Consider the following 56499-nt stretch of genomic DNA (forward strand, 5'->3'; position numbering starts at 1 on the left):
CCTGCGACCTCTGGGTTATGAGCCCAGCGAGCTACCGAGCTGCTCCACCCCGCGTCGGTAAACCAACAGTATCACGACGCGGGGTGAAGCCATGACGACGGTCAGCCGCCGGGGCTCGGTGACGGGCTCCCGGACGGCGCCGACGGCTTCGCCGACGGCGCCGCGGAGGGCGCCGTGGAGGGCGCCGGGGACGGGCTCTTGAGCTTCGCGCCCTCGTCGGCCGCCCGCTGGAGCGCTTCCTGCAGGGCCTGCTGCGACTTGCCGTAGGCGTCCCAGTCGCCCTTCTTGAGCGCCTCCTGGCCGTCGTCGTACGCCTTCTGCGCGTCCGCGATGGCCTGCTTCAGCGCGGCGTCGGTGGTCGTCGGCTTCGGCGGGGTGGTGGTGCCCGGCGGCGTGACCGGCGGCGGGGTGGTGCCCTCGACGCCGAACACCGCGTTCAGCGCCTCGGTCAGGGTGTCCTTGAAGACCGTGACGTCCTTGGTGGTGTCGCCCTTCGGCTGGTCCGCGTCCACGTACGACGCCGCGACCTTCTTCAGCAGCGGGTAGTGCGCGTTGCGGCCCTGCGCGTACACCGGCTCCACGTACAGGAAGCCGCCGTCCAGCGGGACGGTGAGCAGGTTGCCGTACTCGATGTCGGAGTCGGCGCCCTTCATGTCGCGGACGAAGGTCGCCACCTCCGGCAGACCGTTCAGCTTGTTCTGCACCTGCTCGGGCCCCGGCACGTCCTCGCCGACCCGGAGCAGCCTGATCCGGCCGTACTCCTTGCTGGTGGCGTCGGCGTCGATCGCCATGAAGCCGCCCAGGTTGGGCCGGCCGTTCGGCGTGAACGTCGTGGTCAGCGAGAAGCGCTCCGCCGGGTCGCCGGGCATCTTCATGCTCAGGTAGTACGGCGGGACCGCGTTGCCGTCCTTGTTGGTCGGGTCGTCCGGCACCTGCCAGGCGTCCGAGCCGCTGTAGAACTGCGCCGGGTCGGTCACGTGGTAGCGGGTCAGCAGCTCGCGCTGGACCTTGAACATGTCCTGCGGGTAGCGCAGGTGCGCGAGGAGGTCGGGCTTGATCTCCGAGCGCTCCTTGACCGTGCCGGGGAACGCCTTCATCCAGGTCTTGAGGACCGGGTCCTCGGTGTCCCACTGGTAGAGGTTCACCGTGCCGTCGTAGGCGTCGACGGTGGCCTTCACCGAGTTGCGGATGTAGTTGACCTGGTTCTGCTGGGCGACCACCGCGCGCTGCTGGTTGCCGACCGTCAGCGCGTCGGCCGTGGTCTCGCCGAGCGTCGTACGGGAGGCGTACGGGTAGCCGTTGGTGGTGGTGTAGGCGTCGACGATCCACTGGATGCGGCCGTCGACGACCGCCGGGTAGGCGTCGCCGTCGATGGTCAGCCAGGGCGCGACGGCCTCGACCCGCTCCTTGGGGGTGCGGTTGTAGAGGATCCGCGAACCGTCGCCGATGGCCCCCGAGTAGAGGATCTGCGGCTCGCTGAACGCGACCGCGTACGCGGCGCGGTTGAAGGCGCTGGAGAGGCTGACCCCGCTCTTGCCCTGGTAGCTGGTGGTCTTCTCGCCGTTCTCCTCGTAGTCGAGCTCCTTCTGGGGCCCGCCGACGATCGAGTACTGGTCGGTCTTCTCGCCGTAGTAGATGCGCTGCTGGTACGGGGGGAGCTGGCCGGTCGTCGGCAGCCCCGCCTCGGTGAAGACCGGCGAGCCGTTGGCGTCCGTCTGCGTGCCGGCCGCCAGGATGGCGCCGTAGCCGTGCGTGTAGGTGAAGTGGTCGTTGATCCAGTTCCGCTTCGGGATGCCCTTGATGTTGAGCTCACGCAGACCGATGACCGTGTCCTTGCCCTGATACCGGTCGACGTCGAGGGTGAGCGGGAACTGGTAGTACTTCCGCTTCTGCTCCAGCTGCTGGAACGTCGGCGAGACGATGTTCGGGTCGATCAGGCGGTAGGCGGCGGCCGTGTCGGCGTCGGCGCGCAGCTGGTTCTTGTCCTTGACCGTCGACTTGCCCGAGTACTCCTCCGGCTTGGTGGAGTCGATGGCGTACGCCTTGCGGGTCGCGTCGATGTTCTTCTGGATGTACGGCGCTTCCTTGGCCTGCTCGTTCGGCTGGACCTGGAACTTCTGCACGATGGCCGGGTAGAGGCCGCCGATCAGGATCGCCGAGAGCACCATCAGGCCGAAGCCGATCACCGGCAGCTGCCAGGTGCGCCGCCACAGCGTCGCGAAGAACAGCAGCGCGCAGATCACGGCGATGCAGAACAGGATCGTCTTCGCCGGCAGGAACGCGTTGGCGTCCACGTACCGCAGACCCGTCCAGTTGCCGGTCGCCTTGAAGTCGCTGGACTTCACCGCGAGCCCGTACCGGTCGAGCCAGTACGCCACGGCCTTGAGCGACACGAAGACGCCGAGCAGCACGGACAGGTGGCCGGTCGCGGCGGCGGTCGCGCGGGCGCCCGGGCTGGTGATGCGCAGCCCGCCGTACAGGTAGTGCGTGAGGGCGGCGGCGATCAGCGACAGGATCGTGGCGGCGAAGCCGAAGGCCAGCAGGAAGCGGTACCAGGGCAGGTCGAAGGCGTAGAACGACACGTCCAGATGGAACTGCGGGTCCTTCTCGCCGAACGAGACCCCGTTCACCCACATCAGCCAGGTGCGCCACTGGCCGGAGGCGGAGGCCCCGGCGATCAGGCCGACCAGGACGGTGATGCCGAGCAGCAGCCACTTCTTGAAGGGCGCGATGCCCATCCGGTACCGGTCGAGGCTCTGCTGCTCCGTGGACATCGCGCTGAGCGGCGGCCGCAGCCGGTACGCCAGCCAGATGTTCAGCCCCACGGCCAGCGCCATCAGCAGACCGAAGACCAGGAAGAGGCCGATCTTGGTCCACAGCGTCGTGGTGAACACCGACGAGTAGTGGACCGAGCGGAACCAGAGCCAGTCGGTCCAGAAGCCGGCGAACATCACGAACGCCATGCCGAGTACGGCCAGGACGCCCAGCGTCATCAGCAGCGTACGGGCGCGGCGGGACGGCCGGCCGACTCTCGTCCTCGGTCCGGAAGGACCTGTGCCGCCTCCGCGGTCCGGCATCTGGAAAGCCAACGTGCGCCCCTCGTGGTTGAAGCTGAGATGCGCCGGCAGGTCGGCCGGCACGTCCAATGGCGGGCTTCGCGATCGTGTGTCCGCGATCGTAGAGCCCACTGATGCAACTTACTGAGGGTTTACCTAGTTCCCGACTTCCGGTGAAGACGAGGCAGGATATTGCCCATGTCCAACTTTTCCCCCTCCGGTCCCCCGATGGCCGCGAACCCCCTCACCCGTGCCGTGCTCGAGATCGACGAGTACGCCTCGGGTCTCGGCTGGGACCGGCCGGCCCGGCTCTTCGCCCTCGTCAAGACCGCCGAGCTGCGCAAGACCGCGCCGTCCCTGGCCGGCCAGCTCGGCGGCACGGGCGACGCCGCCGGCGGCGGCTACACCCCGATCGAGCAGGACCAGCTGCCGGCCGGCAAGCCGCTGGACGAGTTCCTCGGCACCATCGCGTGGCCCAAGGCGGTGGCGGGCTGCGCGCTCACCGTGGAGCGGCTGATGCTGCCGCCGTCGGCGGAGGCGTCCGTGCCGAAGGGCCTGAACGACGCGGCGCTCGCCAAGTGGGTGGCCGGGCACCCGGACCGCCAGGAGGTCCGGATGACGGTCGCGGTGCTGCGGAACGGGAAGCGCGAGGCGGCGATCCGGCTGCGCGAGAAGGACTCGCCGAACGAGGTCCTCACGGGCCCGGACCTGGTGCCGGGGCTCGCGGACGCGCTGGCGGCGACGTTCGCGTCGTGAGCCGAGACGGGGCGCCGTAGGGCGCCCCGTCTCGCGTCAGCTCCTGGAGCAGCTGGGCAGGGACGCGGTGTCGCCCTTGCGCAGCTTCTCCAGGGACTTCGTCGCGTCGTCGATGGTGTTCACCTTGATCAGGGTGAGGCCGTCGGGGGTGTCGGCAGCGGCGGCCGCGCAGTTGTCGGCGGGGGTGAGGAAGTACCGGGCGCCGGCGTTGCGGGCGCCGACCAGCTTCATCTCGATGCCGCCGATCGGGCCGACCTTGCCGTCGTCGTCGATGGTGCCGGTGCCGGCGATGAACCTGCCGCCGGTGAGCGAGCCCGGGGTGAGCTTGTCGAGGATGCCGAGCGAGAACATCAGGCCGGCGCTGGGGCCGCCGACGTCGGCGAGCTTGATGTCGACGGTGAACGGGAAGACGTGGTCGGTGCCGGCCTGGATCCCGACGATGGCCCGGTCGCCCTCCTCCGACCTGGTCGTCGTGAGGACGACCTTCTCGGACACGGTGGCGTCCTTGTGGGCCTTCTCCGCGGCGGCGGCCGCCTTGGCCGGGACGATCGTGAAGGCCACCTGCTCGCCGGCCTTGTGCTTGGTGACGAGCTTGGCCACGTCGCCCGGCTGCTTGACGGCGATGCCGTCCACGGCCCTGATCACGTCGCCCGCGTGCAGCCGGCCCTCGGCGGGGGTGCCCTTGACGACGGTGGCCACGACGACCCGGGTGGTCACCGGGATGCCGAGCTCACGCAACGCGGAGACCTTGGCGCTCTCCTGTGACTGGCTGAACTCCTCGGCGTTCTCCTGGCTGGACTGCTCCTCGGTCTTGCCGTCCGGGTACAGCGTCTCGTGCGGGACGATCACGCTGTCGTGCGCCAGCCAGCCGTAGACGGCCTCGACCGCGTTCATCTTGTAGTCCGCGCTGGTGACCCGGACCGTCGTCATGTTGAGGTTGCCGCTGGTCGGGTACGTCTGGTGCCCCGAGATGCTCAGGACCGGCTCTCCGCGCGCCTCACCGAGGGTGTTCACCGTCGGGCCGGGGCTCATCTCCGAGTAGGGCACCGGAATGAGGACGCCGACACAGAGCAGCGTGATCAGGACCAGGGTGGAGGCGAGCATCGTCGCGGTGCGGCGTGGCATGGAACGACAGTACGGGACCGGCCTGTGAGTGCACCCGCGGGGCGGTCCGTACGAGGATCAGCCGACGGTCGTCGCGGGCGAGGTCTCGCGCTCCGCCCGCACGGAAGCGGAAGGCTCGGCGGATGCGGTGGGGTGGGCCCGCTCCATGGCGTCCCGGAACCGCGCGTAGCCCGCGAGCTCGGCGACGTCCCCGATGGTCTTGTTCCTCGATGCCCAGCTCGCCCATATCGCCGCGCCGACGACTGCGAAAACCGGAATCAGCAACCAGGCCAGCGCTGCCATCCCGACCTCCCATCCCCAAGGGTCCCCAGTGAGTTGATCAGCAGATTATTCATCCGCGTCATCAACGCTCACGCCTGGGGGCCGGTTACGCAAATCGGGGCGTTCGACTACGAGTCGTCGGCGTGGCGCCTTGCCACGCGGCGCGCGACGACCGCGACCTTCAGTAAGCCCCCACCCTCCCCCAGACTCGGGGTGGACGTCTCAGCAGGCTCCCACCCACTCCTCGGTGCCGTCCGAGAACTTCTGGTGCTTCCAGATCGGGACCTCGTGCTTGAGGTCGTCGATCAGCTTTCGGCAGGCCTCGAAGGCTTCGCCGCGGTGCGGGCAGGAGACCGCGACGACGACCGCGAGGTCACCCACATGGAGGTCACCCACCCGGTGCACGGCGGCCAGGGCCCGGACCGGGTAGTTCGCGACGACCTTCTCGGCGACGCGGCGCAGCTCCGCCTCGGCGGTGGGGTGGCAGGAGTAGCCGAGCGCGTCGACGTCCGCGCCGCCGTCGTGGTTGCGGACCGTGCCCACGAAGAGGGTGGTGCCGCCGGCCGCGTCGTCGCCGACCGCACGGAAGACCTCGTCGACCGAGAGCGGCGTGTCCCGGATCGCGAGGAGCTTGATCGGGTCCTCGGCGGCCTGCTCGCCGGGGTGGTCGATGGGCGCGTGGTTCTCTGCCATGGACCCATCGTGCCGCACGGCACCGACAGGCCGGAATAGAGATTTCGCCCGGCGAGACGGACCCTCCGTAGGAGGGTCCTACAGGCCGCGCCGCTTCCGCATCTGCCGGACCAGCGCCGCCGTGCCCAGCAGCGCCACCGTCGCACCGGCCGCGCCCGCCGCCGTGGCGTCCTTGCGGCCCAGGCGGCGGCCGGCGACCGTGTGCCGGCCCGCGGCCTCCTCCAGGAGCGCGGCGAGCACCTCCTCGTTGGTCCACTTCGGCCGCCAGCCCGCGTCGTGCAGGCGTCCGACGCTGACCACCCAGGGGTGCATCGTGTACGCGAGGTCGCCGGCCGGCGACGGGGTGAGCCCGATCCGGTGCAGCCGGGCCGCCGCGCCCAGGGCGACCGCCGAGGGCAGCTCCATGCGCCGGATGCCCGACAGCTCCTCGACCTCCTCCTGCTCCAGCCAGCCCTCGCAGCCGACCGCGAACTCCCCGTCGACCTTCTCCAGGGCCGCGTACTCCAGGGCGCTGACCAGGTCCTCGACGTGGCAGAACTGCCAGGTCGGGCGGGATCCGGCGACGACGAGCAGCCGCGGCGACTCGAAGTAGCGGGTCAGCGCCGTGTCCGTACCGCCGACCAGGACCGCGGGCCGGACCACGGTGACGTTGAGCCCGGGGTGGGCGCGCGGCGCCCGGCGGGCCAGGCGCTCGATCTCCAGGAGGTCGCCGACACCGGTGGCCTCGGCCGTGGCGCGGAGCTCGGCGTCCTCGGAGAGCGGGATGTCGTTGTCGGGCAGCGCCCCGTAGACCATCGCGGAGGTGCACAGCACCACCCGGTGCACGCCGGCCGCCGCGGCGGCCGTGAGCACGGTCTGGGTGCCGCGCACGTTGTACGCGGTGCGCGCGGCCGGGTCGGTCTCCAGGTCGAGGTCGACCGCGAGGTGCACGACGACGTCCGCGCCGCGCAGCTTCTCGGCGATCGCCGGGTCGCGCACGTCGAGGATGTGCCACTGCGCCTCCGACACCTCCCCGCGGCGCTCGTCGATCGCGATGACCTGCTTGACCTCCTCGGACTCGGCGAGTCGCCGGGTCAGCAGGTCGCCGATGCCGGACGCGGCACCGGTGACCGCGACGACGGGCCCGCGCGCGGCGGGACGGGTTGACGGGTTTCGCGCTGCGCGAACCTGAGGATCTGGGGAACTCACCGGGCGTCTCCAGCGGTTGTCTTCAGTACGTACCCGAATGACGCGTACGTACCAGGTGGCGTCCATCCTGCCCCAGGCCACGGCCCGGCGGAGCACCGAGCCCGGATCCGGTGCGGATGTCGGGGCGGTGCCCCGCCGGTCGGCCCGGCCTGACCGGCGGGCCACCGCCTACGCTGGTGGTGAGAGTCCGCCGTCGGCAGCAAGCCGGCGGCCCTACGAGCCGAGGAAACCTGTGAGCGACACCCCATTCGGATTCGGCCTTCCGCCGGAGGAGCCGGAGAACGGCGACGAGGGCAAGAAGAAGGACCCCGCCGGAGGTGGCCAGGGGTCCGGTGGCCAGGGCGGCAACCCGTTCGGGGCGAACCCGTTCGGTTTCGGCGGGATGCCGGGCATGGGCGGGCCGGGCGGCGCGGACAATCCGTTCGCCGCGATGTTCGGTTCGATGAACCCCCAGGACCTGGGCGCGGCCTTCCAGCAGCTGGGCCAGATGCTCAGCTACGAGGGCGGGCCGGTCAACTGGGACATGGCCAAGCAGATCGCGCGCCAGGTGGTGGCGCAGGGCACGTCCGACGGCACCAAGGACGCGAGCGTCGGCCCCGCCGAGAAGGCGGCGGTCGAGGAGGCGGTGCGCCTGGCCGACCTGTGGCTCGACCAGGTGACCTCGCTGCCCTCGGGCGCGAGCACGGCGGTGGCGTGGAGCCGCGCCGAGTGGGTCGAGGCGACCCTGCCCGCCTGGAAGCAGCTCGTGGACCCGGTCGCCGAGCGGGTCGGCGCGGCGATGGGCGAGGTGCTGCCCGAGGAGATGCAGGCCATGGCGGGCCCGCTGATCGGCATGATGCGCTCCATGGGCGGCGCCATGTTCGGCCAGCAGATCGGGCAGGCCGTGGGCGTGCTCGCGGGCGAGGTCGTCGGCTCGACGGACGTCGGCCTGCCGCTCGGCCCGGCCGGCAAGGCCGCGCTGCTGCCGCTGAACGTCGCGGCCTTCGGCAAGGACCTGAGTGTCCCCGCAGACGAGGTCCGGCTGTACCTGGCCCTGCGCGAGGCCGCCCACCAGCGTCTCTTCGCACACGTGCCATGGCTGCGCGCGCACCTCTTCGGCGCGGTCGAGGGCTACGCCCGGGGCATCAAGGTCGACACCTCCAAGCTGGAGGAGGCCGTGGGCCAGCTGGACCCGACGCACCCGGAGCAGCTGCAGGAGGCTCTCCAGCAGGGCATGTTCCAGCCGGAGGAGACCCCGGAGCAGAAGGCCGCCCTGGCCCGTCTCGAGACGGCGCTCGCGCTCGTCGAGGGCTGGGTGGACGCGGTGGTGCACGAGGCCGCCAAGGCCCGGCTGACCTCGGCCGACGCGCTGCGCGAGACGCTGCGCCGGCGCCGGGCGACCGGTGGCCCCGCGGAGCAGACCTTCGCCACCCTGATCGGCCTCCAGCTGCGTCCGCGACGGCTGCGGGACGCCTCGCGCCTGTGGGCCTCGCTCACCGACGCGCGTGGCGTGGACGGCCGCGACGGCCTGTGGGAGCACCCGGACATGCTGCCGACGGCGACGGACCTGGACGACCCGGACGGCTTCGTCCACCGCGAGCAGCTGGACTTCTCCGAGCTGGACAAGATGCTCGGCGAGGCGGCGGCCGGCGGCGGTTCCCAGGACGACGGCACGGACGAGGGCAAGGACGACACCCAGAAGTGAGTCTGTTCGACGACGCGGTCCTGGTGCTGAAGGAGTACGAGGACCAGCCGGAGCTTCGTGACGTCTATCTGGAGCACCTCGCGGCCCATCCGGACGGTATGTACAAGCCGTGCGGGGCCGGTCACCTCACCAGCAGCGCGCTGGTGATCGACCCCTCGCGCGGGCAGGTGCTCCTCACCCTGCACAAGAAGCTGAACATGTGGCTGCAGATGGGCGGCCACTGCGAGCCGGGCGACCCGACGGTCGAGGCGGCGGCGCTGCGCGAGGCGACGGAGGAGTCCGGCATCGCGGGCCTGACGCTGCTGCCGGGCGGCCCGGTGCGCCTCGACAGGCATCCGATCCCGGCGCCGTGTCACTGGCACCTGGACGTGCAGTACGCGGCGCTCGCTCCCGCCGGGGCGGCGGCGGCGATCAGCGACGAGTCGCTGGACCTGCGCTGGTTCGGGTACGACGAGGTGGCGGACGTCGCGGACACGTCGGTGGTGCGGCTGGTGGAGCGCACCCTGAAGCGCCTGTGACAGACGCGTAAGAACCGTAAGAGCCGTCAAAGGGGCGGTCGCCGTGGCGACCGCCCCTTACGCGTCCCTCCGCGTCAGCTCCAGACGTTGCCCTGGTTCTGGGCGTGCGCTCCGTGCTGGCCCATGCCGAACTGGGCGGCGATGCCCTGGCCGATCACCGCGTGCTGCGGCGGAAGCAGCTCGCTGGGCTGGACGAGCGCGAAGCCGGTGCCCATGAAGCTGAGCTCCCAGCCCTCGCCCGTGCTGCCGCGCCGCCGCCACACCCCGGAGGAGTGCGTCTGTGCCTGCATCTGCACGCGCAGCCCGGTGGACCAGGCGACGATCGCGTCGGCGTCGCAGTTCACGTACCGGTCCGGGGTGACCCGCATGAGCAGCGGCGCGCCCGAGGTCATGAGGGCGACCTTGCCCTGGCCGGTGATGTTCAGCTGGTACTTCCCCGAGCCGGAGATGCCGTACAGGCTGTCGACGGCGATGACCTCGTGGTGCAGCGAGGAGTCCATGGCCAGCACGTAGCTGCTGTCCACGGTCAGCCCCTCCTGCTCCACGTCCATCACGTGGACGTGCTGGGCGAGGTTGGCGAGGTAGACGGTGCCCTGCCCGTGGCAGCGCATGAGGTCGAGGCCCTCACCGGTGTGCGCGCGGGCACGCGCCTGGCTGTTGCTGCGGTACTCGGCGTCGAACTCGACGAGCCCCTGGTAGGCGACCATCGTGCCCTTGCGGGCGAGCACGTCGTCGTGGCCCTGCAGGGTGACGCGCAGCATCTGCTTGTTCTGCAGACTCCAGCGTTCCTGGGTCTGCTGGTCGTTGAAGGCGAAAAGCGGGCTCTGCATGATCTCTCTGACTCCCCCTTCAGCCCCGGACGCGGAGACGGTCGGTGCTGTCCTCGCTCGGCTGGACGACGACGATGCCCTGGCCGGAGAACGCCATCTGGAATGCCTCACCGCTGCCGCGGCCGATCAGCGACTGCGCCTTGAAGCTGCGCTTGCCCTTCACCTTGAGGTTCGGGGACCAGGCGACGAGCGCGTCCGGGTCGACGTACGTCTCGTCCTCCCCGCCGCCGCAGTCGACGACGATCGGCTTGCCCCGGGAGGTCAGCGCGACCCAGCCCTGTCCGGAGATGGTGGTGTTCCACAGCCCCTGTCCGGCGAACTTCGCCAGCCCCTTCACCCGCTCGACCCCCCAGTTCAGGTGGGCGTCGAAGGCGAGGAGATTGGTGGCGTTGACGGAGATGCCGTCGCCGTTGAGCTGGATGACGACGACGTTGGCCCCGTAGTCCGCGAGGTAGAGGAGGCCGTCGCCCGAGCACTTCATGAGGGGCGCGCCCTCGCCGGTGATCCAGTCACGGGCGATCTGGCGCACGGCCGGCGGGTTGGGCTCGTACTGGACGAAACCCTCGTAGGCGACCATCGACCCGACGCGCGCGAGGAGGTCGTGTCCCGTCTGGAGGGCGACCTTGAGCATGTGGTTGCCGTGGTTCTCCATGCGGGCGGTGACGGGTGCGGGGGCGTATCCCGCGATCGACTGGTTCATGACGGGCTCCCTCAGACCTCGTACGGCTGGACGACGATGAAGTTGCCGGGTGCGCCCCGGAACTGGAGGTTGACGCCTTCGCCGGTGTCGCCTGGGTAGGCGTTGCGGCGCATGCGCACCTGGCTGGAGACGACGACCTGGGAGGCCGCCGACCAGGCGACCACCGCGTTGGAGTCGGCGAACGTGGTCGGCGTGACGGGCAGGACCACGGGCACGCCGTGGGTCTTCACGACGACCGTGCCGACGCCCTGGAACTGCATGGTGAACAGGGCGCCGCCGGGAATGCCGTGTCCCTCGATGCGGCGGACCTCGTACTGCAACGACTCGTCGAAGGCGAGCACATTCTCGGCGGACACGCAGATGGCGTCGCCCTGGAGCTCGACCGGGTGCAGATGGGTGGACTGCTCGGCGAGGAACACCTGGCCGTGGCCGGTGCAGCGCATCAGCTGCATCTCCTGGCCGGTGGCGCCGCCGACGATGCGTCCGGCGAAGCCGGCGCCCTTGTAGCTGAAGTCGACCTTGCCCTGGTAGAGCACCATGCTGCCCTGCTTGGCGAGCACGGGCTGGCCGCCGACGCCGAGGTCGACGCGGACGAGCTTGGCGTTCTGCGGCGTCCACCGCTGCCCGTTCGGCGTCTCCTTGAACGTCTGGAGCGCGGCCGCGACGCCGGGAGCCTGGGGTGAGCCCTGAGGCACGCCGTAGGGCTGCTGGCCCGGGACCTGCCCGTACTGCGCGGGCTGCTGCCCGAACTGCGGCTGGCCGTACGGGGCCTGGGCGGGCTGGCCGTACGGAGCCGGGGCGGGCTGGCCGTACTGCGAGGGCTGCGGCGGCTGCCCGTACTGCGGGGGTGCCGGCGGCTGCTGTCCGTACGGGGCGGGCGGGGCCGGCGGCGCGGGAGCGGGCGGCGGGGTCGGGGCGTGCGGGGCCTGGGGCGTCAGGGGCCCGACCATGGTCGGCGCTGCGTGGACCGGCACCCCGGCGGGCGGGGTGCCGAACGACGGGGCGGGAGCCGGGGCAGGGGCCGGAGCCGGAGCGGGAGCGGGAGCGGGAGCCGGAGCGGGGGCCTGGGGTGCGGCGGGGGCGGCGAACGCGGGCGGCGCGGCGGCCTGGGCCGGCGGGGCGAAACCGGGGGCGGCGGCCGGGGGCTGCTGCTGCGGGGCCTGCTCCTCCTCGGCGACCTCGCCGCCGAAGTTCTTCAGCAGCGCTTCGAGGCCGCCGTCGAAGCCCTGGCCGACGGCGGCGAAACGCCACACGTCCTTCAGGTAGAAGTCGCCGAGCATGACCGCGCGTTCGGTGGAGAACTCCGCGCCCGTGAAGGCGTAGCGGGCGACCTCCTCGCCGCCCGCGACGATCCGGATCCAGCCGGGGCCGACCTGCGACATCTGCCCGGCGCCGTCGATGGTCGCGGTGAACGACAGCTTGTGGATGTGCGCCGGGACGCGGTCCAGGGTGACGCGGAAGGACTCGGTGTCACCGGCCTGCGCGCCGAGCAGCTGGATGGACTCCTCGGGCGACTTCGGCTGGTTGAAGAAGACGAAGTAGCGGTCGTCGGAGAGCCGCTCGTCGGCGTCGAGGCCGAAGCAGCTGATGTCGAAGGTCAGGCCGGGCGCCGCGATCTGCACGCCCACGTACAGATCGGTCCCCGCCGTGAGATCACTGATCTTGGCCTTGTGGCCGCGTTGGAATTCCCTGGCCATGTGTGACGACCGTCCCCCATCCCGAATGTACGAGTGCGTCGCGCCAGGCTAACGGCTGGTCGTGACATCGGGGCAGGCGCGTACCCGATCGGAACGAAACCGGCACCGGACCGACTCGCGAGCCGGCCCCGGGCAGGCGTCACTCCTCGCGCGCGTGCGGCAGCTGCGGGAGGCGGGCCGCGGCGGCCACGCCCTCCAGGTAGCCGCGGGCGCGCTCGGTGCGCGGGTACGCCTCGAGGAGCCGCCAGAACCGAGGCCCGTGACCGGGCACCAGGAGGTGGGCGAGCTCGTGGCACAGGACGTAGTCGACGACGTACTCGGGCATCCCCTGGAGCCGGTGGGAGAGCCGGATGCTGCCCTCGGCCGGAGTGCAGGAGCCCCAGCGGGTGTTCTGGTTGGTCACCCAGCGCACGGACGCGGGGCGGGCCCGGCCGCCGAAGTACTGCTCCGACAGGCGCTCGGCGCGCTCGGTCAGCTCCTGGTCGCCGAGGACGCGCCTGCTCTCCTGGGCGGCCAGCTTGTCCAGCATGACTGTGACCCAGCGGCGCTCCTCCGCCTCGGACATCCGGGCCGGGATGAGCACGACGGTCCGGTCGCCCTCGCGGTACGCGGAGACGGTCCTGCTCCGGCGGGAACTTCTGCGCACCTCGACCGCGCTCGTCCCCGAGCCGCGGGGCGGTCTGCTGGTCACGCTGGGCTTCGGGTCGGCCGGCACGGCCCCGACGTTACCCGCTGTGCGCGGCGGAAGTCCCGCACCCCCGCATTCGAATGATTAACGCCCGTGCCTGTGGACAACTCTCCGCACGGCCGGCGCGGCCGGGGCAACCTGATCGCGGGAACGACGAACGGAGATCGTTCACGTGGTTCAGGGGGTGGGTCGTGCATCCGATGGTGAAGCCGGCGCTGCGGCGCGCCTGGCGGAATCTGCAGTACGTGCAGTTCGGGGTGACGCCCGCGCACGCGGTGGTCCTCGGGCCGGTGGATCCGACGACGGGCAGCCTGATCGGGCTCTTCGACGGGACGCGCGGGCTGGAGCTCCTGGAGGCGGAGGCGAAGCGGCTCGGGTTGCGGGAGGGGCATCTGGAGGCGCTGCTCGGGCGGCTCGCGGCGGCCGGCCTGATCGCCGACGCGTCGGTACGGCCACCGGGCGGCGGGCCACCGGGCGCGCCGCCCGGGCGGGCGGAGCCGGAGCTCGACGCGGTGCGGGCGGACCTGGCCTCGCTCTCGGTGGTGCACCGGGCGCCGGACGGTGCGGCGCGGGCGCTGGCGGCGCGCCGGGCCCTGCGGGTGCAGGTGCGGGGCGCGGGGCGGGTGGGCGCGGCCGTGGCGGCGCTGCTGTCGGCGGCGGGCGTGGGCCGGGTGGAGGTCCTGGACTCCGGCACGGTCGCGCCGTGGGAGGTCTCGCCGGGTGGGCTGCCGGCCGATGCGGTCGGCGAGCGCCGGGTGTCGGCGGCGCGGCGGCTGGTGGGCCGGTGGCGCCCGGGCGGCCGGGCGCCGCGGAGCCCGGACGCCGGGGCGGAGCCGGGGCTCTCGCTCGTGGTGGTGACGCCCCGGGACGGGCTGGGCGCCTATGTGCCGGACCCGCTGCCGGCGGAGAGCTGGCTCGCCGCGGGCACTCCGCACCTCTACGCGGGGGTGCTCGAAGCGACCGGTGTGGTGGGGCCGTTGGTGCTGCCGGGCGGGACGGCCTGTGCGGGCTGCATACAGCGGGAGCAGGCCGACCGGGAGCCCGTGTGGCCGCGGCTTCCGGCCCAGTGGCGCTCGGGCGCGCCGCATCCGCTGCCCGCCTGTGACGTGTCGCTCGCGACGGCGGTCGCGGGGCTCGCGGCGGCGCACGCCCTGGCGTTCCTGGACGGCGATCTGCCGTCGAGCACCGGAGCCCGCTGGGAGGTGTCGCTGCCGCTGCTCGAGTGGCGCTCGGCGCCGGTCCGGCCGCACCCGGCGTGTCCGTGCGGGGCGCGGCTCGCCGCGCGGGGGGAGCATGCCTCGGCGGCCGTGGCGTCACGGAAGGGCAGGCAGGACACAATGGCGGGGTAACAAGCTTGTGCGGCACGGAATCTGGGACTTCACGGCACACGGGACCTGGAGGGCGAATGTCTGATCTTCCCCGGAAGGCGGTCACCCGGACCGCCAAGCTGGCCGCGTTGCCGTTGGGCTTCGCCGGGCGGGCCACCTGGGGCCTGGGCAAGCGGATCGGCGGGAAGTCCGCGGAGATAGTGGCGCGGGAGCTTCAGCAGCGGACGGCCGATCAGTTGTTCCGGACACTGGGCGAGTTGAAGGGCGGCGCCATGAAACTGGGTCAGGCCCTGTCCGTCTTCGAGTCGGCACTGCCCGAGGACGTCGCCGGCCCCTACCGGGCCGCGCTGACCAAGCTGCAGGAGGCGGCGCCGCCGCTGCCGGTGGCCACGGTGCACGGGGTGCTCGCGGAGCGGCTCGGCGAGGGGTGGCGGGAGCTGTTCCTGGAGTTCGAGGACAAGCCGGCGGCCGCGGCCTCGATCGGTCAGGTGCACCGGGCGGTGTGGCACGACGGCCGCGAGGTCGCGGTGAAGGTGCAGTACCCGGGGGCCGGGGCGGCGCTGCTCTCGGACCTGACGCAGCTCAGCCGTTTCGCGCGGCTGCTCGGCCCGCTGATCCCCGGCATGGATCTCAAGCCGCTGATCACGGAGCTGCGGGACCGGGTCGCGGAGGAGCTGGACTACGGCCTGGAGGCCGAGGCGCAGCGGCGACACGCGGAGGAGTTCGCGGGCGACCCGGACGTGGTGGTGCCGGCCGTGGTGCACCAGTCGGAGCAGGTACTGGTGACGGAGTGGCTGGACGGGGTGCCGCTGTCGGAGGTCATCGCGGACGGCACGCCGGAGCAGCGCGACCGGGCCGGGCAGCTGCTGGCCCGGTTCCTCTTCTCGGGTCCCGCGCGCACCGGGCTGCTGCACGCGGATCCGCATCCGGGGAACTTCCGGCTGCTGCCCGGCCGCGAGGACGGCGCGGGGGCCGACTCGTGGCGGCTGGGCGTGCTGGACTTCGGCACGGTGGACCGGCTGCCGGGCGGGCTGCCGGAGACGATCGGCAGCTGTCTGCGGATGACGCTGGCCGGCGAGGCGGAGACCGTGTACGAGCTGCTGTGCGCGGAGGGCTTCGTGAAGAAGTCCATCGCGCTGGACCCGGACGCGGTCCTGGAGTACCTGCTGCCGATCATCGAGCCGGCCGAGGTGGACGCGTTCGGTTTCACCCGCGGCTGGATGCGCGCCCAGGCGGCCCGGATCGCCGATCCCCGCTCCCCCGCCCATCAGTTGGGCAGGCAGTTGAACCTGCCGCCCTCGTATCTGCTGATACACCGTGTGACGTTGAGCACGATCGGGGTGCTGTGCCAGCTGGGCGCGACCGTGCGGCTGCGGGACGAGCTGGCCCGGTGGCTGCCCGGGTTCACGGAACCGGCGGAGGCAACGGAGTCCTGAAGCCGGCGCCCGGTCACCACCAGGAGGAGTCGAGGCGGCCCTCGATGGCCCTGATGTTGGCGCGGGCGCAGTCCTCGCAGAAGTAGCGGCGGCTGCCGTTCTCCACCGAACAGGTCCAGGTGACGGGGAGTTCCCGGGCGGTCTTGCCGCAGCGGGCGCAGACGTAGAGGGGCTCGGGGGCGGGGTCGTCGTTCACCTTGGTGACGATAACCCGGCGGGCAGCCGCGATCGGTGCAACGCACCGCGGGGGCCGGTCCGTTCGGACCGGCCCCCGCGGATCGGGTGCTGCCTGGCTCAGTGCATGACGGCCATGGCGAGCGCGCGGCGGGCGCGCAGCGACACGCGCTCGGCGCGGCGCTGCATCCGTCGGGCGGCGACCAGGCGCATGGCCTGGCGTTCCGCGTCGACTTCCCGCAGGCGCTCATGCATATGGGCACGGGCCAGGGCTTCTGGGATGAGTTGCATTTCACGGGTCCTGTTCTGACGCGAGCGCATCGCGCCGTTCATCGAAAGTTCTGGGGTCGCGGAGCCGACCGGCTCGGGGGCGGACGAGGTCATCGGGGCCTGCTTCTGGGGATCGTGCGTGTGGGGGCGGTCGATGGTTCCGATGGCGTTCATGCCGCGACCGGGTTCTTGCGCGGGCGGCCACGGGGCCGCTTGCGGGCTACGACCACGCCCTGGACGAAGAGCTCGCCACCCCAGACGCCCCAGGGCTCGCGACGCTCGATGGCGCCCGCGAGGCAGGCCTCCATGAGCGGGCAGGTCTTGCAGAGCGACTTGGCGTACTCGACGTCGGCCGGGGACTCGGCGAAGAAGACCTCGGGGTCGTACGAGCGACAGGGGACGGGTACGCCGAGGTTCTCGATGGCGTCGTCGAGCGCGGTGAGCGCGGTGAGGGGGGCGAGGGGGGTCAAGGCGGAGTCCTCCGTGAGGCCGGGCGGGGGGATCGTTTCGGAAGGCGGTACGGACGGGGCGTGCGCTTCGAGTTGCACGGGATCTGTTCCTCGTCTGGTCGTTCCGGCCTGTTGGGCCGGGGTTTCGGTGGTACCGGTCGCTGCTGGTCCCGAGGCCCCTTCGCTCCGTCGTCCCCGTTCGGGGACAAACAGAAGGGCCGCGGATCCCTGGTGGGGTTCCGCGGCCCTGAAGGCGCCGGCCTGATCGTCGATCAGGCTGGATCACTCCAGGGTTCGAGCCCACGGAAGGCCCACATCGTGTGGTGCTGCGTCGTCTGCTGCTGGATACCGGCACCGGTCGCGATGGCCGCAAAGCCATAGGCCGTGGCCTGGGCCTTGCCCACTACTCCTGCTTCCAGTGCCTTGGTCGGTCGCTCATTGCGCTCCGGGCGATCCATCAGCAGACCGGACATGCCAAGAGGCAGTCCGGCGCCGGACAGACCGGTGCCACGGAGGCTGGAGGACGCGAAGGCGGAGAGGCCGAGCGAGCATGCGGAGGCGACGACCGAGAGATCGGTCATTTTGGCGGTGCTGGTCTTGATGTTCTTGATGCTGATCACTGGAATCGCCTCCCTTCGGCGTCTCGGAGGGCTCGGGGTGAGCCGGACCCTCATGTTTATTTGGACAAGTACAGCACGAAGACAGGGCTTCCAAGAAGCCGCTGTTTCCGTGGTTAAGAACCTATGGGGCTTGACGGGGCGGGCGCAAACTATTTTTCCGACGAGTTTTCCTCAGACCTCGTCGTCACTTCCGCCAGGCTCTCCACCTGCGCAGATGGCGAGAACATCGGTCCCGAACCGGTCCAGCTTGCGGGCGCCCACGCCGGGGATCGCCGCGAGCTCGCCGCCGGAGCCCGGCAGCTGCTCGGCGATCGCCATCAGCGTCTTGTCGGTGAACACGCAATAGGCCGGCTGGCCGAGCGCGCGGGCCTGCTCCGCGCGCCACTCCCGCAGCCGCTCGTACAGCGCCTCGTCCATGTCCGAGGGGCAGTCCTCGCAGCGCATCAGCTTCATCTCGCCGGCCTCGGTGAGCGTGGCGCCGCAGACCCGGCAGAGCACCGGTCCGCGCCGCTTGCGCCGCGTGGAACCGCCGATGCCCCGCTCGACGCCTCCGCCGCCGCCCACCGCGCCGGCCGCGGCCGGCGAGCCCGAGCCGGGCCGCAGGCCCTTGAGGAAGCGGGTGGGGCGCCGGGAGGCGCGGCCGCCCGGGGAGCGGGACAGCGCCCACGACAGCGAGAGGTGGACCCGGGCCCGGGTGACGCCCACGTAGAGCAGCCGGCGCTCCTCCTCGATCTGCTCGTCGGTCTTGGCGTACGTGATCGGCATCATGCCCTCGGTGAGGCCGACCAGGAACACGGCGTCCCACTCCAGACCCTTGGCCGCGTGCAGCGAGGCGAGCGTGACGCCCTGGACGGTGGGGGCGTGCTGGGCGGCGGCCCGCTCGTCGAGCTCGGCGACCAGGTCGGAGAGGGTCGCGCCGGGCTTGGCCCGGGCGAAGTCCTCGGCGAGCCGGACCAGGGCGGCCAGCGACTCCCAGCGGTCCCGGACGGCACCGGAGCCGGCCGGCGGCTCGCTCGTCCAGCCCTTGGTGGAGAGCACGGCCCGCACCTGGGCGGGCAGGTCCTCGGCGTCGTCGAGCAGCGCGTCGTTCCCCCCGGCGCGGGCGGCGCCGCGCAGTGCGACGCCCGCCTCGCGCACCTCCTGGCGCTCGAAGAAGCGCTCGGCGCCGCGCAGCTGGTAGGGCACGCCGGCGTCGGCGAGCGCCTGCTCGTAGACCTCCGACTGGGCGTTGACCCGGTAGAGCACGGCGATCTCGCCGGCCGGGACGCCGGCGGCGATGAGGTCGCGGATCCGGCGGGCGGTGCCCTCGGCCTCGGCGGGCTCGTCCGCGTACTCCGTGTAGACCGGCTCGGGGCCAGGGTCGCGCTGGGAGACCAGCTCCAGGCGGTGCTCGGCGGCCCGGCCGCGGGCCTGGCTCAGCAGCCCATTGGCCAGGTGCACGACCTGCGGCGTGGAGCGGTAGTCCCGGATCAGCTTGACCACGGTCGCGTGCGGGTGGCGGGTGCGGAAGTTCAGCAGGTGGTCGGGGGTGGCGCCGGTGAAGGAGTAGATCGTCTGGCTCGCGTCGCCGACCACGCAGAGGTTGTCCCGGTCGCCGAGCCACAGGTCGAGGAGCCGCTGCTGGAGCGGCGAGACGTCCTGGTACTCGTCGACCACGAAGTGCTGGTACTGGCGGCGGATCTGGTCGGCGATGTCGTGCCGGTCCTGGAGGATGCCGACGGTGAGCAGCAGCACGTCCTCGAAGTCGATCACGTCGCGCTCGCGCTTCAGCTGTTCGTACATCGCGTAGATCTGTCCGATCTCCGCCGGGTCGCGCGGGGCGTCGCGCACCGACTTGGCGACGGCGGCCGGATAGTCGGCGGGGACGGTCTGGGTGACCTTGGCCCACTCGATCTCGCTGGTGACGTCCCGCAGCTCGTTGCGGTCGAGCCGGAACCGGCAGCGCGCGGCGGCCTCGGCGACCAGCTGGACCTTCCGCTCCAGGAGCCGGGGCAGCTCGCCACCGACGGCTTTCGGCCAGAAGTACTGGAGCTGGCGGAGCGCGGCCGAGTGGAACGTGCGGGCCTGCACCCCGCCCGCGCCGAGCTGCCGCAGCCGGCCGCGCATCTCGCCGGCGGCGCGGTTGGTGAACGTGACGGCCAGCACACTGGCGGGCGCGAGTATGCCTGCCCGAACGCCGTAGGCGATGCGGTGGGTGATGGCCCGCGTCTTGCCCGTGCCGGCTCCGGCGAGGACGCACACCGGGCCGCTCAGGGCCAGGGCGACCTCGCGCTGCTCCGGGTCGAGCCCGTCGAGCACCGCGTCGGCCGAGTCCGGGACCTGCGGGAAGAGAGTGGAGTGCGTTGCTGCTGTCACCCCGCCATGCTGCCAGGTCGGGCGGGGTCGGTGCGGCGCGTCGTCCACAGGCGTGAGGCGGTAGTCATACGAATCCGGGGTATCCGCGTTCCGGGAATGGCCGGGTGACGGCGTACGTTCTTCCTCTCGGCACCGACCCCGAGCAACCCCTACACGAGGAGCGCCAGGCCATGCAGGGCACTGTGACGATGTACAGCACGACGTGGTGCGGCTACTGCCGCCGGCTGAAGAGCCAGCTGGACCGCGAGGGCATCGCGTACACCGAGATCAACATCGAGCAGGACCCGGAGTCGGCGAAGTTCGTCGAGAGCGTCAACAACGGCAACCAGCTCGTCCCGACCGTGGTCGTGGTCCCGGCGTCCGGCGCCGAGCAGGTCGCCATGCCGAACCCGAGCCTGGCCCAGGTCAAGCAGGCCCTGGCCGTCTGACCGCCGCAGGCACCGGCGGCCGCCTGGCCGAAAACAGCCCCCTCCCGACATCCCGGGAGGGGGCTGTTCCGGTTCCGTTTCCAGGCTTCCGGTTCCGTTGCCCGGGTCTCGGTCGCCCGGGTCTCGGTCGCCCGGGTCTCAGTCGCCCGGCTTCGGCAGCGGCTTGCCGTACCAGAGCTCGATCAGCCGCGAGGCGATCGAGATCCCGTACGGCGGCAGCACCTCGCCCGACTCGAAGCACTCGGCCAGGTCCTCGCGGGAGAACCAGCGCGCCTCGTGGATCTCCTCGCCGTCCACGTTGATCTCCGAGGAGGTCGCCCGGGCCAGGAAGCCCAGCATCAGGCTGGACGGGAACGGCCACGGCTGGCTGGCCACGTACTCGACCTCGCCGACCGTGACGCCCGCCTCCTCGAAGACCTCGCGCGCCACGGACTGCTCGATGGACTCGCCCGGCTCGACGAAGCCCGCGAGCGTCGAGAAGCGGCCCTCCGGCCAGTGCACCTGGCGGCCCAGCAGCGCCCGGTCCTGGTCGTCGGTGACCAGCATGATCACGGCCGGGTCGGTGCGCGGGTAGTGCTCGGCGCCGCACACCGGGCAGCGCCGGATGTGCCCGGCGGCCGCGACCACCGTGCGCTCGCCGCAGCGCGAACAGAAGCGGTGCAGCCGCTGCCAGTTCTCCAGGGCCACCGCGTGCGTCATCAGACCGGCGTCCCGCGCCGACAGCAGCAGCCCCGCCTCGCGCAGCCCGGCCGGCCGCGCGGACTGGTCCATGCGGCCCGGCAGGCTGTCCTTCTGCAGCGCGAAGTACGAGACGCCGTCCTCGTCCGTGCCCAGGAAGTAGCGGTGCGTCTCGGTCAGCGGGGCCTCGAAGGCCGGGGTCATGACCAGCTCGGTCCGGCCGTCGGGCGTGTCGTCGATCAGCACCTGGCCGCCCGAGACCACGAAGACCCGGGTCGTCGGGTGGCTCCAGGCGGCCGCGAGCCACGCCTCGTCGAGGCGGTGGTGCGCGGCCCGGTCGATCCCGCTCGGTGCCGTGAGCGAGATCGGGCGGTCCGCGAACGCGTTGTTCAAGGTGCTCACAGGTGCTTCCAACTCCCCCGGATCGGTGTCAGTGAATGCGAAGCTCAGCGGACGGCGGAGGGCAGGTCGCCCCACAGGTGGGCGGTCGTCTCGACGCCCTTCATGAGGAGATCGAGCTCGATCTTCTCGTTGGGGGCGTGCCAGCCGTCCGAGGGGACCGAGATGCCCAGGAACAGCACCGGCGTGCCGAGTACCTCCTGGAGGTCGGCGGCCGGTCCCGAGCCGCCCTCGCGGGTGTAGCGGACCTTGGCGCCGTCGAAGGCGCGGCTCATCGCGCCGGCCACGGCCTTGAGGGCCGGGTGGTCGAGCGGGGTGAGGCAGGGCCGGGTCGGGGCGCCGAAGACGATCTCGTACCGGATGCCCGCCGGCACCAGACCGGCCAGCCACTCCCGTACGGCCGTCTCGATGCGTGCCGGGTCCTGGCCGGCGACGAGCCGGAACGACAGCTTCAGATGGGCGGAGGCGGGGACGATGGTCTTGCCGCCGGGGCCCTGGTAGCCGCCGCCGATGCCGTTGACCTCGGCCGTCGGGCGGGCCCAGACGCGCTCCAGGGTGGAGTAGCCGGCCTCGCCGAGGGTGCCGTGCGACTTGGCCGTGGACAGCCAGCCGGCCTCGTCGAAGGGCAGCTCCGCGACGAGCGCCCGCTCGGCCTCGGACAGCTCGGTGACGCCCTCGTAGAAGCCCGGGATCGCCACCCGCTCGTCGGCGTCGTGCAGCGCCGCGACGATCCGGCCGGCGACGGTCGCCGGGTTGGGCACCGCGCCGCCGAAGGAACCGGAGTGGATGTCCTGGTCGGGCCCGAACAGGTCGATCTCGCAGTCCGCGACCCCGCGCATGCCGGTGCACACGGTCGGCGTGGTCTCCGACCACATGCCGGTGTCCGAGACGATCACCAGATCGGCGGCGAGCCGGTCCGCGTGCTTCTCCACCAGGGCGCGGAAGTGCGGCGAACCCGACTCCTCCTCGCCCTCCACCAGCAGCTTGAGGTTGACCGCGGGCGCGGTGCGGCCGGTCGCGGCGAGGTGCGCGCGCACGCCGAGCGTGTGGAAGAAGACCTGGCCCTTGTCGTCGGCCGCGCCCCGCGCGTACATCCGGCCGTCGACCAGCGTCGGCTCGAACGGCTCCGTGTGCCAGCCGTCCTCGCGGGCGGCGGGCTGCACGTCGTGGTGCCCGTAGACCAGGACCGTCGGCGCGTCCGGCTCGCCGGACGGCCAGTCGGCGAAGACGGCCGGGGCGCCGTCCGTCTCCCACACCTCGACCGTCGTGAAGCCGGTGTCCGCCAGCTTGGCGGCGAGCCACCCGGCGCTGCGCCGCACGTCCCCGGCCCGCTCGGGCTGCGCCGACACGGACGGGATCCGCAGCCACTCCGCGAGGTCGTCGAGGAAGGCGGCGCGGTGCTGCTCGATGTACGTGCGCACGGCAGCGGTCTGTACGGCGTGGACGGCGTTGTCCGGGGTCTCGCTCATGCCACCGAGCCTATCCGGCGCCGAAAGCCGCTCCGTCCTCGGCCGGGGGGTCCGTGGGCCACGGAGGCTCCGGGGCCCGAGAGGAGTCCTGGGCCCACGAGGAGTCGGGAGCCCACGAGGGGTCCGGGGCCTCACCGTCGTCGGGCTCCCCGCGCAGGATCGCCTCCAGCTCCGCCCGGCCGGGCAGCCGCCGGGGCCGAACGACCTCTCCGGTCCGCACGTACACGAACGCGGCGGCCACCTCCTCCGGGTCCAGGCCGTGCTGCTCGGCCCAGGCGAGGCGGTAGATCGCCAGCTGGAGCGGGGCGGCGTTGCGCAGCCGGCTGGTCTTCCAGTCGACGATCTCGTACGTGCCGGTCTCCGCGTCCCGGTAGACGGCGTCGATCCGGCCCCGGACCACCCGGCCCGCGAGCGAGAGATGGACGGGTATCTCGACCTTGTACGGGACGCGGCGGGCGTACGGGGTGCGGTCGAACGCCTCCTTCAGCGCCTCCAGGTCCCGCTCGTCGAGGATCTCTGGCTCCCCCGCGAACTCCTCGCCGCCGGGCAGCTCGTCCGGGCCCAGCATCGGCAGCGGCAGCTCGTCGAACCGCGACTCCACCCACGCGTGGAACCGCGTGCCGCGCCGGGCCGCCGGCTGCGGCGGCTTGGGCATCGGCCGCGCCAGCTCCTTGGCGAAGCCGTCGGGGTCGGCGGCGAGCCGCAGCACCTGGGAGGCGGACAGGTACGCGGGCAGCAGGACGTCACGGGTGGTGGCGCGGGTGCGGTGGAGCTCGGCGGTGAGGGAGGTGAGATCGCGGTCCCAGGAGGCGATCGTTCTGGCGTCCTCGGGGGTGAGAGCCGGTTGCGCCTCCGCCCGGGGAGCCGGGACGTCCGCGTGGCGGCCCTCTTCGTCCCAGTCGAGCTCCTCGGGGAGCCAGAGGTCCTCGGGGTCGGGGTCCTGGGGAACGGGCACCGCCGTCGCGGGGGTACCCCCATCACCCTGCGGGACATTTGCCCACAAACGGTTCAGCACGGCCGCAGCCGCTTCCCGACGCCTCTCCAAGGACTCCTTGTCCAAGGGCAGCGGCCAGGTCTGGTCTCTCGTCTCCGCTGCCAGGACCGGGTTCGCCTCGCCCTCCTCCGGCTCGTCCGCCCATGCCTCGATCTCGCCGTGGCCGGCGGCGCAGTGGTCGTAGAGGGCCTGGAGGAAGTCCGACGGGCCGCGGGGCTTCTTCTGGGAGGGGCCCCACCAGTGTGCGGAGCCCAGGAGGAGGGAGCGGGGGCGGGTGAAGGTCACGTAGCCGAGGCGGAGCTCCTCGGTGTGCTGGTGGTCGCGGAGGTCCTCCTTGAAGGACTTCATGGCGGCCGGGGTCCATGCGTCGAGCGCGGGCAGGGTCGCCGCGTCGCCGCGCAGGGCGTGCGGGAGGACCTGGGGCTGGGCGGTCCAGGACTCGCGGGCGCGGGTGGACGGGAACTGGCCGGTGACCAGGCCGGGCACGGCGACGACGTCCCACTCCAGGCCCTTGGACTTGTGGGCGGTCATCACCTTGACGGTGTCCTCGCCGCCGGGGAGCGCGTTGTCCAGGCCCTTCTCGTACTGCGCGGCGGTGCGCAGGAAGCCGAGGAAGGCGAGCAGGGTGGCCTCGCCGTCGAGGGAGGCGAAGCCGGCGGCGATGTCGAGGAAGTTGCCGAGGGTCTCGCGGCGGCGGGCGGCGAGGGCGTGCGGGGAGGCCGACAGCTCGACCTCAAGTCCGGTGGCGGCGAGGACCCGGTGCAGCACGTCCATCAGCGGGTCGGCAAGCGAGGTGCGCAGCGAGCGCAGCTCGGCGGCGAGGCGGGCGAAGCGGACCCGGGCCTCGGCGGAGAACGGCAGGCCGTCGTCCTCGCCGCCGTCCGGTCCTCTCCCCGAGTCGAGGAAGGTGTCGAGCGCGTCGGCGAGGGAGACCACCTCGGCCGGGTCGACGCCCTCCACGGCGGCGGCGAGCCGCTGGTCGGCGTCGGCGGCCTCCTCCCCCGGCCGGTGCACCAGGAGCCGGGCGCGGCGGCCGAGGAGGGCGAGGTCGCGCGGGCCGATGCGCCAGCGGGGGCCGGTGAGCAGGCGGACGAGGGAGGCGTTGGCGCCCGGGTCCTGGAGGACCTCGCAGACGGCGACGAGGTCGGCGATCTCCGGCAGGTGCAGCAGGCCGGAGAGGCCGACGACCTCGACGGGGACGTCACGGGCGACGAGGGCGGCCTGGATCGCGGGGAAGTCGGTGGCCGTGCGGCACAGGACGGCGATCTCGCCCGGCGGGGTGCCGGTGCGGACCAGGTGGGCGAGGGAGTCGGCGAGCCAGTCGAGCTCCTCGGCGTGGGTGGGCAGGAGCGCGATCCGCACGCTGCCGTCGCGCTCGGCGCCGGGCGCGGGCCGCAGCGCCTCGACGCCCTCGTGCATGGCGCGCAGCGGGGCGGCGAGGCCGTTGGCGAGGTCGAGGAGGCGGCCGCCGCTGCGGCGGTTCTCGGAGAGCGCGAAGCGGGTGGCCGGGCGGCCGTCCTCGTACGGGAAGTGCTCGGGGAAGTCGTCCAGGTTGGCGACGGAGGCGCCGCGCCAGCCGTAGATGGCCTGGCAGGGGTCGCCGACGGCGGTGACGGCGTGCCCGGTGCCCTGCCCGAAGAGGCCGGACAGCAGCAGCCGCTGGGCGACGGAGGTGTCCTGGTACTCGTCGAGGAGCACGACCCGGAACTCGTCGCGGAGGATCGCGCCGACCTCGGGGCGGGTGGTGGCGAGCTCGGCGGACAGCGCGATCTGGTCGCCGAAGTCGAGCAGGTCACGGGAGCGCTTGGCGGCGCGGTAGCGCACGACGAGGTCGAGCAGCTCGCGGCGGGCGGCGCCGGCCTCAGGGAGTTTGCGCAGGTCGGCGTTGGTGAGCTTGGCGCCGGCGAGGTCGGCCAGCAGCTCGGTGTCGTACGCGAGGAGGCGCTCGGGCCGTACGAGGTGCTCGGCCAGCTCGGCGTCGAGGGCGAGGAGGTCGCCGACGAGGGTCGGGAAGGAGCGGGTGAGCGCGGGGTACGGGCCGGGGGCCTCGCGCAGGACGCGGGCGGCGAGCTGGTAGCGGGTGGCGTCGGCGAGGAGGCGGGAGGTGGGCTCCAGGCCGATGCGCAGACCGTGGTCGGTGAGGAGCTGGCCGGCGAAGGCGTGGTACGTGGAGATGCGCGGCTCGCCCGGCGGGTCGTCCGGGTGCGCCGGGTCGTACGCCGGGCCGGGGGCGGGATCCGGGTCGGTGACGCCGGCGCGGACGAGGGCGGTGCGCACGCGCTCGGCGAGCTCGCCGGCGGCCTTGTTGGTGAAGGTCAGGCCGAGGACCTGCTCGGGGGCGACCTGGCCCGTGCCGACCAGCCAGACCACCCGGGCGGCCATCACCGTCGTCTTGCCGGAACCGGCTCCGGCCACGATGACCTGCGGGGCGGGCGGCGCGGTGATGCAGGCCGTCTGCTCCGGGGTGAACGGGATGCCGAGCAGCTCCTTGAGCTGCTCGGGGTCGGTGATGCGTGCGGTCACTCGAAAAAGGCTAACGGGACCCGCTGACAGTCCCGTCCCGGCGGACGTCGGTCAGGCCGGGGTGCCCTGCTCCAGCTTGGACAGGTCGACGGTCTGGTCGGCGGGCGGGACGACGACCTTCACGGGCTTGTCGTAGTCGGAGAGGACCACGACGCCGGGCTCGGGGCCGCCCCGCTTGACCATCCTGAGGATGTACGGCTTTCCGCGCTCGGACACGGACACGGTGGTGGTGACGGTCTCGCCGGGGGTGGTGCCGGCCTTCCGCTTCACGAGGGTGGCGACCGGGGTGCCCTTGACCTGGGCGTCCGGGCCGCGGGTGAGTCCGGTGCGCTCGGCCTTGTTGCGGCCGAGGTCGGCGAGGAGGGCCTTGAGGTCGCAGACGCCGCTCAGGTTCTCGGTACCGGGCTGGCCCTCCGGGATCTTCAGCCAGCGGCCCTTGAGCAGCTCGATCGTGGCCTCGATCTGCGGTTCGGGCATCCCCTGGGAGGTCATGGAGGCGCGCCAGAACGCCTCGTCGCCCTTCATGTACGTGACGGTGCCGGTCTGCCGCAGCTCGGCGGCGCCGCCCTGGAGTTTGACCACGCCGGCGCACTGGTGGTGGTCGTTCACGGAGAAGTCGACGTCCAGCGGCTGTCCGCCGGAGACGACCCGGCCGGCGAGGCGGACCGAGGTCGCCGACTGGGTGGCGGTGATCGCCTTGTCGGCGATCTGGTCGGCGGTGAGGCCCTTGAAGGGGTCGGGCGGCGGCGGGGCCTGGGCGGCGGCCAGGGCTGCGGGCCCCGCGCCGGCGACCAGGGCGGCGCAGAGGGTGGTGGTGACGGCGGCGGCGCGGAGCCTGGGCAGCCTCGGCAGCTTGGTGTGGGACGCCATGCGAGCCTCCTCGCGGTTCTCCCGCCCCCCGGACGTGTCCCCGATCTTCCAGCGTGCCGGAGCGGGCGCGCACGCGCGACCGCTCGGCCCGCCGGGTCATCGGCGGTCGGTCGGCCTACTCGGTCGCTCGGCCGGCCCGATCAGTCGGCCGGCCCGGTCGGTCGGCGCTCGGCCCGCAAGGTCGCTCGGCCCGCAAGGTCGCTCAGCACGCAAGGTCGCTCAGCTCGCCGGAAGGCGGCCGGCCTCCGGGCTCAGAAGCCGGCGTCCAGGGACTGCAGGTCGACGACGTCGTGCTCGGCCGGCCGGCCTGCGTTGACCGCCTTGCCGTGGTCGCTGAAGGTGTACGTGGTGGTGGCGGCCGGGCTGGTGCCTTCGGTCCGGACGGACCTGAGGAGGTACGGCGCGCCTTCCTTCGCCACGTACAGCGTGAGCGTGCGGTTCTTGAGCACGATGGCCTTCTGGCCGTTCACACTGGCGTCGGCGACCCGGGTCAGGCCGGTGCGCGCGGAGCGGTCCTGGTCGACGCGGTCGCGCAGGGTGTCCAGGTCGCAGACGGTGTCGAGGTCGAGGTCCCGGGTGCGGTCGGCCTCGGCGACCTTCAGCCAGCGGCCCGGGAGGCTGAGGTAGCCGACCATGGCCTCGGTCTCCGCCGCGTCGGCCCCGTGCTTGCCGGCGGCGACGGCGGCCCGCCAGAAGGGCTCCTCGGCGCGCACGAACAGGGCGCCGTCCGTCGCGATCAGGTCGGCGGTGGTGCCCTGCCGGTCCATCGTGCCGGCGCAGACGCCGCGCTCGTCGGCGGCGACGTCGATCCGGAGCCCGTCCCGGAGGACGTCGTCGGGGCCGCCGATCACGTGCAGGCCGATGGCCTCCTTGGTGATCTGGACGGCCTGCTCGGCGATCGCGTCGGCGTCGCCGCCGGCGCGCGGGTCCGGGGCGGCGGCCGGGGCGTGGTGGCCCCGCGCCCCGGTGGCGGCGCCGGCGGCGCAGCCGGTCACCCCGACGGTGGCGGCGGTGGCGCAGACCAGTGCCGTGATCCAGGGCTTCCGGCTGGCGGCCATGCGTACTGCGGCCATGCGCACTCCCGTACTCCTCGCAGGCTTTCTTTACAGAAGGGTTAAGTCATATGCGACAGGAGGTGTACGAGGAAAGGGCGCGCGTCACTTCGAACGCCGGTCGAGGCGCGGGACGGGGCGCTAGTCGGGGCGCTAGTCGACGATGTGGCGGCCCTCCGGGCGGGCGCTGCAGGAGGCGCGGAAGGCGCAGGTGGTGCAGTGCTGGCCCGTGGTCGGGGTGAAGCGCTCGTCGAGGACGCGGCCGGCGGCGGTGGCGAGGAGGTCGCCGACCCACTCGCCGGACAGCGGCTCCTGGGCCTGGACCTTCGGGAGCGCGTCGCCGCCCTCCTTCTTGGGCGCGGCCTGGCGGAGGTGGACGAGTTCGGCGCCGCCGGGTTCGGGGGTGCGGCCGCCGAAGACCTCGTCGACGGCGCCCTCGCGGACGGCGAGCTGGTAGACGGCGAGCTGCGGGTGGCGGGCGACCTCGTCCTTGGTGGGCGCGGACTTTCCGGTCTTGAAGTCGACGACGTAGGCGCGGCCGTGCTCGTCGGTCTCGACGCGGTCCATGGAGCCGCGGATGCGGACCTGGTACGCGCCTGCCTCCAGGGTCACGTCGAAGTCGTGCTCGGTCGCGGCGGGCGTGCGGCCCGCGCCCCGGTTCAGGACGTGCCAGTGGAGGAAGCGTTCCAGGGCGATCCGGGCGTTCTCCTTCTCCTGCGCGGACTTCCAGGGCGCGTCGAAGGCGAGCGCGTCCCAGACGGAGTCCAGGCGGGCCATGAGGACGTCGAGGTCGGCGGGGGTACGGCCGGAGGCGACCTCGTCGGCGAGGACGTGGACGACGTTGCCGAAGCCCTGGGCGGCGGTGGCCGGGGCGTCCGCCTTGACCTCGCGGCCCAGGAACCACTGGAGCGCGCAGGTGTTGGCCAGCTGGTCGAGCGCGGAGCCGGACAGCGCGACCGGGCGGTCGCGATCCCGCAGCGGGGCCTCGCTGCGGGTCGGCTCGGCGAGTCCCCACCAGCGGTCCGGGTGGGCCGCGGGGACGAGCGGGTTGCCGTCCTCGTCCGCGAGCGCGGCGAGGGCGGCGAGCCGCTCGGCGGCGGCGGCGCGCAGCTCCGGCGAGGCGTCGGGGTCGACGGTGGTCGCGCGCAGTTCGGCGACGAGCGCGGAGACGGCGAGGGGGCGGCGGGGGCGGCCCGTGACCTCCTTCGGCTCGACGCCGAGTTCGGTGAGGAAGCGGGAGGGCTGGTCACCGTCCTCGGCGGGCGCCTTGACGGCGGTGACGACGAGACGCTCGCGGGCGCGGGTGGCCGCCACGTAGAACAGCCGGCGCTCCTCGGCGAGCAGCGCTCCGGGCGTCAGCGGCTCGGCGAGGCCGTCCCGCCCGATCCGGTCGGCCTCCAGGAGCGAGCCGCGGCGCCGCAGGTCGGGCCAGACGCCCTCCTGTACGCCCGCGACGACGACCAGGTCCCATTCCAGGCCCTTGGCCCGGTGCGCCGTCATCAGGCGTACGGCGTCGGGGCGGGTGTGGCGGCGGGTGAGCGTGTCCGCCGCGATGTCCTGGGCGTCGAGCTCCTCCAGGAAGTTGAGCGCGCCACGGCCGCCGACCCGGTCCTCGGCGCGGGCGGCCGTCTCGAACAGCGCGCACACGGCGTCGAGATCCCGGTCGGCGTTCCGGCCCGCCGGGCCGCCGCGCAACGAGGCCCGTTCGAGCCGCCCGGGCCACGGCGTGCCGTCCCACAGCAGCCACAACGCCTCCTCGGCGGTGCCGCCGCCTGCCAGCGTGTGCCGCGCGGCCCGCAGCAACTCGCCCAGCCGCCGTGCCCCGCGCGCGTACGCCTGGTCGTGCGCCACCAGCCGCTCCGGCTCGGCCAGCGCCCGCGCGAGCAGCACGTCCGACGGCGCCGGCACCTTGTTCCCCCCGGCCCGCTCCTCGTCCCGCAGCGCCCGTCCGAGGCGGCGCAGGTCGGCGGGGTCCATCCCGGCGAGGGGCGAGGCGAGCAGCGCGACGGCGGTCTCGGTGTCCAGCCAGACGGGCGCGGCGTCCCCGGCGCCTTCGGCGTCGTCACTCGCGCCGCGCGAGTCGCCGGCCGGAGCCACAGCGTCCTCCTGGCCGGAGCCCACGGCCCCGTCAGGCAAGTCCCCGGCGGCCGCGACGCCGCCGGACACGCCCCCCGCTTCCACGGTCGCCCGGCCCGCACCTTCGGCGTCGTCACTCGCGCCGCGCGAGTCGCGCGGGCCGTCGGCCGGGGCCCCAGCATGCTCCGGCGTGCCCGTGCCACCCGCCACCGCCCGCAGGGCGAGCAGCAGCGCCGCCACCGCGGGCTCGTGGCGCAGCGGGATGTCCGCCGCGTCCGTCTCCACCGGGACGCCTGCCGAGGTCAGGGCGCGGCGGAGGACGGGGAGGGGGGTGGCGGAGCGGGTGAGGACGGCCATGGTGTGCCAGGGGAGGCCGTCTTCGAGGTGGGCGCGGCGGAGGAGGTCGGCGATGTTGTCGGTCTCGGTGGACGGGGTCGGGTACGTGTAGACCTCGGCGCGGCCGCCCTCGCGGACCGGGGCGAGCGCACGGTGGGCGCGGACGCGGTCGGCGGGGAGGCGGGGCAGCGGCATGCGCGCGGTGAGGAGGCGGGTGGCGGCGAGCAGCTCCGCGCCGGAGCGGCGGGAGGTGCCGAGGACGCGGACGCCGCCGCCGAAGGTGGCGGGGAAGTCGAGGATGCCGTTGACGTCGGCGCCGCGGAACGCGTAGATCGACTGGTCGGGGTCGCCGAAGGCGACCACCGACCCCGCGGTCAGCCCGCGCAGCAGGCGGACCTGGGCCGGGTCGGTGTCCTGGTACTCGTCGACGAAGATCGCGTCGTACGCGGGCAGCGTCCCCGGTGCCGCCGACTCGGTGAGCCGTACGGCCCGCTGCACGAGCTCGGTGTAGTCGACGACGCCCTGCAGGTCCATGACGTCCAGGTACTCGGCGAGGAAGCCGGCCGCGGCGCGCCAGTCGGGCCGGCCGACCCGGCGGGCGAAGGCGTCGAGCGCGCCGGGCCCGAGGCCCAGCTCGCGGGAGCGGGCGATGACGGCGCGGACCTCGTCGGCGAAGCCGCGGGTGGTCAGGCAGGCGCGCAGTTCGTCGGGCCAGCCGACCTTGCCGAGTCCGGCCTTCTCCAGGTCGATCTGCCCGGCGAGCAGCTCGCGCACGGCCAGGTCCTGTTCGGGGCCGGAGAGCAGCCGCAGCGGTTCGGCGAAGAGGTCGGCGTCCTGGTGGGCGCGGACGAGGGCGTAGCAGTACGAGTGGAAGGTGGTGGCCTGCGGCGGGCGCCGGCCGCCGAGCCGGGCCGCCATCCGGTCGCGGAGCTCCACGGCGGCCTTGCGGCTGAAGGTGAGGACGAGCAGCCGCTCCGGGTCCGCGCCCCGCTCCATGCGCGCCGCGACCGCCTCGACCAGCGTCGTCGTCTTCCCGGTGCCGGGTCCGGCGAGGACCAGAAGCGGTCCTTCCGCGTGCTCAACCACCGCCCGCTGACCTGCGTCAAGCACAGGGGGCCGGGCCGGCGCCGGGACAGCCCGCACCAGCCGGTACGCACCGGGTCCCCGCGTCGACGCGAGGGTGGAGGAGGAAGTCACGTGGGTCGCCGGTCCTGCTGGGTCTGCGGAGTGGAGGTGCGCGGAAACGCGAACCTCGACGTTACGCGATTCCGCGCGCCCGGATCCCGTACCTCACCCCGCGCCTCACTCCGCGGCGGCGCCTCCGCCGTCCCACCGCGCCGCCCGCATGTCCAGCTTCACCGGGCCTCCCTTGGGCTCGCGCAGCGGCGTACCCTCGGCCCGGTAGTGACCGAGCGCACGTCGCTCGTGCCCGGGCAGCAGCGCGCCGTCCGACCGCACCACCCGCCACCACGGCACCGAGCCCCCGTACAGCGCCATGACCCGGCCGACCTGCCGCGGCCCGCCCTCGCCCAGCCACTCGGCGACGTCGCCGTAGGTCATCACCCGGCCGGGCGGGATCTCCTCGGCGACCTGAAGGACCCGTTCCGCATACTCGGGCAGCTCGGGCAGCTCCTGTGTCTCCATTCGGGTCATCCTGCCTCACCCCACCGACAACCCCCTGATGCCTCCGTTCGGCCCCGCTTCGTGCCACCATCGTGCGGGCGGTGACTGGTGATACGAGACCAAGAACAAGATCAAGAGCAAGAGACCACGCTAGAGACGACGGCCACGACGGCCACGGCACAGCATGCAGAGACGGACATGGTGATGACGCACGACAGCCCGCCCGAGCGCGGGCCCGAGCCCGAGCCCGCTCGGGAGCGTGCTCCTCAGCCTGATCCGGAACGGCAGCCCGGTCCGAAGCATCCGGAGCGTCCGGAACAGCCCGGACGGCCGGAACAGCCGGAACAGCCCGGACAGCCCGCGCCGTCGGAGCAGCCCGGACAGCCGGAACGGTCCGCGCCGACCCCGGACGGCGCCCCCGAGCGCGTGTCCGGCGACGAGCCGCTCCTCGCCGCCCGTGTGCACCGGCCGTCCGACCTGATGCGGCTGCTCGTCGGCGTCCTGGCCATCGCCCTCGTCCTCGCCATCGCCGCCTTCGCCCACGGCACCACCTCCGGCCTGGAGCAGGACATCAACAAGGGTGCCGGCGGCGCCCCCGACGTCTTCGTCAAGATCGCCGGCCTGGTGTCCTCGATCGCCGTCCTGTGCGTCCCGGTCGCCTTCGCGATCGAGCGCCTGGTCAAACGCGACGGACTGCGGATCGCCGACGGCGTCCTCGCCGCCGTCCTCGCGCACGGCGTGACCCTCGCCACGGACCTGTGGGTGGCGAACGCCGCGCCCGGCACCATCCAGGACGCGCTGACGCAGCCGCAGTCCGGCGGCGGGCTCACCGACCCCGTGCACAACTACCTCGCCCCGGTCATCGCGTACATGACCGCCGTCGGCATGGCCCGCAGACCGCGCTGGCGGGTGGCGCTGTGGGGCGTGCTGCTGCTCGACGCGTTCACGATGCTGGTGGCCGGCTACACCACCGCCTTCTCGATCATCCTGACCGTGCTGATCGGCTGGACGGTGGCGTACGGAACGCTGTACGCGGTCGGCTCGCCGAACGTCCGGCCGACCGGCCAGACACTCCTCGCCGGGCTCCGCCGGGTCGGCTTCCGGCCGGTGACGGCGCTGCGCGCCGAGGGCGTGCCGGACTCCGCCGACAAGGACCGGGACAAGGACAGCGGGGACCGGGGCCGCCGCTACATCGTGACCCTGGAGGACGGGCCGCCGCTCGACGTCACGGTCGTCGACCGCGAGCAGCAGGCGCACGGGTTCTTCTACCGGGCCTGGCGGCGCATCAGCCTGCGCACCATCACCACCCGCCGCTCGATCGTGTCCCTGCGCCAGGCCCTGGAGCAGGAGGCGCTGCTCGCGTACGCGGCGATCGCGGCGGGCGCGAACGCGCCGAAGCTGATCGCCACCTCCGAGCTCGGCCCGGACGCCGTGATGCTCGTGTACGAGCACCTGGGCGGCCGGACCCTGGACTCGCTCGACGACGAGGAGATCACCGACGACCTGGTGCGCAGCGCGTACCGGCAGGTCAAGGCGCTCCAGTCGCGCCGGATCGCGCACCGCAGGCTCGCCGGCGACGCGATTCTGGTGGATCGTTCCGGCAGGGTGATCCTCACGGACCTGCGGGGCGGCGAGATCGCGGCCGGTGATCTGGTCCTGCGGATGGACATCGCCCAGCTGCTCACCACGCTGGGACTGCGGGTCGGCGCCGAGCGGGCGGTCGCGGCGGCCGTCGAGGTGCTCGGCCCGGACGCGATCGCCGACTGTCTGCCGCTGCTCCAGCCGATCGCGCTCAGCCGGTCGACCCGCGCCGAGCTGCGCCGACTCGCCCGCGAGCGGTCCAAGCGGGAGCGCGAGGCGGTCCTCGCGGCCTCCGAGGCGGCCAAGCAGGCCCGGGCGGAGGCGCGGGCCCAGGCCAATCTGGAGACCGACCGGAAGGCGGCCCGGGCGGAGAAGCAGGCCGACAAGAAGGCCGAGAAGCGGGCGCTCGACACGGCCCTGGACGAGGCCCGCGAGGAGGACCTGCTCGCCCAGATCCGGCAGCAGGTGCTGCGGATCCGGCCGCAGGCGCCGGTGGAGCCGGTCCGGCTCGAACGCATCAAGCCGCGCACCCTCGTCTCGCTGATCGCGGGCGCGGTCGCCGCGTACTTCCTGCTCTCGCAGATCGCCCGTACCCCGATGTCGACGATCAGCCAGGCCGACTGGGGCTGGGTCGCGGCCGCCGTCGTCTTCTCGGCGCTCAGTTATGTGGCGGCGGCGATGGCGCTGCTCGGCTTCGTGCCGGAGCGGGTCGGCTTCTGGCGGACGGTGGCGGCGCAGGTCGCCGGCTCCTTCGTGAAGATCGTCGCTCCGGCGGCGGTCGGCGGTGTCGCCCTGAACACCCGCTTCCTCCAGCGCACCGGCGTACGCCCGGGGCTCGCGGTCGCCAGCGTCGGCGCCTCGCAGCTCTTCCAGCTCGGCGCGCACATCCTGCTCCTGCTGTCCTTCGGCTATCTGACCGGTACGGAGAAGTCGCAGTCGTTCACCCCGTCGAGGACGGTGATCGCCGGTCTGCTGACGGTGGCGGTGCTCGTGCTCGTCGTGACGGCCATCCCGTTCATGCGGAAGTTCGTGTCGACCCGGCTGCGGTCGCTCTTCGCGGGCGTCGTACCGCGCATGCTGGACGTGCTCCAGCGGCCGGTGAAGCTGGCCACGGGCATCGGCGGCATGCTGCTGCTCACCGCCTGCTTCGTCTTCTGCCTGGACGCCTCGATCCGCGCCTTCGGACACGGCGACACGACGCTCAGCTACGCGAGCGTGGCCGTCGTCTTCCTCGCCGGCAACGCGCTCGGCTCGGCGGCCCCGACGCCGGGCGGCGTCGGCGCGGTCGAGGGCGCGCTCACCTTCGGCCTGGTGGCGGTGGGCCTGCCGCTGGAGGTCGCCACGCCGGCGGTGCTGCTGTACCGCCTCCTGACGCTGTGGCTGCCGGTGCTGCCGGGCTGGCTGTGCTTCAACTGGCTGACCAAGCGCGAGGCGCTGTAGCGGCGCGGACACGGGGGAGGGCGGCGTCGTAGGCGCCGCCCTCCGCCGTATCCGGCCACCCCGGCCCTCCTCGGCCCTCCCCCGTCCGGCCACCCCGCCCCGCCACCGCCAGAACGCCACCCGCATGGCCCTCCTCCCGCGCGGCGCCCCGGCCGCCGACCCAGGATGGGGCCATGCCGATCTCCGCCGGCCGCCGCGCCGCTCTGCTCACCGCGACGCTCACCGCGACCGCCCTGCTGCTGACCGCCGGGTGTTCCGACGACGGGGGCGGGGCGGCGGCCCCCGCGACCAGCGGGCCCTCGGGGCTCGACCGGCTCGCGGCGCAGAAGCTCGAATGGGCGCCGTGCCTGCCGCCGAACGCGGCGGAGGGCGGCGGGCCCGCGCCGACGCCGCTGCCCGGCGGAACGCCCTGGGAGTGCAGTTTCCTCGCCGTGCCGCTCGACTACACCAAGCCCGACGGCGACACCGTCGACCTCGCCCTGATCCGCGCCAAGGCCCGCGACCAGGCGCACCGGATCGGCTCGCTGGTCTTCAACTTCGGCGGGCCGGGCGGCTCCGGCGTCACCGGCCTGCCCGGCTTCGCGAACGACTTCGAGTCGCTGCGCTCCCGCTACGACCTGGTCTCCTTCGACCCGCGCGGGGTCGGCCGGAGCAAGCCCGTGGAATGCCTCTCCGACAAGGAGCTGGACGTCTACTACTCCCTGGACTTCACACCGGACGACGCCGCCGAGGAGAAGACGCTCGCCGACGCGCAGAAGAAGTACGACGCCGGCTGCGAGAAGCAGTCCGGCGCCCAGCTGCCCTACGTCGGCACCGAGAACGCGGCTCGCGACATGGACCTGATGCGCCGGGTCCTCGGCGACGACAAGCTGTACTACTTCGGCATCTCGTACGGCACGGAACTCGGCGGCGTCTACGCCCACCTGTTCCCCAAGAACGTGGGCCGGGCCGTCTTCGACGCGGTCGTGGACCCGGCGGCGGGCGTGGAGCAGGGCGCGCTCGGGCAGGCGAGAGGCTTCCAGCTCGCGCTCGACAACTTCGCCAAGGACTGCGTGGCGCGCGCCGAGGAGTGCGTGCTGCCCGGCTCTTCGCCCGCCGAGATCGAGGGCTTCATCACGGATCTGCTGGCCTCGCTCGACAAGCACCCGATCGCGGGCATCGGCGACCGCAAACTGACGCAGACAGAGGCCACCAACGGCATCGCGCAGGCCCTCTACTCCAAGGAGTTCTGGCCGTATCTGGAGCAGGGGCTCGACGAGGCCGACGCGGGCAACGGCGCTCTGCTGCTCGCGCTGTCCGACTCGATGAACGGCCGTGACCAGAACGGCGTCTACAGCAACATCCAGGCCGCCAACGCCGCCATCAACTGCGTCGACTTCAAGGACCGCTTCACCTTCGACCAGGCCAGGGAGAGCCTGCCCGAGTTCCGCGCCGCCTCCCCCGTCTTCGGCGACTTCATGGGCTGGGGCCTCGCGAGCTGCAACCAGTGGCCCGTGCCGGGCACCTGGGACCACCCGGACGTCTCGGCCCCCGGCTCGGCCCCGATCCTGGTCATCGGCAACACCGGCGACCCGGCCACGCCGTACGAGGGCGCACGCTCGATGGTGGACGCGCTCGGCAAGGGCGTCGGCGTGGAGCTCACGTACAACGGCCAGGGCCACGGCGCGTACAGCAGCGGCAGCAAGTGCGTGAAGGCCGCTACCGACGCGTACCTGCTGACCGGGAAGGTGCCGGCGGCCGGCACCACCTGCGGCTAGCCACAGCCCGCCCGCGGGAGGCCGGACGCGGGAGGCCGGACGCGGGAGGCCGGACGCGGGAGGGCCCGGAATCCGTCGCACGGATCCGGGCCCTCCTGCGGAAAAGCACCTCAAGAAGGGGTCGGTCAGTAGACCGGCTTCTCCGGCTCGATCTGGTGGACCCAGCCGATGACGCCGCCGCCGACGTGCACCGCGTCCGCGAAGCCGGCGGACTTCAGCACGGCGAGGACTTCCGCACTGCGGACACCCGTCTTGCAATGCAGGACGATCCGCTTGTCCTGCGGCAGGTCCTGGAGGGCGTTGCCCATCAGGAACTCGTTCTTCGGGATCAGGCGGGCGCCCGGGATGGAGACGATCTCGTACTCGTTCGGCTCGCGGACGTCGATGATGTCGATCTTCTCGTCCGCGTCGATCCACTCCTTGAGCTGCTTCGGAGTGATCGTGGAGCCGAGCGCCGCCTCCTGGGCCTCCTCGGACACGACGCCGCAGAAGGCCTCGTAGTCGATGAGCTCGGTGACGGTCGGGTTGTCGCCGCAGACCGCGCAGTTGGGGTCCTTGCGGACCTTGACCTGGCGGTACTGCATCTCCAGGGCGTCGTAGATCATCAGGCGGCCGACCAGCGGGTCGCCGACGCCCGCGAGGACCTTGATGGCCTCGGTGACCTGGATGGAGCCGATGGACGCGCAGAGCACGCCCAGGACGCCGCCCTCGGCGCAGGAGGGGACCATGCCCGGCGGCGGGGGCTCCGGGTAGAGGCAGCGGTAGCACGGGCCGTACTCGGACCAGAAGACCGAGGCCTGGCCGTCGAAGCGGTAGATGGAGCCCCACACGTACGGCTTGTTGAGCAGCACGCACGCGTCGTTGACCAGGTAGCGGGTCGCGAAGTTGTCCGTGCCGTCGACGATCAGGTCGTACTGGCTGAAGATGTCCATCACGTTCTCGGCCTCGAGCCGCTCTTCGTGAAGGATCACGTTCACATACGGGTTGATGCCGAGCACGCTGTCGCGCGCCGACTCGGCCTTGGAGCGGCCGATGTCGGACTGGCTGTGGATGATCTGGCGCTGCAGGTTCGACTCGTCGACCTCGTCGAACTCCACGATGCCGAGCGTGCCCACGCCGGCCGCGGCCAGGTACATCAGGGCCGGGGAGCCGAGCCCGCCGGCGCCCACACAGAGCACCTTGGCGTTCTTCAGCCGCTTCTGCCCGTCCATCCCGACATCAGGGATGATCAGGTGGCGGGAGTACCTGCGGACCTCGTCAACGGTGAGCTCGGCAGCCGGCTCGACCAGGGGTGGCAGCGACACGGAGACCTCATCAATACAGCTGGTCGGGATGTCTTTACGACGGTTGTTCTCCCCATAACACTGCCATGGCCCTCCTCATTCCGAGACACCCCGTCCGATCCGCGAGACGATTTCGTCCCAGTAACCGGGCAGAGTATGGAATTGGTCGCTTTGTCCCGGGCGGGCCCGCCGATCGGTCATGAAGACCGTGGCCGCGCCCTGCCAGCGGGCGATTCGGAGGGCTTCGTCCAGATGCGTCCTGGGCACTCCGTGGACGAGATGGACGAACTTCGCGGCCGGATAGTCGGCCGTCCACTCGGCCACCTGCGACCAGCGGTAGTCGGCCCACGCGCCGGAGAAGGTGACGAGCTGGTCGGCGGTCTCCGCGTAGCCCGGGTACGGGTGGACGCCGTGCGACAGGACGAGGTGGACTCCGCCCCCGCCCCCACCGCCGGCCCCGCCCCCGCCCTCGCCTTCGTGCAGCGCCTCCAGGGTGCCGGCGATGCGCCGTACGCCCGGCAGGTCGGCCCGGTCGGCGGGACACCGGTCCAGGTAGTAGCCGTCGGCCCGGTACCAGTCGAGGTAGCGCTGGGCGTCCGAGACGACCTCGCCGAAGGGGCGCGAGCCGTGCGACAGGTCGATGTGCCCGAGCACCCGGACGCCCGCGTTCCGCAGCTTGCCCGCGGCCTCCAGGCAGTGCGGGTCGGGCCGGTCGCCCGGCCCGTCGGCCACGTTGAGGACGGCCCAGTGCACGGGGGTGCCGGGGCGGGTCAGCTCGGCCCACTCGACGGGGGCGAGCAGGGGGTGGGCGTAGCCGGGAACGCCCACCCCCATCTCGGTGACCGTCCCGGTGCCGGTGGCGGTCAGATGCGGCATGCCGCCTCCATCCAGATGTCGGCGAGGGACTCCTCCAGGTTGATCCGGGGCCGCCAGCCGAGCCGGTCGCGGGCGGTGCGCACGTCGGCCTGCTGCCAGGGGCCGCAGCCGTCCGGGTACGGGTAGGGGGCGGCGGCCAGCTGCTCGGCGATGGTGGCCTCGGTGCGCGGGGCGCCGATGACCGGGCGCGGCGGCGGCCCGTCGAGCTCGTGGAGCTGGCCGGCGTATCCGGCGACCCTGGCGAGGACGGCGGCGGCGTCGCGGAGCTTCACGGCCCGGCCGGTGCCGATGTTGACGACGCCCTGGGCGGCGGAGAGCGAGGCGGCGTGCACGGCCCGGGCCACGTCCCGGACGTCCACGAAGTCCCGCTGGACGCCGAGGCCGCTGAGCTTCAGCTCGCCGTCGCCCGCCTGCATGGCGCGCCGCATCGCCTCGGCGAGCCGGCCCAGCGGGGAGCCGGCCGGGGTGCCGGGGCCGACGGGCGAGAAGACCCGCAGCACGACGGCGTCGAGGCCGGAGCCGAGGACCAGCTCGGTCGCGGCGAGCTTGGACACGCCGTACGGGCCGCCGGGCCGCGGCACCGCGTCCTCGGCGGTGGACGAGCCCGGCTGGCTCGGCCCGTACTCGGAGGCGCAGCCGACCTGGACGAGCCGGGCGCCGCAGCCGCTGCGGCGCAGCGCCTCGCAGACGGTGGCGACGGCCACGGTGTTGTGCCGGGTGAGGTCGCGGGCGCCGCCGCGGGTGGCGCCGGCGCAGTTCACGACGACTCCGGGGTGGACGGCGTCGAAGAACCGGGTCAGCGCGCCGGGGCTGCCGGTGGCGAGGTCGAACCGGACGTCGGCGTCGTCGCCGCGGCCCAGCGCGGTGAGGTGGACGGCCGGGTCGGCGAGCAGGCGGTCGGCGACGAACCGGCCGATGAATCCGTTGGCTCCGAGCAGCAGCACCCTCATCGTGCGGCCCCTTCGTGCCGACCGGCCGTGGTGGGGAGGTGGTGCGTCATGTCTCTTTCGTCTCCTTGCGAGTGGCGAGGGATCGGGTACGGGGAGGGCACGCCCGCGGCGTCGGCTCCGCGGGTGCGCGGGGTGCACCGGTGGGGGGTCAAGGCGGGCAGGGTTCGTGGGGGGGGCGTACGGGTCAGGCGTGGGCCGAGGCGCGGGAGAGCGCGCCGGTGGCGTGGATCAGCAGGGCGAGGGCCGCCGTGCCGCAGAGCAGGGTGGGCGGGGCCGCCGGTCCCCAGAGGGCGACGACGGCGCGGACGGGGGTGCCGAGGAAGTCGCAGCCCGGGAGGCGGGCCGCGAGGACGCTCGCGAGGACGAGGGCCTCGGCGGACGCGGTGGTCATGAGGACGCTGTCGGCGGCCTCGGCGAAGCCGTGCACGGCGAGCAGCCGGGCGAGCAGCAGCAGCGTGCCGAGGGCGAGGGCGCCGGGGTGGAAGCCGGTGAGGACGAGCAGTCCGGTGAGGGCGGCGAGGTGGAGGGCGACGCTGCCGAGGAGCAGCGGTCTGGTGCCGGCGGCGAAGTCGGCGAGGCCGCGGCTGGCGGCGAGTCTTCGCCGGGCGCGGACGGCGAAGAGGTGGGCGCACCAGGCGGCGGGGGCGACGGAGAGGGCGAGGGCGAGCAGCGGGCCGGTGTCGAGGAGCCAGTTGGTGCCGGCCGGGCCGTCGAGCGGGGTGACGACGGTCGGGGCGTCGTCGGGTCCGCCGGTGAGCAGCTGGTCGAGGACGCCGTCGCCGGTGGCGGCGTACGCGAGGAGCCACAGGATCCACAGCGGGGTGGCGGGCACCGCGCGACCGCCGGCGCGCAGCGGCCCGTTGCGTACGGCGGCGAGCACGGCGGCGGCGAGGCCGAGCGCCCCGAGTACGCCGGCCGTGGTCCGCGCCGCCCCGGTGGTGAGGGCGAGCCCGGTGACGGCGAGGGCGGCGACGGCGCCGGGCGCGCAGGTGGTGAGCGCCCACCCGGTCCACGGGGTACGGGGCGGGGCGGCGGGCTCGGTACGGGTGCGGGGGTTCTCGCCGCGCGGCACGCGCGCGTACAGCTCTTCCGCGAGCGAGAAGACGTCCCGGTGCCGGAAGCGGGCGGCGGTCCGGTCGGTGACGCCGTGCGCTTCGAGTCCGGCGGCGATCTCCAGGGCGTCGACGGCCCGTTCGCACAGCTCGCGGTGGCGGTGCATCAGCGCCTTGACGGGGTCGGCGGGTCCGCGCCGGGCGCCCGTCCGTACGGACTGCGGTGCGGGCGGCGGGACGGCCTCCGGGGCGGACTCCGGCACGGACTCCGACACGGGCTGCGCCGGCGGCTGCTGCGCCGGCTGCTGAATCGCTTCGGCAAGGGCTTCCACGGCTGCCGGCGCCGGGGCGAGGGCGGCGGCCTTGAGCAGGGCCTCGGAGCGGGAGTCCCAGGGGCCGGGGCTGGTGGGAGCGGCGGGGCCGCGCATGGCTGTGCCTCCTTCAGGCATCGGGGTCTCCCGTTCCGGCCGCGGCGGTGACCGGCTGGTCCGCCCAGCTGCCCGGCACATGGGCCTCGGCGGGGTGGGCGAAGGGCACGCCGCGGCTGGTCCGGCGGCGGACCGGCGAGTGGGAGAGGAGTTCGAGGTAGATGCCGCGGAACGCCGCGAGGTTCTGTTCGACGGTGAACAGCTCCAGGGCCCGGGCGCGGGCGGCGGCGCCCAGGCGGTACCGCCGCTCGGGGTCGCGCAGCAGCGCGAGGCAGGCGTCGGCGAGTGCCTTGGGGTTGCGCGGCGGGACGACGAGTCCGGTGCCGCCGATGACCTCGACGACCGCGCCGACGTCGGTGGAGACGGTGGCGCGGGCGCAGAACATGGCCTCGACCAGGCCGACGGGGAAGCCCTCGACGACGCTGGAGAGGACGACGACGGCGCTGGCGGCGTACGCGTCCTCCAGGGTGGGGGCCTCGGGGCCGCCCAGCTCCTCGAAGGAGACCGGGTTCTCGCCGACCGCGTGCACGCCGCTCGCCTCGTCGGGGAAGAGCTGCTCGGCGAGGCCCCGGCAGTGCGCGAGGTACGCGGCCGCGCCCGGCTCCCGGACCGGCGCGGCGATGATCCGCAGCCGGGCGTCGGGCTGCTGCCGCCGCACCTCGGCGAAGGCGTGCAGCAGTGCGACGAGGTCCTTGGCGGGTTCGACCCGGCCGATCCAGGCGAGGGTCGCCGGGTCGCCGCTCTCCTCGTCCTCGCCGACCTCGGCGAAGCGGTCGGCGTCCATGCCGGGGTGGACGGTGCGCAGCCGGGCCCGGTCGGCGCCGCACTTCTCCTGCCAGCGGCGGGCGTGCGCGTTGCCGGGGGTGAGCAGCGCGGCCTGGCGGTAGACCTCGCCGGCGAGCCGGCCGTGGAAGGCGGCGAGCAGGGCGCGGACGGGGGTGGCGAGGGGGGCGCCGGTGGCGGCGAGGTAGTGGGCGCGGAGCTGGACGCCGTACTCGGTGACGAGCAACGGGGTGCCGAAGAAGCGTTTGGCCAGCAGGCCGGGGAGCGCGGCGGCGCCGGCGGAGGCGGCGTGGCAGAGGTCGACGAGCGCGAGGCCGCCGCCCCGCGCGCCGTCGGCGGCGTCCGCGCCGGGCTCCGTCTCGTCGTACCAGCCGAGCGAGAGCGGGCGCAGCGCGCGCTCCAGCTGTTCGGTGAAGGCGAGCTGGTCGGGCACGGTGGCGGCGGCGACGGCGCGGCGCGCGCCGGGTGCGCGGCAGGCGGACTCCAGGATCCGGACGGCGGACTCGGAGCGGAGCGCGGCGGGCAGTCCGCCGTGCTCGCGGGCGAGTTCGGCGAGCCCGTAGAGCCCGGCGGCGAACCGCTCGGCCCCGGCGCCCCCGGCCGCGGTCGCGCCGGCGCCGCTCTCCCCGTCCTCGGCGCAGATGCCGTGCGCGAGCTCCGCGAACGCGGCCTCGAAGCGCCGGCGCTCGCGCCGCCCGTATCCGGTACGGCGGGCGAAGGGCTCGCCGTCGTCACCGGCCTCTCCGAGCGCGGCGGTGTGCACCCCGCGCACGTTGGGCGGCAGGTGCGCGGGTCCGGCGGCGTCGGGTCGGGCGTCGCGGCCGAGTGCGTAGACGTCGAACTCGTGCGGCGCGAGTCCGCGGACGAGCCGGTCGCACCAGAGGCCGGACTCACCCGTGGCGTACGGATAGCCACTCTCCGTGAGCAGTCCGATCCGCATGAGCAACACCCCCGTTCTCCCGTGACGTCTGCCGTGACTGGTGTCCCGCGGCGGGAAGAACGTAAGCGGATATGACGGTGGCGCGACGGACGGTTGTCCATCGCGCCACCGGAAGGGGTGAATGCTCGTAACTTTCGCACCGCGGTCGCGTTTTGTCGCGCTACGAGATCGTCACATCACTGTCCGTGCGATCGCCTCAGGCGGCTGCGGGCGCCCGCTCCAGGGCCGGGACGGCGGCGAGGAGCTTGCGGGTGTACGGGTCCTGGGGCGCTCCGTACACCTCCTCGACGGTGCCCTGCTCGACGATCCGCCCGCCCCGCATCACGGCGACCCGGTCGCTGACCTGCCGCACCACCGCCAGGTCGTGGGCGATGAAGACGAGCCCGAGGCCGAGTTCGGCCTGGAGGTCGGCGAGCAGGGCGGTGACCTGGGCCTGGGTGGTGACGTCGAGCGCGGAGACGGGCTCGTCGCAGACGATCAGGCGCGGCCGGGCGGCGAGCGCGCGGGCGATGCCGACGCGCTGGCGCTGGCCGCCGCTGAACTCGTGCGGGTAGGCGTCGTACCGGTCGGGGTCGAGCCCCACCCGGTCGAGCAGCTCCCGCACCCGGTTCCGTACGAGCCGGTCGTCGCGCTCGCCCGCCGCGCGCAGCGGGTCGGCGACGGACTCGCCGACCGAGCGGCGCGGGTTGAGCGAGGAGACGGGGTCCTGGAACACCATCTGGAGCTCGCGCCGGTGCGGGCGCAGTTCCCGCTCCGACAGCCGGCCGATCTCCGTCCCGGCGTACCGAAGCCGGCCGTCACTCGGGTCGAGCAGGCGCACGAGCATCCGGCCGAGGGTGGTCTTGCCGCTGCCGGACTCGCCGACGACGCCCAGGGTCTCCCCGGCCCGTACGGTCAGCGACACGCCGTCGACGGCCGTGACCTTCGCCTTCCCGCGCCCGAACTCGCGCCGCAGCCCGACCGCTTCGAGCAGCGGCTCACCGGCGGGCGGCGCCGCCGGGGCGGGGCGCAGCGGCCCGTCGAGCCGGGGCACGGCGCTCAGCAGTTCGCGGGTGTACGGCTCCGAGGGTGCGGCGAGCACCCGCGCCGCGGGCCCGCGTTCGACCGCCCGCCCGCCGCGCATGACCAGGATGTCGTCGGCGCTTCCGGCGGCGACGCCGACGTCGTGGGTGACGAGCAGCAGGGCCATGCCGGTCTCCTGGCGCAGCTCGTGGAGCAGGTCGAGGATCTGGGCCTGGACGGTGACGTCGAGGGCGGTGGTCGGTTCGTCGGCGACGAGGAGCTGCGGCTCGCAGGCGAGCGCCATCGCGATGAGCGCGCGCTGGCGCATGCCGCCGCTGAACTCGTGCGGGCGGGAGCGGGCGCGGCGGGCGGCGTCGGGGATGCCGACGCGGTCGAGGACCTCGACGGCGCGGGCGCGGGCGGCCTTCTTGGATCCAAGATGGTGGATCCGATATACCTCCGCGATCTGGTCACCGATCGCGTAGTACGGGTCGAGGGCGGACAGCGGGTCCTGGAAGACCATCGCCGCCACGCCGCCGCGCAGCCTGCGCAGTTCGGCCGGGCCGGCCGAACCGACGTCGATGCCGCCCACCGTGACCCGGCCGCCGACGTGGGCGCCGGTGCCGTGGTGCAGGCCCAGGAGGGCGCCGGCCACGGTGGACTTGCCGCTGCCGGACTCGCCGACGAGGGCGAGGGCGCGGCCGGCGTCCAGGGTGAAGGAGAGGTCGTCGACGGCGGTGACGGAGTCGTCGAAGGCGACGGTGAGACCTTCGACGGTGACGACGGGGACGCTCACGCGAGGACCACCCTTCGGTCGGCGACGGCGTAGAGGAGGTCGGCGACGACGTTCGCGACGACCACGGCGACGCCCATGAGGAGCACGACGCCCACGACGACGGGCAGGTCGATCTGGCGGACGCCGTCGATGAGGGTCTTGCCGAGTCCGGGGATGCCGAAGAGGGACTCGGTGAGCACGGCGCCGCCGAACATCGAGCCGAGGTCGAGGGCGCTGAGCGCGATGACGGGCGGCACGGCCCCGCGCAGCGCGTGCCGGGTGACGACGCCCCGCTCCCCCACCCCGTAGGCGCGGAAGGTGCGGATGTGGTCCTCGGCGAGCGTCTCCAGGGTGGAACTCCGGGTCAGCCGGGCGTACTTGGCGGATTCGAAGAAGCCGAGGGTGAGCCAGGGAAGCAGCATGTTCCATGCCCACTGCTCGGGGTCCTCGCCGAGCGGCACGTACGTCGGGAAGGGCAGCCAGCGCAGATAGGCGCAGACCGCCATGAGGAGGAGCAGTCCCAGGATGAAGACGGGCGTGCCGGTGCCGGCGAGGGTCAGCACGGTGAGGGCGCGCTCGGTGAGTCCGCCGCGCCGCAGCGCCGAGAGGAGTCCGGTGCCGACGCCGACGACGAGCCAGATCACCATGGCGCCGAGCGCGAGCGAGGCGGTGGCCGGCAGGCGCTCCAGGATGACGTCGGTGACCTGCTGGTCGGTCTGGTACGAGAGGCCGAGGCAGGGCGCGTCGCAGTGCAGCACGCCGGTGCCGCCGGAGTAGTCCCGGCCGGCCACGACGCCCTGGGCGAAGTGCAGGTACTGCGCGAACACGCTCTCGTTCAGGCCGAGTTGTTCACGCACCTGGGCGATCTGCTGTGGGTTGCAGCGCTCGCCGCAGGCGAGCCGGGCGGGGTCGCCGGGGGCGACGTAGAAGAGCGCGTAGACGAGGACGGAGAGCGCGAGCAGGACGAGGGCGGCGCCCGCGAGCCGCCGCAGGACATAGCGGGTCATGAGGTCTTCTCCTTGCCGGCCCGGCGCGGTGCCCGCACGCGGGCCGCCTCGCGCGGGTCCAGTGCGGCGCGCACGGCGTCGCCGAGGACGGTGCAGGCGAGCACGGTCGCGAAGAGCACTCCGGCCGGCAGCAGCACGTACGCCGGATCGGCCCGGAACCAGGTCTGCGCGGTGGACAGCATCTGCCCCCAGGACGGTGTGGGCGGGGTGACGCCCACCCCGAGGAAGGACAGCGACGCCTCGGTCACGATGTTGGAGGGCACGAGGACCGCCGCGTACGTGAGCACGGGCGCGGCGAGCGACGGCAGCAGTTCGCGCCGGGCGGTGCGCCAGCGCCCCGAGCCGGCCAGCCGGGCCGCGGAGACGAAGTCGAGGCTCTTCAGGGTGAGTGTCTGGGCGCGCACGATCCGGGAGGTGCCGGCCCAGCCGATCAGTCCGATGACCAGGATCAGCAGCAGCGGGCGCGGGAAGTCGCGGGGTACGACGGCGGTGAGCGCGATGGCGAGGACGAGGAACGGCAGGGCGACGAACACGTCGGTGATCCGGCCGATGACGGCGTCGGCCCGGCGTCCGCCGAGGCCGGCGGCGAGGCCGAGCGCCACACCGATGAGCACCTGCACGGCGGTGGCGCCGAGCGCGACGAGCAGCGAGACGCGGGCGCCGTAGAGGAGCCGGACGAACAGGTCGCGGCCGGTGCCGGGTTCGACGCCGAGCCAGTGCTCGGCGCTGATCCCGCCGAAGGAGCCGTACGGGACGCCGCCGCGGGCGGAGTCGACGAGGTCGTCGTGGTAGCTGTGCGGGTCCTGACCCGCGAGGGCGGCGAGCAGCGGCGCGAGCGCGGCGAGCAGGACGAGCAGGACGAGGACGGCGCCGGCGGTGAGGGCGGCGGGGCGGGTGCGCAGCCGCTGCCACACGCGCCGGGCGGCGCCCGTGGCGGCGGGATCGCCGCCCGCCACGGGTGCCGGGAGGTCGGTCAGCGCGGTCACTTGACGGCGACCTGCGAGACGTCGAGGACTCCGGTCCAGTCGCTGATGACGACGTTCTTGACGTCCTTGCCGACGAGCCGCTTGTAGACGGGGTGGAAGAGCGGCACGTCGAGCGCCTGCTCGCCGATCTTCTTGTCGAGGGCGCCCCAGCGGGCGGCGGCGGCCTTGAGGTCGGTGAGCTTGTTGATCTCGTCGATCTCGTGGTTGACGGCGGGGTCGTTCAGCTGGGCGTGGTTGTAGTTGGAGCCGTCGGTGACGATCTGCCGGCCGTCGAAGATGGGCGCGAGGAAGGGCCCGCCGGCGGGCCAGTCGGCGCCCCAGCGGGAGAGGAAGAAGCCGGGCGCGTCCTTGACGCTCCAGCGCTTCTCGTTGAAGGCGTTGGGCTCCTGGCCGTCGAGCCTGACGGTGATGCCGGCCTTGGCGAGCGCCTCCTGGACGGCGGTGGCGATCTCGGGGCTGGTGGTGCGGTTCTGGGCGGTGGAGTGCAGCAGGGTGACGGTCAGGCCGTTCGGGTAGCCGGCCTCCTTGAGCAGCTGCTTCGCCTTGGCCGGGTCGCCGGTCTTCCCGGCCGGGAAGTGGTCGTAGGGGGTGTGGCCGAAGGACTTCTGCTCGGGCAGGAAGGTGGTGGCGGCCTCGGCGAGCGCGGAGCCGCCGGCGGCGTTGACGACGCTGGTGCGGTTGACCGCGTAGGAGATCGCCTGGCGGACCTTGGGGTTGTCGAAGGGCTTCACCTTCGGGTTGAAGGCGATGTAGTTGGTGAAGCCGAAGTGGCCGGTGCCGACGCGGGCCGAGAGTTCCTTGTCGGAGCCGATCTGGGCGAGTTCGGCGGGGCCGAGGTTGGTGTCGGTGGTGACGGCGGCGGCGTCGGCGCCGGAGGAGGTGGCGAGCCGCTGGTTGATGACGGCCTCGTCCAGACCGGACCTGACGTCGATCCGGTCGGGGTACGCCTTGCGCTCCTCGTCGGTCTTCGGGTCCCAGTGCGGGTTGCGCTCCAGGACGAGGTGCTCACCGTCGTTTTCGTTCTTCACGACCTTGTACGGGCCGGAGGAGACCGGGTGCTCCTCGTACTTCGCGCCCTTGTCCTTGGCCTTGGGGACGGGCGCGAACTGCGTCTGGGTGGCGACGAACGGGAACTCGCCCTCGGGCTTGCGCAGTTTGAAGACGATGGTCTTCGCGTCGGGCGTGACGATCGACGGGAGGCCCTTCGGGTCCTTGTAGGGGCCCTGGTAGGTCTCGCCGCCGACCAGCCAGTCGCGCAGGTAGGGGGCGCCGCCGGAGAGTTCGGCGGCGAAGGAGCGCTCGATGCCGTACTTGATGTCGGCGCTGGTGATGGGCGTGCCGTCCTCGTACTTCAGCCCGTCCTTGAGGGTGTACGTCCACTCGGTGGCGTCCTTGTTCGGGCGGCCGGTGTCGGTGGCGAGGTCGGGAACGACCTGGGTGCCGGCGGCGCCCGCCTCGCGGTTGCGGGTGGTGAGCGTGCGGAAGACGAGGGACGGGATGTTGCCGCCGCCGGAGGTGTAGAGCCGGGCGGGGTCGAAGTCGCTCTGCGCCTCGCCGTTGAGGACGGTGAGGGTGCCGCCCTTCTTCGGGGCGCTGCCGGCGCCCTTGCCGGCGGATCCTCCGCCGGTGGCGTCCTGCGGTCCGGCGCAGGCGACGGCGCCCGAGGCCAGGACGAGACTGACGGCGGCGGCCGCCACGCGGCGCGAAATCACGGACGATGGACGCATCGGAGGAACCTCTCGGGGTGAACTGCGGGAAGGAGCAAGGGAGTTCCGCAGGCACGCCGAACCGGATCCGGCCCGGAGGAGGGGGAGGGGAGAGCGCGCCCGCGGGATGGGAACCCGGGCGCGGGAAACGCTGAAAACGGCTGCACTGGAAGTGCGAGTAAGCCGACGCGCGCGCTCGGGCGGGCGTCAGCGACAGAGGATGTCGGCGACCGCGTGGCCGGTCACGCCGAAGAGCGCCAGCTCAAGGGCGCGCTCGGTGTTGACGGCTCGGTTCGACATGCCGAGAAATATGGACGAACGCCTGAGCGATGTCAACGCGAAGGCCGGCGTCCATGAGACACCTGTCCCACGATATGGGCTCAGCGGAATCGCACCGGAATCCGCCTGGCCGTCAACTCTCCGGATGCACCCAGGGGTTGGGGCGGCACTTGATCCCGTCGATGTCCAGCGACTTCGTCTGCTGCTGCATCACCGGCGCGAGCGCGCCCGGCGTGCGGCAGCTCACATGGCTGTGCCCGAGCCGGTGCCCGACCTCGTGGTTGATGAGCATCTGGCGGTACGCGTGCATCGCGTGCGGGCCGAAGGTGACCGAGCCCTGCGCCCAGCGGAACGCGTTGATCATCACGCGCTGGGTGGAGGCCGAGTCGCAGGACACGTTGTCGACCGTCGTGTCGAGGCCGGACTTGGCGCACCAGGCGCCGGTGGTGCCCGGGCTGGCCAGCGTGATCACGAAGTCCGGGTCGCCGGTGGAGATCCGCTCGAAGGTCATCTCCCCCTTGCCGGCCCAGCTGCGCCGGTCGTTGAGGGTCTTCTGCACGGCCTGCGCGAACAGCGTCCCGTCGAGGCCGAGCCCCTTCTCGACGTCGACCCGGTAGCGGTATGTGCGCCCCTTGCCGGGCGCCTTGTCGAGACCGGGCACGGTCGCGAACTCCCCCGACCCCTTCAGATGCGGGTCGATCGGGAACTGGCGGGCCATCAGCTGCTCGTACGTCGGCGGCGCGGCCGGCTTCGACGGCGCGGCCCGGTCGTCGGAGCGCGAGGCGGGGCTCTCCGCGCCGATGCGGTCGGCGGAGTCGTCGGCGGCGTGCGTCGCGCGCGCGCCGTCGCCGTCGCTCTCGGCGACCTGGCCGGCGATGACGACCGCGAGGACGGTGGTGATGGCGGCCGCGGCGATCCCGGTGAGGGTACGGCCGAGGGCGGCGCCCGGCTTGGCCCGCTCCCGGGGCTCGGGGGCCGGCGCGGCCTGCTCCGGCGCGGGGGGCGTCTCCCGGCGCGGTGCCGGTATGAACGGGGCCGCGGGGCCGGCGGGTGAGGGCTTCGCGTACGGGTAGCGGGCCGCCGGGGCCGCCGCCTCGGGGTGGGCCGGGTGCCCGCCGCGCACGAAGGGCCGGCCGGAGGTCTCGTAGGCCCCAGCGTGGCGCGGGGTCCCGTGCGCCGGGGTGCCGTGTGCGGGGGTGCCGTACACCGGCGTGCCGTGCGCGGGCGTGCCGTACATCGGCGTGCCCTGACCCGGCGTCTCGTACGGGCTCCGGCCCGGCATCTCGTACGTGCCGTCGTACGGGCGCGGGGGCTGCGGTGCCGCCGGGGGCTGTTGCCCGCCGGTCCGCCTGCGTCGCCCCGTCCCCGGCCCCGGCCCTGTGGCCTCCCGCTGCCCGGTGTCGTCCACCGGGGCGGCGGGGCCCTTGCGACTATGTCGTCCCACGGTCCGGCTCAGCTCCCGCCCTCGGCCGCCACCGGCCGCGCGTCGGCGGCTCCGGTGATCAGCTCCCGTACCGCCGCGGCGACGGTCTCCGGATACTCCATCATCGCCACGTGCCCGGCCTCCGGGAGCGTGAGCAGTGTCGAACGGCGGAAGGCGGCGGCCGCCCTGCGCGCCATCCGGTAGCCGACGAGCCGGTCCCGGCCGCCGTACACGAGCAGCGTCGGCGCGAGCACCCGCTCCGCCTGCCGCCACAGTCCGTGCTGGCCGCCGAGCGTGTACGCGTCGACGATGCCGCGCGAGGAGCGGGCCATGGCGTCCCAGAAGTACGGCAGCTCCAGGCGCCGCTCCATCTCCTCGACGGCATGCCGCAGGCCCTCTTCGGAGACCCGGCCGGGGTCGCCGTAACAGAGGGAGAGCACGCCCTTGACCCGCTGCTCCGCCGTCCAGTCCTTCGTCAGCCGCGCGAACAGCGACGCGATGCCGGGCGCCGCGAGCAGCGCGGTCGGCCAGGCGCTGCGCTGGACGCGCAGCTCGGGCAGGGCCGGGGAGATCAGCGTGAGGGTGCGGACCAGGTCGGGGCGCACGGCGGCGACCCGGGTGGCGACCGCGCCGCCCATGGAGTTGCCGATCAGGTGCACCGGGCCGCGGCCGGCGGCGTCGAGCAGCCGGATGACCGCGCGGGCGTGACCGGTCACGGAGTAGTTGCCGTCGTCCGGCGGCGGCGAGTCGCCGAAGCCGGGCAGGTCGACCGCCTCGCCGTCGACGAGGTCGGCGAGCAGCGGCATCAGGTCCGACCAGTTCTGGGAGGAGCCACCGAGCCCGTGCACGTACAGCGCGGGCGGCAGACCGGTGCGGTGGGCGGGCCGCGCGCGAACGGTGAGGGTGAGTCCGGGCAGCGCGACGGACCGCAGCTCCTCGCCGTCGGCGACCCGCACGGTGCGCGGCGGCCGGGTCGCGGGCGAGGCGGCGGTCCGGGTTTCCGGCAGCTCGGTCGAGGACATGGCAGCGATATTACGAGACGATCACGCCCGGGCGTGTGTGGGTGGCGTCACAGGAGTGTGGGTGGCGTCACAGGAACGGACGCGGCGCCCGGTCGAAGGAGGTCTCGGCCGCTCGCGGAATCGGACGCGGCGCCGGGGTCCGGGCTCGCGCGGGCACGGCGGCTCGCACGATCGGGCGCAGGACGACGCCGTACGGGTGCCGGATCGGGTGCGGTGCACCGGAGGAACTCCTACGCTCGGAGTGAGGGCCGGCACGGCCCTCGGACAGCGCCCGCGGACCCGCCCGCCGGAAGGGACGGACAGACCCGCTCGCCGGAAGGAACCGCATGACTGTCGACCCGAACGAGCCGGACACATTCACCGAGGAAGAGGACGTCGTGCTCGACCAGGAGATCCCGGAGGCCGACGCGGCCGAGCAGCACACCGAACTGCAGCAGCACGAGGACGAGCCCCTCAACCACATCAAGCACGACGCCGCGAACGACGCGGACGCCATCGAGCAGGCGCGGGTCGTCACGCTCGACGAGGACGACTACCGCTGAGTAGCCACATGGTCCTTCATTGATTTGTTCGGTTTACCGTCCAACTACTTGGCCGTCGCCTCTCGCCCCAGGCGTCCGGTCCGTGAAATTCTGCGTTCGCACCGCGCACAGCCGGGTTACCCAAAAGTACGATGGCGGCGCGACGTCACAGCGCGCATGGATCGAACTTTGGGAGGCGGCGTGAGCGCCATCGAGCAGACAGAGGCAGCACGCCCTCGGGGCACGCGCCTGCCGCGCCGTGCCCGACGGAACCAGCTCCTCGGCGCGGCCCAGGAGGTGTTCGTCGCCCAGGGGTACCACTCGGCCGCCATGGACGACATCGCCGAGCGGGCCGGCGTCAGCAAGCCCGTGCTCTACCAGCACTTCCCGGGCAAGCTGGAGCTGTATTTGGCGCTGCTGGACCAGCACTGCGAGTCCCTGCTGCTGTCGGTGCGCGCGGCCCTCGCGTCCACCACGGACAACAAGCTGCGCGTCGCGGCCACCATGGACGCCTACTTCGCGTACGTCGAGGACGAGGGCGGCGCCTTCCGTCTGGTCTTCGAGTCGGACCTCACCAACGAGCCGGCCGTGCGCGAGCGCGTCGAGCGGGTCTCGCTGCAGTGCGCCGAGGCGATCTCCGACGTGATCGCCGAGGACACCGGCCTGGCCAAGGACGAGTCGATGCTGCTCGCCGTCGCCCTCGGCGGCGTCTCGCAGGTCGTCGCCCGCTACTGGCTGTCCAGCGAGTCCGCCATCCCCCGGGACAAGGCCGTGGCGCTGCTGACCTCGCTGGCCTGGCGCGGCATCGCCGGCTTCCCGCTGCACGGCGCGGAAGGACAGCTGAGCGCCGAGGGCCACTGAGCACCTCCCGGCACGGAGGACGGTACGAGGGGCCCGGTGCCCGCGGTTGTTCGCTCTTGGCGTTCCCTGCGCGCGCCGTGTCCGTCCCCTCACCGGGCTAATGTGGGCGAGTACGGCGCGGGACCCACGCGCAAGGCTGACCGTTCGGAGGGACATAGCCGTGGAGGTCAAGATCGGCGTGCAGCACGCACCCCGGGAGATCGTGCTGGAGAGCGGACAGTCCGCCGAGGAGGTCGAGCGCGCGGTGGCCGACGCGCTGGCCGGCAAGGCGCAGCTGCTCAGCCTGACGGACGAGAAGGGCCGCAAGGTCCTGGTGCCGGCTGACAGGATCGCGTACGTCGAGCTCGGTGAGCCGGCGGTGCGTCGGGTGGGCTTCGGCGCGCTCTGAGCGACACACAGACGGGTGAGGGCCCGGTGGACTTCGGTCCGCCGGGCCCTTCTCCTGTCCGTGTCTGCCCACGTCAGGGCGTATGGGGAGGATTGTCATCACGAGTGACCGGGTAGGACGGGTGTGACCGAACTGCCCGCCCCGCACACCCCCGCGAGGTGATCCGCCGTGTTCCTGGAAGCCCTCGGTTCCGCTCTGCTCGGTTTCGCCCTGGCCTGGGTAGCCGTGCACCGGCTCTCCGACCGCCTCCCCGCACGGGGCGCCGTCCTGACCACGGGGACGCTCGGCGGCGTCTTCGGCGCCCTGGTCACCCACGGCGCCCTCGGGCCCGGGCACTTCCTGGCCACCCTGATCGGCGCCGTCGCGATCGCGGCCGTCCTGCTGTCGCTGCTGATCCGGCCCGCCTCGCGACGACTGCGCCGATCAGCCGCGGTCTGAGCGACCGCGGCCGTCACGGCCGACGAAACGCGTTACGCGGCGAGGCCGAGCGCGGCCATGCGCTTGGTGTGCGCCTCGGTGATGCGGGAGAACATCCGGCCGACCTCGGCGAGGTCGAAGCCCGCCGCCATCCCGTCCACGCCGCCGACCAGCATCGTCGACAGCGCGTCGCGCTCGGCGACCACGCGCTGCGCCTGCGACAGGGCCTCGCCCATCAGCCGGCGCGCCCACAGGGCGAGGCGGCCGCCGACCCGCGGGTCGGCGTCGATCGCGGCGCGGACCTTCTCGACGGCGAAGTTGCCGTGGCCGGTGTCGTCGAGCACGCCGAGCACCAGGGCGCGGGTGTCGGAGTCGAGGCGGGCCGCGACCTCCCGGTAGAAGTCGCTGGCGATCGAGTCGCCGACGTACGCCTTGACCAGGCCCTCCAGCCAGTCGGACGGGGCGGTCTGGCGGTGGAACTCGTCCAGTGCCTTGGCGAACGGCTCCATCGCCTCGGTCGGCGGGACGTCCACGGCGGCGAGCCGGTCGCGCAGCTGCTCGAAGTGGTGGAACTCGGCGGAGGCCATCTTCGCCAGCTCGGCCTTGTCCGCGAGGGTCGGCGCCAGCTTGGCGTCCTCGGCGAGCCGCTCGAAGGCCGCGAGCTCGCCGTAGGCGAGGGCGCCGAGCAGGTCGATCACGGCGGCGCGGTACTGCGGCACGGCGGAGGCCGTGGCCCAGTCCTGGGCGGCGATACCGGTGGGTGTGGCGTTGTCGGGCGTCTCCATGAAGCGCACAATAGCCCGCTCCGTCGTCGCCCAAGGGCCCTGGTCAGTGACTGTGACCGTGACCTCGGTGGGAATTCTCCCGACACACATGCGCGATTCCGGGGTACAGTGGTAAGGCGCCTGCTGAGTATGCGGACATGCTTTCGCACGTTCGGACGTACCCGGTGGGCCGACGCATGAATGAGGATGCCCGGTCGGTGGCCCGATCGGCTCCGGCCCGACAGCCCTTCCGGCGGCCTGCCGAAGGGTCCCTCAGCGGCACGACGCTCGAGCGAAGGCAGCGGTCCCGCGCCACCCGGCGGAGATCTCCCAGATCCCGCAGGAAGTTCCAGGCACGGTGAGACCCCCCTCGTTCGCCTCGCGCCGCGTCTCACAGAAGAGGCAGCACCCTGACTACGTTCCGAGAGCTCGGAATTCTCCCCGAGACCGCCGAGGCCCTGGAGGCCGTCGGCATCGTCACCCCCTTCCCCATCCAGGAGATGACCCTTCCGGTCGCCCTTTCCGGCACCGACGTCATCGGCCAGGCCAAGACCGGTACGGGCAAGACCCTCGGCTTCGGCCTCCCGATCCTGGAGCGCGTGACCGTCCCCGCCGACGTCGAGGCCGGCCGGGCCAAGCCCGAGCAGCTGACCGACGCCCCGCAGGCGCTCGTCGTCGTCCCCACCCGCGAGCTGTGCCAGCAGGTCACCAACGACCTGCTCACCGCCGGCAAGGTGCGCAACGTGCGCGTCCTCGCCATCTACGGCGGCCGGGCGTACGAGCCGCAGGTCGAGGCCCTCAACAAGGGCGTCGACGTGGTCGTGGGCACCCCGGGCCGACTGCTCGACCTGGCCGGCCAGCGCAAGCTCGACCTGTCCCACGTCAAGGTCCTCGTCCTGGACGAGGCCGACGAGATGCTCGACCTGGGCTTCCTGCCCGACGTCGAGAAGATCATGAACATGCTTCCGGCGAAGCGCCAGACCATGCTGTTCTCGGCGACCATGCCGGGCGCGGTCATCGGCCTGGCCCGCCGCTACATGTCGAAGCCCACGCACATCCGCGCCACCTCGCCGGACGACGAGGGCGCGACCCACGCGAACATCACGCAGCACGTGTTCCGCGCCCACAACATGGACAAGCCGGAGATGGTCTCCCGCATCCTGCAGGCGCGCGGCCGCGGTCTCGCGATGATCTTCTGCCGGACGAAGCGGACCGCCGCCGACATCGCCGAGCAGCTGGAGCGGCGCGGCTTCGCGTCCGGCGCCGTCCACGGCGACCTCGGCCAGGGGGCCCGCGAGCAGGCGCTGCGCGCCTTCCGCAACGGCAAGGTCGACGTGCTCGTCTGCACCGACGTCGCCGCGCGCGGCATCGACGTCGAGGGCGTCACGCACGTCATCAACTACCAGTCCCCCGAGGACGAGAAGACCTACCTGCACCGCATCGGCCGCACCGGCCGCGCGGGCGCGAGCGGTACGGCGATCACGCTGGTCGACTGGGACGACATCCCGCGCTGGCAGCTGATCAACAAGGCGCTGGAGCTCGACTTCGGCAACCCGGTCGAGACGTACTCCAGCTCGCCGCACCTGTACGAGCTCCTCGACATCCCCGAGGGCACCAAGGGCATCCTGCCGCGCGCCGAGCGCACCCGCGCCGGCCTCGACGCGGAGGAGATCGAGGACCTCGGCGAGCCCGGCGGCCGCCGTGGCCGCGCCCCGCGCCGCGAGCCGCAGGCCGAGGAGAGCCCGGCCCGTACCCGTACGCCGCGCCAGCGCCGCCGCACCCGCGGTGGCGAGCTCGCCGACCAGGCGAGCCCGGCGACCGCCGAGCAGACCGCCGTTCCCGCCGCCGACGCGGACGCCGACGCCACCGGCCCGCGCCGTCCGCGCCGCCGCCGCGCTCGGTGTCGGGCAGCGGCTCGCCGACACCACCCGCCAGGGCGCCTTCCGCGAGCTGCTCGTACGCGGCGAGCACGGCTATGTGGC

General features: G+C 73.1%; 47 protein-coding genes. 13 read left to right on the plus strand and 34 right to left on the minus strand.

The window, feature by feature from the left end:
- Positions 1–101: 101 nt before the first annotated feature.
- A complete protein-coding gene (locus ACWEV0_RS21205) occupies positions 102–3077 on the minus strand; it encodes a UPF0182 family membrane protein (protein WP_453150906.1) in 2976 nt (991 codons plus the stop codon).
- A 177-nt stretch (positions 3078–3254) separates the two neighbouring features.
- Here ACWEV0_RS21205 and ACWEV0_RS21210 point away from each other — a divergent pair, with 177 nt between their 5' ends.
- Positions 3255–3812 carry a PPA1309 family protein gene (locus ACWEV0_RS21210; RefSeq protein ID WP_453150908.1) on the plus strand — a complete coding sequence of 186 codons (558 nt, stop codon included), beginning with the start codon at positions 3255–3257 and terminating at the stop codon, positions 3810–3812.
- 36 nt (positions 3813–3848) lie between these two features.
- Here the strand turns inward: ACWEV0_RS21210 and ACWEV0_RS21215 are convergent, their stop codons facing one another.
- The 4 genes from ACWEV0_RS21215 to ACWEV0_RS21230 all read right to left on the minus strand — a co-directional run bounded on the left by ACWEV0_RS21215 (position 3849) and on the right by ACWEV0_RS21230 (position 7079).
- Positions 3849–4937, minus strand: a complete 1089-nt coding sequence (locus ACWEV0_RS21215) for a YlbL family protein (protein ID WP_453150909.1) — start codon at positions 4935–4937, stop codon at positions 3849–3851.
- A gap of 57 nt (positions 4938–4994) precedes the next feature.
- Entirely contained in the window at positions 4995–5219 is a 225-nt protein-coding gene (locus ACWEV0_RS21220) for a hypothetical protein (RefSeq protein WP_453150910.1), read from the minus strand.
- Positions 5220–5420: 201 nt separating this feature from the next.
- Complete coding sequence (locus tag ACWEV0_RS21225) at positions 5421–5891, minus strand: molybdenum cofactor biosynthesis protein MoaE (protein WP_453150911.1); 471 nt, start codon at positions 5889–5891, stop codon at positions 5421–5423.
- 78 nt (positions 5892–5969) lie between these two features.
- On the minus strand, positions 5970–7079 hold the full coding sequence (locus ACWEV0_RS21230; RefSeq protein WP_403792327.1) for an SDR family oxidoreductase: 1110 nt from the start codon (positions 7077–7079) through the stop codon (positions 5970–5972).
- 232 nt (positions 7080–7311) lie between these two features.
- On the opposite strand from ACWEV0_RS21230, the gene ACWEV0_RS21235 reads away from it, so the two are divergent.
- Both ACWEV0_RS21235 and ACWEV0_RS21240 read left to right on the plus strand, forming a co-directional pair.
- Positions 7312–8763, plus strand: a complete 1452-nt coding sequence (locus ACWEV0_RS21235; RefSeq protein ID WP_453150912.1) for a zinc-dependent metalloprotease — start codon at positions 7312–7314, stop codon at positions 8761–8763.
- Positions 8760–9281: an NUDIX hydrolase gene (locus tag ACWEV0_RS21240; protein ID WP_453150913.1), complete on the plus strand. Its 522-nt coding sequence runs from the start codon at positions 8760–8762 to the stop codon at positions 9279–9281. The genes ACWEV0_RS21235 and ACWEV0_RS21240 overlap by 4 nt, the downstream gene beginning before the upstream one ends.
- A gap of 74 nt (positions 9282–9355) precedes the next feature.
- Here the strand turns inward: ACWEV0_RS21240 and ACWEV0_RS21245 are convergent, their stop codons facing one another.
- The 4 genes from ACWEV0_RS21245 to ACWEV0_RS21260 form a co-directional block, all read right to left on the minus strand.
- Complete coding sequence (locus tag ACWEV0_RS21245; protein ID WP_453150914.1) at positions 9356–10111, minus strand: AIM24 family protein; 756 nt, start codon at positions 10109–10111, stop codon at positions 9356–9358.
- A gap of 19 nt (positions 10112–10130) precedes the next feature.
- The gene (locus tag ACWEV0_RS21250) at positions 10131–10811 is read right to left on the minus strand and encodes an AIM24 family protein (protein ID WP_453150915.1); all 681 of its coding nucleotides are present in this window, start codon (positions 10809–10811) and stop codon (positions 10131–10133) included.
- 11 nt (positions 10812–10822) lie between these two features.
- Positions 10823–12508, minus strand: a complete 1686-nt coding sequence (locus ACWEV0_RS21255; RefSeq protein WP_453150916.1) for a TerD family protein — start codon at positions 12506–12508, stop codon at positions 10823–10825.
- A 139-nt stretch (positions 12509–12647) separates the two neighbouring features.
- The gene (locus ACWEV0_RS21260; protein ID WP_453150918.1) at positions 12648–13223 is read right to left on the minus strand and encodes a M48 metallopeptidase family protein; all 576 of its coding nucleotides are present in this window, start codon (positions 13221–13223) and stop codon (positions 12648–12650) included.
- Between the two features lie 164 nt (positions 13224–13387).
- Here ACWEV0_RS21260 and ACWEV0_RS21265 point away from each other — a divergent pair, with 164 nt between their 5' ends.
- Complete coding sequence (locus ACWEV0_RS21265) at positions 13388–14545, plus strand: TOMM precursor leader peptide-binding protein (protein ID WP_453150920.1); 1158 nt, start codon at positions 13388–13390, stop codon at positions 14543–14545.
- Positions 14546–14601: 56 nt separating this feature from the next.
- Positions 14602–15960, plus strand: a complete 1359-nt coding sequence (locus ACWEV0_RS21270) for an ABC1 kinase family protein (protein ID WP_453150922.1) — start codon at positions 14602–14604, stop codon at positions 15958–15960.
- Positions 15961–15973: 13 nt separating this feature from the next.
- Here ACWEV0_RS21270 and ACWEV0_RS21275 read toward each other — a convergent pair whose 3' ends face one another.
- From ACWEV0_RS21275 to ACWEV0_RS21295, 5 genes are all read right to left on the minus strand, one after another.
- Entirely contained in the window at positions 15974–16156 is a 183-nt protein-coding gene (locus ACWEV0_RS21275; protein ID WP_453150923.1) for a hypothetical protein, read from the minus strand.
- Positions 16157–16254: 98 nt separating this feature from the next.
- A complete protein-coding gene (locus tag ACWEV0_RS21280; protein WP_453150925.1) occupies positions 16255–16578 on the minus strand; it encodes a hypothetical protein in 324 nt (107 codons plus the stop codon).
- On the minus strand, positions 16575–16952 hold the full coding sequence (locus tag ACWEV0_RS21285; protein ID WP_403792345.1) for a WhiB family transcriptional regulator: 378 nt from the start codon (positions 16950–16952) through the stop codon (positions 16575–16577). The genes ACWEV0_RS21280 and ACWEV0_RS21285 overlap by 4 nt, the downstream gene beginning before the upstream one ends.
- Positions 16953–17125: 173 nt before the next feature.
- Entirely contained in the window at positions 17126–17473 is a 348-nt protein-coding gene (locus tag ACWEV0_RS21290) for a hypothetical protein (RefSeq protein WP_403792347.1), read from the minus strand.
- Positions 17474–17644: 171 nt separating this feature from the next.
- The gene (locus ACWEV0_RS21295) at positions 17645–19828 is read right to left on the minus strand and encodes an ATP-dependent DNA helicase UvrD2 (RefSeq protein ID WP_453150927.1); all 2184 of its coding nucleotides are present in this window, start codon (positions 19826–19828) and stop codon (positions 17645–17647) included.
- A gap of 170 nt (positions 19829–19998) precedes the next feature.
- Between ACWEV0_RS21295 and ACWEV0_RS21300 the strand changes: the two genes are divergently transcribed.
- Positions 19999–20256 carry a mycoredoxin gene (locus ACWEV0_RS21300; RefSeq protein WP_403792351.1) on the plus strand — a complete coding sequence of 86 codons (258 nt, stop codon included), beginning with the start codon at positions 19999–20001 and terminating at the stop codon, positions 20254–20256.
- Positions 20257–20394: 138 nt separating this feature from the next.
- On the opposite strand, the gene nudC is transcribed toward ACWEV0_RS21300, so the two are convergent.
- From nudC to ACWEV0_RS21335, 7 genes are all read right to left on the minus strand, one after another.
- Entirely contained in the window at positions 20395–21336 is a 942-nt protein-coding gene (nudC, locus tag ACWEV0_RS21305) for an NAD(+) diphosphatase (RefSeq protein ID WP_453150929.1), read from the minus strand.
- Positions 21337–21380: 44 nt separating this feature from the next.
- Positions 21381–22802: a dipeptidase gene (locus tag ACWEV0_RS21310; RefSeq protein WP_453150930.1), complete on the minus strand. Its 1422-nt coding sequence runs from the start codon at positions 22800–22802 to the stop codon at positions 21381–21383.
- Positions 22803–22812: 10 nt separating this feature from the next.
- On the minus strand, positions 22813–26319 hold the full coding sequence (locus ACWEV0_RS21315; RefSeq protein WP_453150931.1) for a UvrD-helicase domain-containing protein: 3507 nt from the start codon (positions 26317–26319) through the stop codon (positions 22813–22815).
- Between the two features lie 51 nt (positions 26320–26370).
- Positions 26371–27189 (minus strand): hypothetical protein, encoded by an 819-nt coding sequence (locus ACWEV0_RS21320; RefSeq protein WP_453150932.1) that lies wholly within the window; start codon positions 27187–27189, stop codon positions 26371–26373.
- 251 nt (positions 27190–27440) lie between these two features.
- Positions 27441–28262, minus strand: a complete 822-nt coding sequence (locus tag ACWEV0_RS21325) for a hypothetical protein (protein ID WP_453150933.1) — start codon at positions 28260–28262, stop codon at positions 27441–27443.
- 132 nt (positions 28263–28394) lie between these two features.
- Positions 28395–31850 carry an ATP-dependent helicase gene (locus tag ACWEV0_RS21330; protein WP_453150934.1) on the minus strand — a complete coding sequence of 1152 codons (3456 nt, stop codon included), beginning with the start codon at positions 31848–31850 and terminating at the stop codon, positions 28395–28397.
- 105 nt (positions 31851–31955) lie between these two features.
- Positions 31956–32297 (minus strand): MGMT family protein, encoded by a 342-nt coding sequence (locus tag ACWEV0_RS21335; RefSeq protein WP_453150936.1) that lies wholly within the window; start codon positions 32295–32297, stop codon positions 31956–31958.
- A 177-nt stretch (positions 32298–32474) separates the two neighbouring features.
- On the opposite strand from ACWEV0_RS21335, the gene ACWEV0_RS21340 reads away from it, so the two are divergent.
- Both ACWEV0_RS21340 and ACWEV0_RS21345 read left to right on the plus strand, forming a co-directional pair.
- On the plus strand, positions 32475–35297 hold the full coding sequence (locus ACWEV0_RS21340; RefSeq protein WP_453150937.1) for a lysylphosphatidylglycerol synthase domain-containing protein: 2823 nt from the start codon (positions 32475–32477) through the stop codon (positions 35295–35297).
- Positions 35298–35470: 173 nt separating this feature from the next.
- Entirely contained in the window at positions 35471–37054 is a 1584-nt protein-coding gene (locus tag ACWEV0_RS21345) for an alpha/beta hydrolase (RefSeq protein WP_453150938.1), read from the plus strand.
- A gap of 125 nt (positions 37055–37179) precedes the next feature.
- Here the strand turns inward: ACWEV0_RS21345 and moeZ are convergent, their stop codons facing one another.
- From moeZ to ACWEV0_RS21405, 12 genes are all read right to left on the minus strand, one after another.
- The gene (gene moeZ / locus ACWEV0_RS21350; RefSeq protein ID WP_453150939.1) at positions 37180–38358 is read right to left on the minus strand and encodes an adenylyltransferase/sulfurtransferase MoeZ; all 1179 of its coding nucleotides are present in this window, start codon (positions 38356–38358) and stop codon (positions 37180–37182) included.
- 75 nt (positions 38359–38433) lie between these two features.
- A complete protein-coding gene (locus ACWEV0_RS21355; RefSeq protein WP_453150940.1) occupies positions 38434–39213 on the minus strand; it encodes a spherulation-specific family 4 protein in 780 nt (259 codons plus the stop codon).
- Entirely contained in the window at positions 39201–40163 is a 963-nt protein-coding gene (locus ACWEV0_RS21360; RefSeq protein ID WP_451606746.1) for an NAD-dependent epimerase/dehydratase family protein, read from the minus strand. The genes ACWEV0_RS21355 and ACWEV0_RS21360 overlap by 13 nt, the downstream gene beginning before the upstream one ends.
- Positions 40164–40347: 184 nt before the next feature.
- Entirely contained in the window at positions 40348–41643 is a 1296-nt protein-coding gene (locus ACWEV0_RS21365; protein ID WP_453150941.1) for a hypothetical protein, read from the minus strand.
- A gap of 13 nt (positions 41644–41656) precedes the next feature.
- A complete protein-coding gene (locus ACWEV0_RS21370) occupies positions 41657–43366 on the minus strand; it encodes a DUF3492 domain-containing protein (protein ID WP_453150942.1) in 1710 nt (569 codons plus the stop codon).
- A 196-nt stretch (positions 43367–43562) separates the two neighbouring features.
- Positions 43563–45164, minus strand: coding sequence for an ABC transporter ATP-binding protein (locus ACWEV0_RS21375; RefSeq protein WP_453150943.1), 1602 nt, complete (start codon positions 45162–45164; stop codon positions 43563–43565).
- The gene (locus ACWEV0_RS21380) at positions 45161–46150 is read right to left on the minus strand and encodes an ABC transporter permease (protein ID WP_453150944.1); all 990 of its coding nucleotides are present in this window, start codon (positions 46148–46150) and stop codon (positions 45161–45163) included. The genes ACWEV0_RS21375 and ACWEV0_RS21380 overlap by 4 nt, the downstream gene beginning before the upstream one ends.
- Entirely contained in the window at positions 46147–47136 is a 990-nt protein-coding gene (locus ACWEV0_RS21385; RefSeq protein ID WP_453150946.1) for an ABC transporter permease, read from the minus strand. Before ACWEV0_RS21385 ends, ACWEV0_RS21380 begins: the two co-directional genes overlap by 4 nt.
- A complete protein-coding gene (locus tag ACWEV0_RS21390) occupies positions 47133–48863 on the minus strand; it encodes an ABC transporter substrate-binding protein (protein WP_453150947.1) in 1731 nt (576 codons plus the stop codon). Before ACWEV0_RS21390 ends, ACWEV0_RS21385 begins: the two co-directional genes overlap by 4 nt.
- A 186-nt stretch (positions 48864–49049) precedes the next feature.
- Complete coding sequence (locus tag ACWEV0_RS21395; RefSeq protein ID WP_453150949.1) at positions 49050–49142, minus strand: Ms4533A family Cys-rich leader peptide; 93 nt, start codon at positions 49140–49142, stop codon at positions 49050–49052.
- Between the two features lie 112 nt (positions 49143–49254).
- Positions 49255–50565 carry a DUF3152 domain-containing protein gene (locus ACWEV0_RS21400; RefSeq protein WP_453150950.1) on the minus strand — a complete coding sequence of 437 codons (1311 nt, stop codon included), beginning with the start codon at positions 50563–50565 and terminating at the stop codon, positions 49255–49257.
- An 8-nt stretch (positions 50566–50573) separates the two neighbouring features.
- Positions 50574–51566 carry an alpha/beta fold hydrolase gene (locus ACWEV0_RS21405; RefSeq protein ID WP_453150951.1) on the minus strand — a complete coding sequence of 331 codons (993 nt, stop codon included), beginning with the start codon at positions 51564–51566 and terminating at the stop codon, positions 50574–50576.
- Between the two features lie 326 nt (positions 51567–51892).
- Here ACWEV0_RS21405 and ACWEV0_RS21410 point away from each other — a divergent pair, with 326 nt between their 5' ends.
- The 4 genes from ACWEV0_RS21410 to ACWEV0_RS21425 all read left to right on the plus strand — a co-directional run bounded on the left by ACWEV0_RS21410 (position 51893) and on the right by ACWEV0_RS21425 (position 53774).
- On the plus strand, positions 51893–52108 hold the full coding sequence (locus ACWEV0_RS21410; protein ID WP_453150953.1) for a hypothetical protein: 216 nt from the start codon (positions 51893–51895) through the stop codon (positions 52106–52108).
- Between the two features lie 180 nt (positions 52109–52288).
- Positions 52289–52948: a TetR/AcrR family transcriptional regulator gene (locus tag ACWEV0_RS21415; protein WP_451606736.1), complete on the plus strand. Its 660-nt coding sequence runs from the start codon at positions 52289–52291 to the stop codon at positions 52946–52948.
- A 160-nt stretch (positions 52949–53108) separates the two neighbouring features.
- Positions 53109–53336: a DUF3107 domain-containing protein gene (locus ACWEV0_RS21420; protein WP_453150954.1), complete on the plus strand. Its 228-nt coding sequence runs from the start codon at positions 53109–53111 to the stop codon at positions 53334–53336.
- Positions 53337–53504: 168 nt separating this feature from the next.
- Positions 53505–53774 (plus strand): hypothetical protein, encoded by a 270-nt coding sequence (locus ACWEV0_RS21425; RefSeq protein WP_453150955.1) that lies wholly within the window; start codon positions 53505–53507, stop codon positions 53772–53774.
- A 32-nt stretch (positions 53775–53806) separates the two neighbouring features.
- Here the strand turns inward: ACWEV0_RS21425 and ACWEV0_RS21430 are convergent, their stop codons facing one another.
- Positions 53807–54538 carry a ferritin-like fold-containing protein gene (locus ACWEV0_RS21430; protein ID WP_453150956.1) on the minus strand — a complete coding sequence of 244 codons (732 nt, stop codon included), beginning with the start codon at positions 54536–54538 and terminating at the stop codon, positions 53807–53809.
- A gap of 479 nt (positions 54539–55017) precedes the next feature.
- Here ACWEV0_RS21430 and ACWEV0_RS21435 point away from each other — a divergent pair.
- The coding region (locus ACWEV0_RS21435) for a DEAD/DEAH box helicase (protein WP_453150958.1) at positions 55018–56499 on the plus strand (1482 nt) is incomplete at its 3' end.

The sequence above is a fragment of the Streptomyces sp. NPDC003943 genome, from assembly GCF_053605265.1.

Bases quoted from the DNA above. Each gene is read 5' to 3' on its own strand.
- ACWEV0_RS21225 (WP_453150911.1), bottom strand. From the start codon at position 5,891: ATGGCAGAGAACCACGCGCCCATCGACCACCCCGGCGAGCAGGCCGCC.
- ACWEV0_RS21280 (WP_453150925.1), bottom strand. From the start codon at position 16,578: ATGAACGCCATCGGAACCATCGACCGCCCCCACACGCACGATCCCCAG.
- ACWEV0_RS21365 (WP_453150941.1), bottom strand. From the start codon at position 41,643: ATGCGCGGCCCCGCCGCTCCCACCAGCCCCGGCCCCTGGGACTCCCGC.
- ACWEV0_RS21360 (WP_451606746.1), bottom strand. From the start codon at position 40,163: ATGAGGGTGCTGCTGCTCGGAGCCAACGGATTCATCGGCCGGTTCGTC.
- ACWEV0_RS21215 (WP_453150909.1), bottom strand. From the start codon at position 4,937: ATGCCACGCCGCACCGCGACGATGCTCGCCTCCACCCTGGTCCTGATC.
- ACWEV0_RS21380 (WP_453150944.1), bottom strand. From the start codon at position 46,150: ATGACCCGCTATGTCCTGCGGCGGCTCGCGGGCGCCGCCCTCGTCCTG.
- ACWEV0_RS21245 (WP_453150914.1), bottom strand. From the start codon at position 10,111: ATGCAGAGCCCGCTTTTCGCCTTCAACGACCAGCAGACCCAGGAACGC.
- ACWEV0_RS21405 (WP_453150951.1), bottom strand. From the start codon at position 51,566: ATGTCCTCGACCGAGCTGCCGGAAACCCGGACCGCCGCCTCGCCCGCG.
- ACWEV0_RS21335 (WP_453150936.1), bottom strand. From the start codon at position 32,297: ATGGAGACACAGGAGCTGCCCGAGCTGCCCGAGTATGCGGAACGGGTC.
- ACWEV0_RS21205 (WP_453150906.1), bottom strand. From the start codon at position 3,077: ATGCCGGACCGCGGAGGCGGCACAGGTCCTTCCGGACCGAGGACGAGA.
- ACWEV0_RS21430 (WP_453150956.1), bottom strand. From the start codon at position 54,538: ATGGAGACGCCCGACAACGCCACACCCACCGGTATCGCCGCCCAGGAC.
- ACWEV0_RS21325 (WP_453150933.1), bottom strand. From the start codon at position 28,262: ATGGCCGCAGTACGCATGGCCGCCAGCCGGAAGCCCTGGATCACGGCA.
- ACWEV0_RS21390 (WP_453150947.1), bottom strand. From the start codon at position 48,863: ATGCGTCCATCGTCCGTGATTTCGCGCCGCGTGGCGGCCGCCGCCGTC.
- ACWEV0_RS21320 (WP_453150932.1), bottom strand. From the start codon at position 27,189: ATGGCGTCCCACACCAAGCTGCCGAGGCTGCCCAGGCTCCGCGCCGCC.
- ACWEV0_RS21250 (WP_453150915.1), bottom strand. From the start codon at position 10,811: ATGAACCAGTCGATCGCGGGATACGCCCCCGCACCCGTCACCGCCCGC.
- ACWEV0_RS21355 (WP_453150940.1), bottom strand. From the start codon at position 39,213: ATGCCGCATCTGACCGCCACCGGCACCGGGACGGTCACCGAGATGGGG.
- ACWEV0_RS21310 (WP_453150930.1), bottom strand. From the start codon at position 22,802: ATGAGCGAGACCCCGGACAACGCCGTCCACGCCGTACAGACCGCTGCC.
- ACWEV0_RS21370 (WP_453150942.1), bottom strand. From the start codon at position 43,366: ATGCGGATCGGACTGCTCACGGAGAGTGGCTATCCGTACGCCACGGGT.
- ACWEV0_RS21340 (WP_453150937.1), top strand. From the start codon at position 32,475: ATGGTGATGACGCACGACAGCCCGCCCGAGCGCGGGCCCGAGCCCGAG.
- ACWEV0_RS21210 (WP_453150908.1), top strand. From the start codon at position 3,255: ATGTCCAACTTTTCCCCCTCCGGTCCCCCGATGGCCGCGAACCCCCTC.
- ACWEV0_RS21345 (WP_453150938.1), top strand. From the start codon at position 35,471: ATGCCGATCTCCGCCGGCCGCCGCGCCGCTCTGCTCACCGCGACGCTC.
- ACWEV0_RS21220 (WP_453150910.1), bottom strand. From the start codon at position 5,219: ATGGCAGCGCTGGCCTGGTTGCTGATTCCGGTTTTCGCAGTCGTCGGC.
- ACWEV0_RS21300 (WP_403792351.1), top strand. From the start codon at position 19,999: ATGCAGGGCACTGTGACGATGTACAGCACGACGTGGTGCGGCTACTGC.
- ACWEV0_RS21395 (WP_453150949.1), bottom strand. From the start codon at position 49,142: ATGTCGAACCGAGCCGTCAACACCGAGCGCGCCCTTGAGCTGGCGCTC.
- ACWEV0_RS21270 (WP_453150922.1), top strand. From the start codon at position 14,602: ATGTCTGATCTTCCCCGGAAGGCGGTCACCCGGACCGCCAAGCTGGCC.
- ACWEV0_RS21255 (WP_453150916.1), bottom strand. From the start codon at position 12,508: ATGGCCAGGGAATTCCAACGCGGCCACAAGGCCAAGATCAGTGATCTC.
- ACWEV0_RS21410 (WP_453150953.1), top strand. From the start codon at position 51,893: ATGACTGTCGACCCGAACGAGCCGGACACATTCACCGAGGAAGAGGAC.